Annotated in this window: 54 protein-coding genes (2 of these 54 only partly in view); 30 read left to right on the top strand and 24 right to left on the bottom strand. The window is 72.9% G+C overall.

The window, feature by feature from the left end; all coding sequences use genetic code 11:
* Positions 1–598, bottom strand: partial view of a 30S ribosomal protein S4 gene (gene rpsD / locus GQ466_RS18715; protein ID WP_161104248.1) — the 5' portion only. It extends 8 nt beyond the left edge of the window; 598 of the gene's 606 nt are visible here — the first part of the coding sequence; the start codon lies at positions 596–598; the stop codon falls past the left edge of the window.
* A gap of 62 nt (positions 599–660) precedes the next feature.
* Here rpsD and GQ466_RS32865 point away from each other — a divergent pair, with 62 nt between their 5' ends.
* A complete protein-coding gene (locus tag GQ466_RS32865; protein WP_161104247.1) occupies positions 661–1,422 on the top strand; it encodes a DUF2470 domain-containing protein in 762 nt (253 codons plus the stop codon).
* Between the two features lie 21 nt (positions 1,423–1,443).
* On the opposite strand, the gene GQ466_RS18705 is transcribed toward GQ466_RS32865, so the two are convergent.
* A complete protein-coding gene (locus GQ466_RS18705) occupies positions 1,444–2,595 on the bottom strand; it encodes a DUF5925 domain-containing protein (RefSeq protein ID WP_202420725.1) in 1,152 nt (383 codons plus the stop codon).
* Positions 2,596–2,656: 61 nt separating this feature from the next.
* Entirely contained in the window at positions 2,657–3,445 is a 789-nt protein-coding gene (locus GQ466_RS18700) for a lysophospholipid acyltransferase family protein (protein ID WP_161104246.1), read from the bottom strand.
* Between the two features lie 162 nt (positions 3,446–3,607).
* On the opposite strand from GQ466_RS18700, the gene GQ466_RS18695 reads away from it, so the two are divergent.
* Positions 3,608–4,474: a hypothetical protein gene (locus tag GQ466_RS18695; RefSeq protein ID WP_161104245.1), complete on the top strand. Its 867-nt coding sequence runs from the start codon at positions 3,608–3,610 to the stop codon at positions 4,472–4,474.
* Positions 4,475–4,482: 8 nt separating this feature from the next.
* Here GQ466_RS18695 and GQ466_RS18690 read toward each other — a convergent pair whose 3' ends face one another.
* Entirely contained in the window at positions 4,483–5,157 is a 675-nt protein-coding gene (locus tag GQ466_RS18690; protein ID WP_161104244.1) for a uracil-DNA glycosylase, read from the bottom strand.
* A 235-nt stretch (positions 5,158–5,392) separates the two neighbouring features.
* Here GQ466_RS18690 and GQ466_RS18685 point away from each other — a divergent pair, with 235 nt between their 5' ends.
* The gene (locus GQ466_RS18685) at positions 5,393–6,844 is read left to right on the top strand and encodes a WS/DGAT/MGAT family O-acyltransferase (protein WP_161104243.1); all 1,452 of its coding nucleotides are present in this window, start codon (positions 5,393–5,395) and stop codon (positions 6,842–6,844) included.
* Between the two features lie 75 nt (positions 6,845–6,919).
* Here GQ466_RS18685 and GQ466_RS18680 read toward each other — a convergent pair whose 3' ends face one another.
* Together GQ466_RS18680 and lpdA are read right to left on the bottom strand one after the other, a co-directional pair.
* Complete coding sequence (locus GQ466_RS18680; protein WP_161104242.1) at positions 6,920–7,714, bottom strand: tyrosine-protein phosphatase; 795 nt, start codon at positions 7,712–7,714, stop codon at positions 6,920–6,922.
* Positions 7,715–7,884: 170 nt separating this feature from the next.
* Positions 7,885–9,288, bottom strand: coding sequence for a dihydrolipoyl dehydrogenase (gene lpdA, locus GQ466_RS18675; RefSeq protein ID WP_161104241.1), 1,404 nt, complete (start codon positions 9,286–9,288; stop codon positions 7,885–7,887).
* A 324-nt stretch (positions 9,289–9,612) separates the two neighbouring features.
* Here lpdA and GQ466_RS18670 point away from each other — a divergent pair, with 324 nt between their 5' ends.
* The 5 genes from GQ466_RS18670 to GQ466_RS18650 all read left to right on the top strand — a co-directional run bounded on the left by GQ466_RS18670 (position 9,613) and on the right by GQ466_RS18650 (position 15,527).
* The gene (locus GQ466_RS18670; RefSeq protein ID WP_161104240.1) at positions 9,613–10,056 is read left to right on the top strand and encodes a hypothetical protein; all 444 of its coding nucleotides are present in this window, start codon (positions 9,613–9,615) and stop codon (positions 10,054–10,056) included.
* Between the two features lie 86 nt (positions 10,057–10,142).
* Positions 10,143–11,474 carry an MFS transporter gene (locus GQ466_RS18665; RefSeq protein ID WP_161104239.1) on the top strand — a complete coding sequence of 444 codons (1,332 nt, stop codon included), beginning with the start codon at positions 10,143–10,145 and terminating at the stop codon, positions 11,472–11,474.
* Positions 11,475–11,724: 250 nt separating this feature from the next.
* Positions 11,725–13,113, top strand: a complete 1,389-nt coding sequence (locus GQ466_RS18660) for a family 2B encapsulin nanocompartment shell protein (protein ID WP_337193536.1) — start codon at positions 11,725–11,727, stop codon at positions 13,111–13,113.
* Positions 13,106–14,482 (top strand): family 2B encapsulin nanocompartment shell protein, encoded by a 1,377-nt coding sequence (locus GQ466_RS18655; RefSeq protein ID WP_161104238.1) that lies wholly within the window; start codon positions 13,106–13,108, stop codon positions 14,480–14,482. Before GQ466_RS18660 ends, GQ466_RS18655 begins: the two co-directional genes overlap by 8 nt.
* Before the next feature lie 10 nt (positions 14,483–14,492).
* On the top strand, positions 14,493–15,527 hold the full coding sequence (locus GQ466_RS18650; protein ID WP_161104237.1) for a family 2 encapsulin nanocompartment cargo protein polyprenyl transferase: 1,035 nt from the start codon (positions 14,493–14,495) through the stop codon (positions 15,525–15,527).
* Positions 15,528–15,589: 62 nt separating this feature from the next.
* Here the strand turns inward: GQ466_RS18650 and GQ466_RS18645 are convergent, their stop codons facing one another.
* The 4 genes from GQ466_RS18645 to GQ466_RS18635 all read right to left on the bottom strand — a co-directional run bounded on the left by GQ466_RS18645 (position 15,590) and on the right by GQ466_RS18635 (position 17,915).
* Positions 15,590–15,751, bottom strand: coding sequence for a hypothetical protein (locus tag GQ466_RS18645; protein ID WP_161104236.1), 162 nt, complete (start codon positions 15,749–15,751; stop codon positions 15,590–15,592).
* 125 nt (positions 15,752–15,876) lie between these two features.
* A complete protein-coding gene (locus tag GQ466_RS18640; protein ID WP_161104235.1) occupies positions 15,877–16,254 on the bottom strand; it encodes a hypothetical protein in 378 nt (125 codons plus the stop codon).
* Positions 16,255–16,698: 444 nt separating this feature from the next.
* Complete coding sequence (locus GQ466_RS30890; protein ID WP_168212069.1) at positions 16,699–16,842, bottom strand: hypothetical protein; 144 nt, start codon at positions 16,840–16,842, stop codon at positions 16,699–16,701.
* A 578-nt stretch (positions 16,843–17,420) separates the two neighbouring features.
* Positions 17,421–17,915, bottom strand: coding sequence for a GNAT family N-acetyltransferase (locus GQ466_RS18635; protein ID WP_161104234.1), 495 nt, complete (start codon positions 17,913–17,915; stop codon positions 17,421–17,423).
* 94 nt (positions 17,916–18,009) lie between these two features.
* Here GQ466_RS18635 and GQ466_RS18630 point away from each other — a divergent pair, with 94 nt between their 5' ends.
* On the top strand, positions 18,010–18,552 hold the full coding sequence (locus tag GQ466_RS18630) for an NADAR family protein (RefSeq protein ID WP_161104233.1): 543 nt from the start codon (positions 18,010–18,012) through the stop codon (positions 18,550–18,552).
* Here the strand turns inward: GQ466_RS18630 and GQ466_RS18625 are convergent.
* A complete protein-coding gene (locus GQ466_RS18625; RefSeq protein ID WP_161104232.1) occupies positions 18,524–20,719 on the bottom strand; it encodes a terpene synthase family protein in 2,196 nt (731 codons plus the stop codon). The two genes, GQ466_RS18630 and GQ466_RS18625, sit on opposite strands and share 29 nt — an antisense overlap.
* Positions 20,720–20,897: 178 nt before the next feature.
* On the opposite strand from GQ466_RS18625, the gene GQ466_RS18620 reads away from it, so the two are divergent.
* From GQ466_RS18620 to GQ466_RS18610, 3 genes are read left to right on the top strand one after another with little or no spacing between them, the layout of a single operon-like run.
* The gene (locus GQ466_RS18620; RefSeq protein WP_202420724.1) at positions 20,898–21,425 is read left to right on the top strand and encodes a 2Fe-2S iron-sulfur cluster-binding protein; all 528 of its coding nucleotides are present in this window, start codon (positions 20,898–20,900) and stop codon (positions 21,423–21,425) included.
* Positions 21,422–22,399, top strand: a complete 978-nt coding sequence (locus GQ466_RS18615) for an FAD binding domain-containing protein (protein ID WP_161104231.1) — start codon at positions 21,422–21,424, stop codon at positions 22,397–22,399. Before GQ466_RS18620 ends, GQ466_RS18615 begins: the two co-directional genes overlap by 4 nt.
* Positions 22,396–24,450, top strand: coding sequence for a xanthine dehydrogenase family protein molybdopterin-binding subunit (locus GQ466_RS18610; RefSeq protein ID WP_161104230.1), 2,055 nt, complete (start codon positions 22,396–22,398; stop codon positions 24,448–24,450). Before GQ466_RS18615 ends, GQ466_RS18610 begins: the two co-directional genes overlap by 4 nt.
* Here GQ466_RS18610 and GQ466_RS18605 read toward each other — a convergent pair.
* Both GQ466_RS18605 and GQ466_RS18600 read right to left on the bottom strand, forming a co-directional pair.
* Complete coding sequence (locus GQ466_RS18605; RefSeq protein ID WP_161104229.1) at positions 24,440–25,456, bottom strand: hypothetical protein; 1,017 nt, start codon at positions 25,454–25,456, stop codon at positions 24,440–24,442. The genes GQ466_RS18610 and GQ466_RS18605 overlap by 11 nt on opposite strands.
* Before the next feature lie 75 nt (positions 25,457–25,531).
* The gene (locus GQ466_RS18600) at positions 25,532–26,299 is read right to left on the bottom strand and encodes a crotonase/enoyl-CoA hydratase family protein (protein ID WP_161104228.1); all 768 of its coding nucleotides are present in this window, start codon (positions 26,297–26,299) and stop codon (positions 25,532–25,534) included.
* 143 nt (positions 26,300–26,442) lie between these two features.
* On the opposite strand from GQ466_RS18600, the gene GQ466_RS18595 reads away from it, so the two are divergent.
* Entirely contained in the window at positions 26,443–27,732 is a 1,290-nt protein-coding gene (locus tag GQ466_RS18595) for an alkaline phosphatase family protein (protein ID WP_161104227.1), read from the top strand.
* Positions 27,733–27,766: 34 nt separating this feature from the next.
* On the opposite strand, the gene GQ466_RS18590 is transcribed toward GQ466_RS18595, so the two are convergent.
* The 9 genes from GQ466_RS18590 to GQ466_RS18550 form a co-directional block, all read right to left on the bottom strand.
* The gene (locus GQ466_RS18590; RefSeq protein ID WP_161104226.1) at positions 27,767–28,531 is read right to left on the bottom strand and encodes a methyltransferase domain-containing protein; all 765 of its coding nucleotides are present in this window, start codon (positions 28,529–28,531) and stop codon (positions 27,767–27,769) included.
* Positions 28,532–28,554: 23 nt separating this feature from the next.
* Positions 28,555–29,595, bottom strand: coding sequence for a hypothetical protein (locus GQ466_RS18585; protein WP_161104225.1), 1,041 nt, complete (start codon positions 29,593–29,595; stop codon positions 28,555–28,557).
* A gap of 83 nt (positions 29,596–29,678) precedes the next feature.
* Positions 29,679–30,464 (bottom strand): SAM-dependent methyltransferase, encoded by a 786-nt coding sequence (locus tag GQ466_RS18580; RefSeq protein ID WP_161104224.1) that lies wholly within the window; start codon positions 30,462–30,464, stop codon positions 29,679–29,681.
* A gap of 220 nt (positions 30,465–30,684) precedes the next feature.
* Positions 30,685–31,461 (bottom strand): enoyl-CoA hydratase, encoded by a 777-nt coding sequence (locus GQ466_RS18575; protein ID WP_161104223.1) that lies wholly within the window; start codon positions 31,459–31,461, stop codon positions 30,685–30,687.
* Between the two features lie 85 nt (positions 31,462–31,546).
* The gene (locus GQ466_RS18570; protein WP_161104222.1) at positions 31,547–31,738 is read right to left on the bottom strand and encodes a hypothetical protein; all 192 of its coding nucleotides are present in this window, start codon (positions 31,736–31,738) and stop codon (positions 31,547–31,549) included.
* A gap of 58 nt (positions 31,739–31,796) precedes the next feature.
* A complete protein-coding gene (locus tag GQ466_RS18565) occupies positions 31,797–32,435 on the bottom strand; it encodes a UdgX family uracil-DNA binding protein (protein ID WP_161104221.1) in 639 nt (212 codons plus the stop codon).
* Positions 32,436–32,454: 19 nt separating this feature from the next.
* The gene (locus tag GQ466_RS18560) at positions 32,455–33,048 is read right to left on the bottom strand and encodes a hypothetical protein (RefSeq protein ID WP_161104220.1); all 594 of its coding nucleotides are present in this window, start codon (positions 33,046–33,048) and stop codon (positions 32,455–32,457) included.
* Positions 33,045–33,365, bottom strand: a complete 321-nt coding sequence (locus GQ466_RS18555) for a hypothetical protein (protein ID WP_161104219.1) — start codon at positions 33,363–33,365, stop codon at positions 33,045–33,047. Before GQ466_RS18555 ends, GQ466_RS18560 begins: the two co-directional genes overlap by 4 nt.
* Complete coding sequence (locus GQ466_RS18550) at positions 33,358–38,088, bottom strand: wHTH domain-containing protein (protein ID WP_161104218.1); 4,731 nt, start codon at positions 38,086–38,088, stop codon at positions 33,358–33,360. The genes GQ466_RS18555 and GQ466_RS18550 overlap by 8 nt, the downstream gene beginning before the upstream one ends.
* Positions 38,089–38,248: 160 nt before the next feature.
* On the opposite strand from GQ466_RS18550, the gene GQ466_RS18545 reads away from it, so the two are divergent.
* Complete coding sequence (locus tag GQ466_RS18545) at positions 38,249–39,088, top strand: SDR family oxidoreductase (RefSeq protein ID WP_161104217.1); 840 nt, start codon at positions 38,249–38,251, stop codon at positions 39,086–39,088.
* A gap of 45 nt (positions 39,089–39,133) precedes the next feature.
* Here the strand turns inward: GQ466_RS18545 and GQ466_RS18540 are convergent, their stop codons facing one another.
* The gene (locus tag GQ466_RS18540; RefSeq protein ID WP_161104216.1) at positions 39,134–40,102 is read right to left on the bottom strand and encodes a TIGR03557 family F420-dependent LLM class oxidoreductase; all 969 of its coding nucleotides are present in this window, start codon (positions 40,100–40,102) and stop codon (positions 39,134–39,136) included.
* A gap of 93 nt (positions 40,103–40,195) precedes the next feature.
* Here GQ466_RS18540 and GQ466_RS18535 point away from each other — a divergent pair, with 93 nt between their 5' ends.
* From GQ466_RS18535 to GQ466_RS18460, 16 genes are all read left to right on the top strand, one after another.
* Positions 40,196–41,254, top strand: coding sequence for a type I phosphomannose isomerase catalytic subunit (locus GQ466_RS18535; protein WP_161104215.1), 1,059 nt, complete (start codon positions 40,196–40,198; stop codon positions 41,252–41,254).
* Positions 41,255–41,320: 66 nt separating this feature from the next.
* Entirely contained in the window at positions 41,321–41,647 is a 327-nt protein-coding gene (locus GQ466_RS18530) for a hypothetical protein (protein WP_161104214.1), read from the top strand.
* A 564-nt stretch (positions 41,648–42,211) separates the two neighbouring features.
* Complete coding sequence (locus GQ466_RS18525) at positions 42,212–42,967, top strand: GntR family transcriptional regulator (protein ID WP_337193535.1); 756 nt, start codon at positions 42,212–42,214, stop codon at positions 42,965–42,967.
* Between the two features lie 72 nt (positions 42,968–43,039).
* Positions 43,040–43,267 carry a 4Fe-4S dicluster domain-containing protein gene (locus tag GQ466_RS18520; RefSeq protein WP_161104213.1) on the top strand — a complete coding sequence of 76 codons (228 nt, stop codon included), beginning with the start codon at positions 43,040–43,042 and terminating at the stop codon, positions 43,265–43,267.
* A gap of 11 nt (positions 43,268–43,278) precedes the next feature.
* On the top strand, positions 43,279–44,661 hold the full coding sequence (locus GQ466_RS18515) for an ABC transporter substrate-binding protein (protein ID WP_161104212.1): 1,383 nt from the start codon (positions 43,279–43,281) through the stop codon (positions 44,659–44,661).
* A complete protein-coding gene (locus GQ466_RS18510) occupies positions 44,658–45,494 on the top strand; it encodes an ABC transporter permease (protein WP_161104211.1) in 837 nt (278 codons plus the stop codon). Before GQ466_RS18515 ends, GQ466_RS18510 begins: the two co-directional genes overlap by 4 nt.
* On the top strand, positions 45,491–46,219 hold the full coding sequence (locus tag GQ466_RS18505) for an ATP-binding cassette domain-containing protein (RefSeq protein ID WP_161104210.1): 729 nt from the start codon (positions 45,491–45,493) through the stop codon (positions 46,217–46,219). Before GQ466_RS18510 ends, GQ466_RS18505 begins: the two co-directional genes overlap by 4 nt.
* Positions 46,219–48,888: a fumarate reductase/succinate dehydrogenase flavoprotein subunit gene (locus GQ466_RS18500; protein ID WP_161104209.1), complete on the top strand. Its 2,670-nt coding sequence runs from the start codon at positions 46,219–46,221 to the stop codon at positions 48,886–48,888. Before GQ466_RS18505 ends, GQ466_RS18500 begins: the two co-directional genes overlap by 1 nt.
* A 362-nt stretch (positions 48,889–49,250) precedes the next feature.
* Positions 49,251–50,096, top strand: a complete 846-nt coding sequence (locus GQ466_RS18495) for an ABC transporter permease (protein WP_337193534.1) — start codon at positions 49,251–49,253, stop codon at positions 50,094–50,096.
* Entirely contained in the window at positions 50,093–50,833 is a 741-nt protein-coding gene (locus GQ466_RS18490; protein WP_161104208.1) for an ABC transporter ATP-binding protein, read from the top strand. Before GQ466_RS18495 ends, GQ466_RS18490 begins: the two co-directional genes overlap by 4 nt.
* Positions 50,830–52,410: an FAD-dependent oxidoreductase gene (locus tag GQ466_RS18485; RefSeq protein WP_161104207.1), complete on the top strand. Its 1,581-nt coding sequence runs from the start codon at positions 50,830–50,832 to the stop codon at positions 52,408–52,410. Before GQ466_RS18490 ends, GQ466_RS18485 begins: the two co-directional genes overlap by 4 nt.
* The gene (locus GQ466_RS18480) at positions 52,407–52,751 is read left to right on the top strand and encodes a 4Fe-4S binding protein (protein ID WP_161104206.1); all 345 of its coding nucleotides are present in this window, start codon (positions 52,407–52,409) and stop codon (positions 52,749–52,751) included. Before GQ466_RS18485 ends, GQ466_RS18480 begins: the two co-directional genes overlap by 4 nt.
* A 20-nt stretch (positions 52,752–52,771) precedes the next feature.
* Entirely contained in the window at positions 52,772–53,746 is a 975-nt protein-coding gene (locus GQ466_RS18475; protein WP_161104205.1) for an ABC transporter substrate-binding protein, read from the top strand.
* Positions 53,743–55,338 (top strand): FAD-binding protein, encoded by a 1,596-nt coding sequence (locus tag GQ466_RS18470; protein WP_161104204.1) that lies wholly within the window; start codon positions 53,743–53,745, stop codon positions 55,336–55,338. The genes GQ466_RS18475 and GQ466_RS18470 overlap by 4 nt, the downstream gene beginning before the upstream one ends.
* Entirely contained in the window at positions 55,335–55,673 is a 339-nt protein-coding gene (locus GQ466_RS18465) for a 4Fe-4S dicluster domain-containing protein (RefSeq protein WP_161104203.1), read from the top strand. Before GQ466_RS18470 ends, GQ466_RS18465 begins: the two co-directional genes overlap by 4 nt.
* 67 nt (positions 55,674–55,740) lie before the next feature.
* Positions 55,741–56,235 carry a beta-class carbonic anhydrase gene (locus GQ466_RS18460; RefSeq protein WP_161104202.1) on the top strand — a complete coding sequence of 165 codons (495 nt, stop codon included), beginning with the start codon at positions 55,741–55,743 and terminating at the stop codon, positions 56,233–56,235.
* On the opposite strand, the gene GQ466_RS18455 is transcribed toward GQ466_RS18460, so the two are convergent.
* Positions 56,193–56,399 carry the end of a DUF1275 family protein gene (locus GQ466_RS18455; RefSeq protein WP_202420723.1) on the bottom strand. It continues 468 nt past the right edge of the window, so only the last 207 of its 675 coding nucleotides appear in the window; the start codon falls outside the window, past its right edge; its stop codon occupies positions 56,193–56,195. The two genes, GQ466_RS18460 and GQ466_RS18455, sit on opposite strands and share 43 nt — an antisense overlap.

Raw genomic sequence — 56,399 nt, 5'->3', positions numbered from 1 at the left:
AGTAGTGCTCCACCACGAGCTGCTCGTCGCAGATGACCGGGATCTCGGTGCGTTCGGGGAGCCGGGTGAAGCGGGCCGTCAGCGCGTCGATGCGGACGTCCAGGTAGGGCGGGACGTTCTCGGCGTGCGCCCCGGCGGCGGCGATCTGGAACGGATCCATGTTCCGGCTGCGTTCGGCGATCGTGATGACGTCGCCGGGGGCGAGCCGGAAGGACGGACGGTCCACGCGCCGCCCGTTCACCAGCACGTGCCGGTGGACGACGAACTGCCGCGCCTGGTAGATCGTCCGGGCGAACCCGGAGCGCAGGACCAGCGCGTCCAGGCGCCGTTCCAGATCCACGAGCAGCGCCTCGCCCGTCTTGCCCCCGGACCGGGCCGCCTTGTCGAAGGCGTTGCGGAGCTGCGTCTCGCGGATGTTGTACTGCGCCCGCAGCCGCTGCTTCTCGCGCAGCCGCACCTTGTAGTCCGTCTCCTGCTTGCGCGCGCGGCCGTGGACGCCGGGCGGGTACGGCCGCGCCTCGAAGTACTTCACGCTCTTGGGCGTCAGCGGGATCCCGAGCGCGCGCGACAGCCGGACCTTCGGCCGGGGGTTGTTCATGGTCCTCCTTCGGTGGTTAGGTAAGCCTAACTTAGGTCACCCTAACTCAATGGGAGGATTCCGTGGACCAGCAGCGGACCGTGAGCGGGCCGTCCCCCGCCGAACGCGCGCGCACCCTCGCCTACGGGGTGGCGGGCGGCGTCCTCGTCACGCCCGGTGTCCCCTACGCGCCGATCCCCGCGCACGTCACCGGCAGGGACGGCGCCCCGCTGCTGCTCCTGCCCGCCGCGTCGCCCGTCGCGACCGCGCTCGTCGGCAACGAGGACCTGCCCGCCACGCTGCGGATCTCCGACGTCGCGCCGGTGCCGTTCCCCGACCGGGTGCGCGGACGGGCCTGGCTGCACGGCTGGATCAGCGAGGTCCCGCCCGCCGGACGCAAGGACGCCGCCCGACGCCTCGCCCGCCTCCACCCGCGTCCCGAACTGCTCGACCTCGCGCGGACGGACGGCGGCGACCACGTCCTGCTCACCCTGGACGTCGCCCAGATCGAGGTCGACGACCCCTGGGGCAGCGCAACGGTCGAACCCGAAGAGTTCGCCCAGGCCAGCCCCGACCCGTTCGCGGCCATCGAGGCGGGCGTCCTCACCCACCTGGACGGCTGCCACCGCGCCGAACTGCGCCGCCTGCTGCCCGACCTCGGCGCGCCCGCGCCCGACGTCCGCCCGCTCGGCCTGGACCGGCTCGGCCTCTGGCTGCGCTGCGCGATCCCGGACAAGGACGCGCCCGAGCCGTTCGACCTGCGCGTCCCGTTCCCGCACCCCGCGCACGACCTGCCGAGCCTCCGGCACGCCTACGCGCGCCTCTGGCAGGCCGCCGCGAAGTGACTATTGAGGGAAGCCCGGTGACTACAGGTAGAAGCCCGTCGCCGACCCCGCCGGCGTCTCGGGCTTCGGCCGGCGCTCGCCCTTGCGCAGCGCCGCCAGCTCGGCCAGCGTCGCGCCGTCCGCCGCGATGTCCGGATCGGGGACGGCCCCGTCCAGCCAGTCCAGCGACTCGGCCCGGGTGAGCGGCCCCACCTCGATCTGCGCCAGGCACCGGCCCGGACGGACGACCGCCGGATGCAGCCGCGCCAGGTCCTCGTTGGTGGTGATGGCCACCAGGACGTCCCGGCCCTGCCCGAGCATCCCGTCGGTGAGGTTCAGCAGCCGCGACAGGCCCTGCCCGGTCGACTGCTTGGCCTCGCCGCGGATCAGCTCGTCGCAGTCCTCCAGGATGAGCAGCCGCCAGCGGCGCTCCTCGTCGTCGTCCTCGCCGACCGCGACCTCCATGAGGTAGCTCGGCGTGCCGAACAGCGACTCGGGGTCCAGGACGCAGTCGGCCTGGCACCAGTCGCCCCACGCCCGCGCGAGCGCCCGCAGCGCCGTCGTCTTGCCGGTGCCGGGCGGGCCGTGCAGGAGCAGCAGCCGGCCCGCGACGTCCTCGCGGCGCAGCGCCATGACGTCGTCCAGCGCCGCCGCGACGGGCGCGGTGTAGTTGCGGCGGATCTCCGTCCACGAGTCGGCGCTGATGGCCCGCTCGGTGCGCACCGGCCCGTGCGCGCCCATGTGCCAGAAGCCCATCTCGACGTTCTGCTCGTCGGTGCGCGGCGGGTCGCTGGCGTCCCGGACGGACTCGGCCAGGATCGCCTCGGCCAGCTCCTCGCTCTCCGCCGACACCGCGACGTGCGCGTTGCCGTGCTTCCAGCGGCTCGCCAGCAGCGTCCAGCCCTCGCCCTCGGCGAGGACGGTGTCACGGTCGCGGTCGCGCGCCGAGCGCAGCACCCGCGCCGACTCCGGACGCAGCGGCGCGTCGGCCCGGACGTGCTCGATCCGCGCCGACCGCGACCACGGCTGGTCGCCGGACGCGAACGGCCGCATCGACAGCATCCCCATCACGTCGGCGGGCGAGCAGGTGTCGTCCACGCTGAGGATCACGGGAAGCGTCAGGTCGGCGCCGGAGGCCGTCGCGACCTCGGGCGCCTCCACCAGGTGCAGGAACTCCCGCGGGCGTTCGGTCATGGGTTCGATGATCGAGTCGGGGCGGCCGGGGCGTCCACCGATTTAGCCGTGCCCGTGCCGCTCAGGCGGCATCACCCTCGCGGCGCTCGGCGCGCTCGGCCCGGCGGGCGGCCCGCGCGTCGGCCTCGGCGCGGTCCAGCTCGGCGGCCTCCTCGGGCGTCGGGGCGGTGCCGCCGAGGTAGGCGGGCTGCCACCAGCGGTCGTCGCCGGCCGGCTCCTCGGGGTACTCGCGCTGCGCCTTCTCCAGCAGCTCGCTCATCCGGGCCTGGAGGTCGGCGGTGACCTGCGCGTAGTCGTCGCCGCGCTTGGGGTACATCGGCTCGCCGATGAGGATGGTGACGGGGATGTTCCGCTGGAACAGCCGCCGCTTGCGCCCCTTCGTCCACATGCGCTGCGGCCCCCAGATCGCGATGGGCAGCAGCGGGACGTCCGCGGCGACGGCCATCCGCACCGCGCCGCTCTTGATCTCCTTGACCGTGAACGACCGGCTGATCGTCGCCTCGGCGAACACGCCGACGATCTCGCCGCCCTTCAGCGCGGTGAGCGCCGCCTTGTACGACGCGGCGCCCGCGTCCCGGTCGACCGGAATGTGATGCATGCCCCGCATGAGCGGTCCGGAGATCCGGTTGTCGAAGACCTCCTTCTTCGCCATGAACCGGGTGAGGCGCCCGGCGGGGTGGACCGCGAGGCCCGCGAAGATGAAGTCCAGGTAGCTGACGTGGTTGCTCACCAGCACCGCGCCGCCGGTCGCCGGGACGTGCTCGGTGCCCTCCAGGCGGAACTTGATGTTCAGCGCCTTGAACAGGGCGAGCGCGGTCTTGATCACCGGCGGGTACACGATTTCGGACATGGAAGCACCGTACTTGAGCGGCGGCCCGTCGGCGACAGGGTGGGCGGGATCCGCGCCCCGCCGGGGCCGTCGGCGATACGGTCACTCCGAGGGGTCCCGCGCGGCCCCCGAACTTTGAGAAGGTTGACCCGTGGCCCGGCACGGACGAGAAGGGAGGCGGCGATGAGCGTGGAACCGCTGGACGTGGCTGCGGACGTGCATGCGCTCATCCGCGACCTGCTGCCGGTGGTGGCCCCGTCGGGGTGGCTGGACGGCGGCACCTCCGAGGTCGTGCTGCCCGTCGGCCGGTCCGAGGCGCGCGCCACCACCTGGACGCTGCTGGAGCGCTGCGCCCGCGCCGAGCCCGCGCGCTGGCCCCGGCTGACGGACGCGTGGATCCGCGAGATCGCCGACCGGGCGTTCCTCGCGGTGGGGGAGATGGAGCTGTTCGGGGACGTCCGGGAGCTGCTGCGGCTGCGGATCGTCCCGAAGCTCGCCCCGCGCGACCGCGAGGGCCTGGTCGTCGTCCCGGCGGGCGACCACTTCGACGCGATGGTGATGATCGAGCACCCGCGCTACGGCGGGCCGCTGACGCGGGCGCGCGCGGGGCTGCTCGGGCTGCGGCGGCTCGGGTACGTCATGACGAACACGCATGACCGCGAGCTGGCCGACGTCGAGGTCCGCGACCAGCCGCTCCTGCCGGGACGCAACGTGCGGGTCGTCACCAAGCCCGGCAACCGGTACGTGTCCGCGCTGCTCAGCGAGGTGGACCAGTTCCTCCCGCCGCCGAACGAGCACGGCGCGCTGGTCGGCGTCCCGTGCCACAGCACGCTGCTGCTCTACCCGATCACCTCGACGGCCGTCCGGAGGGTCCTGCCGGTGTTCGCCGAGGTCGTCGCGGAGATGCACGCCGCCGCCGACGACCCGTGCGCGCCCGGCGTCTACTGGAGCCACGGCGAGCGCCGGCTGACGCCGCTCGGCCAGAACCCCGAACGGCCCCGCGACGGCGAGTTCGCGGCGATGCTGCGCCGCGTCCCGGACGAGGGCTAGGACGAGGGCTAGGGCAGCTTCCAGTCGACCGGAGCCGCGCCCTGCCGCTCCAGCAGCGCGTTGGCGCGGCTGAACGGACGGGAGCCGAAGAAGCCCCGGTCGGCCGACATCGGGCTCGGGTGCGCGGACTCGATCGCCGGGACGTTCCCGAGCAGCGGCTTGGCGTCCCGCGCGTCCCGGCCCCACAGGATCGCGACCAGCGGCCGGTTCCGCGCGGCGAGCGCCCGGATGGCCTGCTCGGTGACGGCCTCCCAGCCCTTGCCGCGGTGCGACGCGGGCTTGCGCGGCAGGACGGTCAGCGCGCGGTTGAGCAGCAGGACGCCCTGGTGCGTCCACGGCGTCAGGTCCCCGGTGGACGGCGCGGGCAGCCCGAGGTCGTTCCCGTACTCCCGGAAGATGTTGACGAGGCTGCCCGGCAGCGGCCGGACCTCGGGGGCGACAGAGAAGCTGAGCCCGACGGCGTGTCCCGGCGTCGGATACGGGTCCTGCCCGACGATCAGCACGCGGACCTCGTTGAACGGCTGCTGGAACGCCCGCAGGATGTTCGCTCCCGCCGGGAGGTAGCGGCGTCCGGCGGCGACCTCGGCGCGCAGGAAGTCGCCCATCGCCGCGATCCGGTCCGCCACCGGCGCCAGGGCCTCCGCCCAGCCCGCCTCCATGATGTCCGCGAGGGGTCGTGTCATGGGACTCCACTGTAATGGCGCACGCCACACCGCGGCCGGGAATGCCCGGACGTTCCCGATCGTTATTGATCTTGTGGGCGGCAGCGCCGAAACGGTCGCGCGGGCCGGGCTCCGGTGAACCTTGTGATTCGTCCAGTTAAGTCCCGGTTACGTCCTACCTGCCGCCATTGACCTACCGCCGGGTACGCCGTACCTCCTAAAGAGGTGGCCCACAGCCGATGAGACGGGACAGCTCATGAGCCAGCTCACCTCCGTGGACGCCGTCTTCCTCAACGCCGAGACGGACACCACCCGCGCGCACATCGCCGGGCTCGGGGTCGTCGATCCGGCGACCTGCCCCGGCGGGCGGCTGACCGCCGACGCGCTCGCCGACCTGATCTCCCGCCGCGCCCACCTCGCTCCCCGGCCGCTGCGCCGCCGGCTCGTCCAGGTCCCGCTCGGGCTGGACCGGCCGTACTGGGAGGACGATCCCGAGTTCGACCCCGCCCGGCACATCTCCGAGGTCACCCTGCCCAGGCCCGGCGACGACGACCAGCTCTCCCGGCTCGTCGCGGCGCTGCACGAGCGTCCGCTCGACCGCTCCCGGCCACTGTGGGAGCTGGTGCTGATCCACGGGCTCGCGGGCGGGCGCGCCGCCGTCTACATGAAGGTCCACCACGCCGCGATCGACGGCGTCATGGCCGCCGAGGCGCTCGCCGCGCTGCTCGACCTGTCGCCGGACGAGCGCGACGTCCCCGCCGACGACGTCGCGCCGCAGCGCGCCCCCGGCACCGCCGAGATGATGCGGGACGGGCTGCTGCGGATGGCCGGGCACCCGCTGGCGTCGGCGCTGTCGGTCGTCCGGTCCGTCCCGCACCTGGACGACGTGCCGGGCGTCGGGTCGCTGCCGGGCGTCGGCCGCGTCGCGCGGCTGGCCCGGGGCGTCCTCGGCCGGACCGAGCACCCGGCGGCCGACACGACCGCCGCGCCGCCGACGCCGTTCAACCGTCCCATCGGCGCCCGCCGCGCCGTCGCGTTCGGCGAACTGCCGCTGGACGACGTCAAGCGCGTCGGCCGCGCGCTCGGCGGGAGCGTCAACGACGTCGTCATGGCCCTGTGCGCGACCGCGCTGCGCACCTGGCTGGACAAGCGCGGCGAACTGCCCGCCGGGCCGCTGGTCGCGGGCGTGCCGATCTCGCTGCGCCGTCCCGGCCGGGGCGCGGAGGACGCCGCCGAGGGCAACATGACGTCGATCCTCGCCGCGCCGCTCGCCACCCACGTCGCGGACCCCGCCGATCGGTTCACGGCCGTCCGCGCCGACATGGACCGGATGAAGCGGCGGTTCACCGCGTCCGGCGGCTGGGTCCGGGACCTGTCGGCGCTCGTCCCCGCGCCGTTCGCCGGGGCCGCGACCAAGCTCGCCCTGCTCGCCGCGCCGATGACGGGGATGCGCCCGCTGAACCTCATCGTGTCCAACGTGCCGGGCCCGCAGTTCCCGCTGTTCCTCGGCGGCGCGCGGGTGCTGGCCTACTACCCGATCTCGCTGGTCACCGACCTGAGCGGCGGCCTCAACATCACGGTGTTCTCCTACGACGGGACGATCGACGTCGGCATCATCACCTGCCGCGACCTCGTGCCCGACCCGTCGGAGCTGGTCGACCACCTGCACGACGCGCTCGGCGAACTGACCGAGCTGCTGCGCGACTGAGCCCGCCCCCGTCAGCCCCGTCCGGACGGCGGCCCGACAGCCCGTCAGGCCGTCCGGACGGCGGCCGGGCAGCCGTCAGGCGGTCAGGCCGTCCCGGACGGCGGCGAGCAGTTCCTCGTCCGCGCCGAGCCCGTCGGCGAGGAACCCGGCGAACGACCCGTACCGGGCGGTGGCCTCGGAGAACGCCGCCTCCAGGTACTCGGGACGCTGCTCCAGCAGCGGCAGCAGCAGCTCGGGCTCCTCCATCTGCCCGGTCCGGCCGAGGTGGTCCAGCAGCTTCTTCCACCGCTCCCGGTGGTACTCGTTGGACCGCAGGTAGTCGGCCATGATGTCGGCGCGCGGGACGCCGAGGATCGTCAGGACGATCGCCGCCATCCACCCCGTCCGGTCCTTCCCGGCCGTGCAGTGGAAGATGAGCGGCAGCCGCCCCGCGTCGGCGACCAGCCGCAACGCGGTGGCGAACGCGGCGCGCTGCTCGTCGTCGGCGACGAAGTTCCGGTTCACCCCGACGAGCACCCGCTCGGTGCGCCCCCCGCCGAACACCTCCCGCTGCCGGAGCGGATCGCCGGCCGTGACGGCCTTGTAGAAGTCCTCCAGGTCGCCACCGTCAATGGGCAGATGGACGAGGTCCGCACCGTCCGGCAACCGGTCTGCCCCGTTCGTGCCGACCTCGTGGTCACTACGGAAGTCGATCACGGTACGAACCCCGGCAAGCCGCTCCAGATCGGACTCGCTGAGGGCGTTCAACGCGTCGGCACGCAGCAACCGCCCACGCGCCACCGCCCCACCGGGCACGGGCCGCCCACCGAGATCACGGACGTTGGCGGCGCCATCAAGGCGAAGGAAGCCGAACTCGTCGTCGGAGCGCATGCGCATATGCTCCCCGACGCACCTAAACGCCCAGCCCCCGGGTCCGCCCCCGGACGCCGACGTGCGCCGGGAAGCGGCCAGACCGGGCGCGGAGGGCCGGGCCCGGGCCGCAGTGCGGGCCGGTGGGCGGGCACTGCGGGCCGGGATGCGGCCTTGCGAAGTGGTGCGGGTCAGAGGTTGATCATGTGACCGGCGAGGCCGTGGACGGCCTCCTTGATCGCCTCGCCCAGCGTCGGGTGCGCGTGGACGTTGCGGGCGACCTCGTGGACGGTCAGGTCCCACTGCTGCGCGAGCGTCAGCTCGGGCAGCAGTTCGGTGACCTCCGGGCCGATCAGGTGGGCGCCGAGGATCTCCCCGTACTTCTTGTCGGAGATGATCTTCGCGAAGCCCTCGCCCTCGCCGAGCCCGAGCGCCTTGCCGTTCGCCGAGTAGGGGAACTTGGCGACGTTGACGTCGTAGCCCTGCTCCTTGGCCTGCGCCTCCGTCCACCCGAAGCTCGCGACCTGCGGCTGGCAGTAGGTCGCGCGGGGGATCATCACGTAGTCGAGCGCCATCGTCTCGGCGCCCGCGATCGTCTCGGCGGCCACGATGCCCATCGACTCGGCGGCGTGCGCGAGCATGAGCTTGGCGGTGACGTCGCCGATCGCGTAGATGTGCGGGACGGACGTGCGGCAGTACGCGTCCACGTCGATCGCGCCGCGCTCGGTGAGCCGGACGCCGGTCTTGTCGAGGCCGTAGCCGTCCACGTTCGGCGCGAACCCGATGGCCTGGAGGACCTTGTCGGTCTCCAGGACCTGCTGGGCGCCGTCCTTGCCGGTGACGGTGACCTTGACCTTCTCGCCCGAGTCGTCGATCTGGTCGACGCGGGTGGACGTCAGCACCTCGATGCCGAGCTTGCGGTACCGGCGCGACAGCTCCTTGGAGATGTCGGCGTCCTCGTTCGGGACCATCCGGTCGAGGAACTCGACGATGGTGACCTTCACGCCGTAGTTGTGCAGGACGTAGGCGAACTCGACGCCGATCGCCCCGGCGCCCGCGATGACGATGCTCCCGGGCAGTTCGGAGGAGAGGATCTGCTCCTCGTAGGTGACCACGCGGTCCGACAGCGACGTGCCGGGCAGCAGCCGCGTGTGCGCGCCCGCCGCGATGATGCAGTGGTCGAAGGTGACGGTGTCGGACGCTCCGTCGGCCAGGTCCACCTGGAGGGTGGTGGCGTCGGTGAACGTTCCACGCCCGTCGAAGGTCGTGATCTTGTTCTTCTTCATCAGGAACTGGACGCCCTTGACGAGCTTCTCCGACACCTGGCGGCTGCGCTGGTAGGCGACGCCGTAGTCGAAGGAGACCTGTCCGTCGACCGAGATCCCGTACTTCTCCGTCTCGGTGGTGAAGATGTGGGCCAGCTCCGCGTTGCGGAGCAGGGCCTTCGAGGGGATGCAGCCGACGTTGAGACAGACGCCGCCCCAGTACTTCTCCTCGATGATGGCCGTTTTGAGACCGAGCTGTGCCGACCGGATCGCGGCGACATACCCGCCCGGTCCCGCGCCGAGGACCACGACGTCAAAGTGATTGCTCATATCCGTCAACGATATTCGGCCCGGACCTCCGTCGCATCCCGACCTCGGCATCCGGCGGCGCCGCCGGACGGGACCCGCGCGGCTGTTAGGGTTCTCGGCGTCCCCTCCCGCGGTGCGCGCGACGGCCCGTGCGACGGCTCGTCGGCGACGCGGAGCGGCCGGACGGGCCGACCCGCGACGGCGCGGGCGACGGCCGTGGGCGAGCTGAGGGTGACGCGCGCCTCCGTCCCGGCCGGAACACCTCCCCGGGTCCGCGTCGTTCATGATCCGTCGGCCTTTCGGCCGCCCGGGGGTCGAGCACGATGACGTGGAGGAGAACGAGGCGTGAGGATTCCGAAGCCCGTCAACGCCGCCCTGGACTGGGTGGAAGCGCACCGGCCGCCGCTCGGGGTGGCCCTCGCGCTGGTGCTGGCGGCGTGCGCGCTGCTGGCGGCGCCGCACGCGGTCGGGATCCCCCTCGCCACCTTCCTCGTCGGCCTGGCGGGCGGCGGGCTGCTGGTCCACGTCCGGCTGACGCGCCGGATCCGGCGGGCGCGCGCCGAGATCGACGAGCTGCTGCGCCAGAACGGCCGCCTGCGGCACCGCAACACCGTCCTGACCAGCGGTGTGATCACCCGCGAGTCGCAGGTCACCCAGGCGCTGCTGTCGATCCCCGAGGACGAGGAGCCGCTGCGCGTCGAACCGGGCCCGCAGAGCACGATGCGGCTGCCCGAGCTGCCCGAGGGCGTCGAACCGGACGCCGACGAGCCCGAGCCGCCGCGCGACTGACACACCGGCGTTCCCCCTCCGCGCCTTTCCCCTCACCGAGCGTTACGGCGCCCGGCGGCGGGGGAGATAGTCGGCCTGGAGGTCGGATGGACGAGCAGGGAACCGGGACGGTCCGCAAGGCGGTGCTGGCGTCGGCGCTGGGCAACGCGGTCGAGTGGTTCGACTTCGGCGTGTTCAGCGCGGGCGTGATCACCCCGATCGTCGGGACGGTCTTCTTCCCCGGCGGGAGCGAGAACGCGACGCTGCGGTCGTTCGCGCTGATCGCGGCGGCGTTCCTGGCCCGTCCGTTCGGCGGGCTGGTGTTCGGTCCGCTCGGGGACCGGCTCGGCCGGCGGCGGGTGCTGGCCCTGACGATCATCCTGATGTCCGGTTCGACGTTCGTCATCGGCGTCCTGCCCGGCTACGCGACGATCGGGTTCGCGGCGCCGCTGCTGCTGCTCGTCGTCCGGCTCGTCCAGGGCTTCTCGACCGGCGGCGAGTACGGCGGAGCCGCCACGATGATCGCCGAGTACGCGCCGACCGACCGGCGCGGGTTCTACGGCAGCTTCCTCGAACTCGGCACGCTGGCCGGGTACGTGGGCGGCGCGGGGCTGGTGCTGCTCGTGAACCTGATCGCCGGGGACGAGACGATGCACGCCTGGGCGTGGCGCATTCCGTTCTTCGCCGCGCTGCCGCTCGGGCTCGTCGGCCTGTACGTCCGGACGCAGATCGAGGACACGCCCGCGTTCCGGCGGATGGAGCGCAGCGGGGAGCGGCTGAAGTCGCCGCTGCGCGAGACGCTGGCCCGGTACTGGCCGACGATCCTGATGCTCATCGGGATCGTGTTCCTGCTCAACGTCGCGGACTACACGCTGCTGACGTTCATGCCGTCCTACCTCACCGACTTTTTGGACGTCGGGCCGGTGACGTCCCAGCTCGTCACGATCGGCGTCGAACTGTGCATGATCGCGGTGATCACGCCGCTCGGCGCGCTGTCGGACCGGATCGGCCGACGCCCGCTGCTGCGTACGGCCGCGGTGGGGTTCGTCGTGCTCTCCTGGCCCGCGTTCGCGCTGATGCAGACGCGGTCGGCGGCCGGCGTCGCGCTCGGCTACGCGGTCATCGGCGGGCTGCTGGTGCTGATGCTCGCGGTGATCGGCGCGACGTTCCCGGCCATGTTTCCGACGAAAGTCCGTTATGGCGCTTTCGCCATCGGTTACAACATCTCGACATCGCTGTTCGGCGGGACGGCGGCGGTGCTCGTCGGCTCGCTCATCGACGCGACGGGTTCGAACTACGTCCCGGCGTACTACCTGATGCTGGCGGGGCTCGTCGCGCTGGTGCCGCTGGCCCGGATTCCCGAGACGGCGGGGGTTCCGATCGAGAAGGCGGGCCGTCCGGACGCGCCCCGTCCGACGGGTCTCTCGCTCTCCCGCTAGCCTTTTTGGCCGGTAATTCGTCACCGAATAGGACGACATTTCCCTTTTTGCAGGCGACGGCTGAGTCGAGTGGTGCTGGCGAGGTGACAGAAAAGCTATAGAAGGTAAGAAAATACTGTCGTTGTGATGGTGTCACCACTCTGGGTAGTGTGCCGGATGGCGCCGCGTTCGCGATCAACGCCCGGGGCGTCCGACGTACCACTGAGCATGACCCCCCTGTCAGCACGACCACGAATCGGTGGTGTGGAACGTGACCGACCAGCAGCTCAGCCTCAGCACTTCGGCCGCCCGCAAACTCGCGACGACCACCAAGACCGTCCCGCAGATGCAGGGCATCTCGTCCCGCTGGCTGATCAAGCTCCTGCCGTGGGTGCGCGCGGCGGGCGGCGCCTACCGCGTCAACCGGCGCCTCACCTACACCGTGGGCGACGGACGGATCACGTTCGTCTCGACCGGCGCCGACGTCCGCGTGATCCCGGCCGAACTCGGCGAGCTGCCCCCGCTGCGCGGCTTCGACGACGAGGAGGTCCTCACCGAGCTCGCGGGCCGCTTCACCCAGCACGAGTACGGGCCCGGCCAGGTCATCGTCGAGCGCGGCCGGCCCGCCGACCAGGTCGTCCTCATCGCGCACGGCAAGGTGGCCCGCGTCGGCGACGGCGCGTACGGCGACGAGGTCGACCTCGGCGTCCTCGCCGACGGCGAGTACTTCGGCGACGGCGCGCTGCTCACCGACGACGGCACCTGGGACCAGACGCTCCGCGCGCTCACCGCCGTCACCGTCCTGACCCTCGACCGGGACGGCTTCCGCCAGGCCGTCGACCGCTCGGAGGACCTGGCCGCCCACATCGACGCCTACACCGCGGCGCCCGACCGGCCCGCCGACGACAACGGCGAGGCCGAGATCGCGCTCGCGTCCGGGCACGCGGGCGAGGTCAGCCTGCCCGGCACGTTCGTGGACTACGAGCCCGAGCCGCGCGAGTACGAGCTGAGCGTCGCGCAGACCGTCCTGCGCGTCCACAGCCGCGTCGCCGACCTCTACAACGAGCCGATGAACCAGACCGAGCAGCAGCTCAGGCTCACCGTGGAGGCGCTGCGCGAGCGGCAGGAGGCCGAGCTGGTCAACAACCGCGACTTCGGGCTCCTGCACAACGCCGACTTCTCCCAGCGCGTCCACACCCGCACCGGCCCGCCCACCCCCGACGACATGGACGAGCTGCTCACCCTCGTCTGGAAGGACCCCGCGTTCTTCCTCGCCCACCCGAAGGCCATCGCCGCGTTCGGCCGCGAGTGCAGCGCGCGCGGCGTCTACCCCGACGCGGTGGACGTCGGCGGGAACAAGGTCCCCGGCTGGCGCGGCATCCCGATCTTCCCGTGCAACAAGATCCCGATCAGCGAGACCAAGACCAGCTCGATCCTGCTCATGCGGACGGGCGAGGAGGCGCAGGGCGTCGTCGGCCTCCACCAGACCGGGATCCCCGACGAGCACGAGCCCGGGCTGTCGGTCCGGTTCATGAACATCGACGACAAGGCCATCCTGTCCTACCTGGTCAGCGTGTACTACTCGGCGGCGGTCCTCGTCCCGGACGCGCTGGGCGTCCTGGAGAGCGTCGAGGTCGCCCGGGGCGGCGCCGGTGCCTGAGACCGCAGAGCGGCTGTCGCTCTCGACGTCGGCCGCGCGCAAACTCGCGACGACGACCAAGACCGTCCCGCAGTCGCAGAACATCACGCCGCGCTGGCTGCTGCGGCTCCTGCCGTGGATCGAGGCGCGCGGCGGCAGCTACCGGGTCAACCGGCGGCTCGCCTACCAGCTCGGCGACGGGCTGGTCACGTTCGTCGCCACCGGCGCCGCGATCCGCGTCATCCCCGCCGAGCTGACCGAACTGCCCGCGCTGCGCGACCTGGACGACCCGGAGATCCTGAGCGCGCTCGCCGACCGGTTCGTCCAGCGCGAGCTGGCGCCCGGCGAGGTGATCGCCCGGCGCGGCGATCCGGTGGAGGAGATCGTCCTCGTCGCGCACGGCAAGGTCGGCCGGATCGGCACCGGCCCGTACGGCGCCGAGACCGACCTCGGCGTCCTCGCCGACGGCCGGTTCGCCGGGGACGAGCTGCTGCTCGGCACGGAGACGGCGTGGGCGAGCACGGTCACCGCGCTGACGCCGACGACCGTCCTGACGCTGTCGCGGTCGGCGCTGGCGGAGCTGACCGGACGGCACGACGGGCTGCGCGCCCATCTGGAGGCCGTCCGGGACCGTCCGCTCCCGCCCAGCAACTGGCAGGGCGAGGCGGAGATCGACCTGGCGTCCGGGCACACCGGCGAGGTCGAGCTGCCCGGCACGTTCGTCGACTACGACGCCGGGCCGCGCGAGTACGAGCTGGGCGTCGCGCAGACGCGGCTGCGCATCCACACCCGCGTCGCCGACCTGTACAACGGGCCGATGGACCAGACGCAGCAGCAGGTCAGGCTGACGATCGAGGCCCTGCGCGAACGGCAGGAGCACGACCTGATCAACAACCGGGACTTCGGGCTCCTGCACAACGCCGACCTGCGGCAGCGGATCTCCACCCGGACTGGCCCGCCCACCCCCGACGACCTGGACGAACTCCTGGCGCGGCGGCGCAAGTCCCGGTTCTTCCTCGCCCACCCGAAGACCATCGCCGCGTTCGGCCGCGAGTGCACCCGGCGCGGCGTCTACCCCGAGCCGGTCGTCCACGAGGGACGGGCCGTGCAGGCGTGGCGCGGCGTCCCGATCTTCCCCAGCGACAAGATCCCGATCAGCCCGGGCGGGACCAGCTCGATCCTCGTCCTGCGCACCGGCGAGGAGGACCAGGGCGTCGTCGGCCTGCACCGCACCGGGATCGCCGACGAGGTGGAGCCCGGCCTGTCGGTGCGGTTCATGGGCGTGGACGACCGGGCGATCCTGTCCTACCTGGTCAGCGCCTACTACTCGGCCGCCGTCCTCGTGCCCGACGCGCTGGGCGTCCTGGAGAACGTCGAGATCGCCCGCTAGGGAGGAAGCCATGTCCGCTGCCCGGGAGGCGACGATGGGACGGTCGGCGCCGGAGATCCTCCGGTGGAGCCGCGATCTCGTGGACCCCGCCCTGCGCGTCGCCGTCGGCGAGCTGTCGGGGGAGATGCGCGCCATCGCCGAGTACCACTTCGGCTGGCGCGACGCGGCCGGCCGTCCGGCGGAGGCGCCCGCGGGCAAGGCCGTCCGGCCCGCGCTCGCGCTGCTGGCGGCGGAGGCGGTCGGGGGCGGCGCGGCCGACGCGCTGCCCGCGGCCGTCGCGGTCGAACTCGCGCACAACTTCTCGTTGCTGCACGACGACGTGATGGACGGGGACCTGGAGCGCCGGCACCGTCCCACCGCCTGGGCGGTGTTCGGCGCGAACCCGGCCGTCCTCGCCGGGGACGCGCTGCTGGCCTGCGCGGTCGAGGGCCTGGCCGCCGCGACGGTCGGCGCGACGGCCGTCGCCGCGTTCGGCCGCGCGGTCCGCGAGCTGGTCGAGGGCCAGAGCGCGGACGTCTCGTTCGAGGAGCGCACGGACGTGACGCTCGCCGAGTGCGAGGCGATGGCCGCCAAGAAGACCGGCGCGCTGATCGGCGGGGCGTGCGCGCTCGGCGCGATCTTCGGCGGCGGCGACGCCGAGCGGACGGCGCGGCTGCGGCGGTACGGCGAACTGGTCGGGCTGGCGTTCCAGATCATGGACGACCTGCTCGGCATCTGGGGCGACCCGGCCGTCACCGGCAAGCCCGTCCACTCCGACCTCGTCAACCGCAAGAAGTCGCTGCCGGTCGTCGCGGCCCTGACGTCCGGCACGTCCGCGGGGGCGGCGCTCGCCGACCTCTACCACCGCGCCGAACCCCTGGCGGGCGCCGACCCCGCGCGCGCCGCCGACCTGGTCGAACGCGCGGGCGGCCGGACCTGGGCGGCCGTCCGCACGGCCGAACTGCTGGCGGCGGCGCACGCGGAACTGGCCGCCGTCGGCCCGAGCGGCGGAACGGAGGCGGAACTGGCGGCGATGGCCCGCCTCCTCACCGACCGCGACCACTGACCGTCCCGGAGCACGGGACGGGTCCTCCGCACCCCCCCCGCGGAAGACCCGTCCCGCCCCCGTCAGAACCCGGGAACGTGGGCGGGCAGGTAGCACAGGGTGGTCCTGCGCTCGTCCTTGCACGCCAGGCACAGATAGGTGCGGTGACCCTGACGTCCCTCACCGAGCCCGACGCTGGGCCCGCAGACGCACGGCGACCAGCTGACGATCATCTCGCCGGGCACGATCCGATGCCCACGCGGACAGACGAACGGAACATGATCATGCGGACAGGCGGCTGACACACCCCCACCCTAGCCCCCATTCGAACAAACGTTCCCATCCCGGGTGCGGCAGTCGCGCGGGACCGTCAGAGGTGGAGATCGCCGTGGTGGTCGCGGAGCTGGACGACCTTCTGCGCGTTCCCGTTGAAGATGTTGACGACGGCGTCGTCCTGCGCGGTGGCGTTGGTCTGCGTCTGGCTCCACAGCGTCTCGACCCGCTCGCGGAACGAGGGATCCTCGTCCATGACGCGCCGCAGGGCCGCCTCCAGCGCCTCCAGCCGGGACGGAGAGTCATGCGCGTCCGCGGCGCGCTCCAGGGCCTGCTCGTCCTCCGGCCGCCCCCGGAACCGGTCGCGGACGAGCCGCGCGAGCGCGACGGCCGCGTTGCGCAGCGGCTCACCGGTCAGTTCGACCGCTTTGCCCGCCGCGGCGGTGGCGATGGCGATGGTCATCGGGTCGGTCATCGGCGGTCTCCCTCGCACGGCATTCCCACCCGAGTCCACCATGCGCCCGTCCCCGCGACCAGCCGTTCACTCGAAATCGTCCGGATCGCGCCAAGCTCCCGTGCGCTCGCCGGACCGGAGAAAGCGCCCGCCGAACAGGCTGAGCCAGGCTTTTGGATTTGTCGCCGATAGTGGCGAGTGATGGGTTCGCCGAGGTGCGTTCGGTCCACAGGAAAAGGCGCGCGCGATACGCGAAAAAGCCTTAAAAAAGGGAGGCGGCGCGCAGTTCGAGAATCGCGGCCCCGCCGCCGGAGGGCAATCCCGTTCGCGTCGGGTCCGGCGCCTCGCGCGGCGACCGGCTTCTCGTCAGTGCGACGTAAATCACACTCGTCGGGGCGGCGCGAGGGGCGCGCCCCGGAGGGCCGGCCCCGGCGGGCCGCGCGGGGCCGGCCGGGGCGCGGACGGTCAGGAGGCGGGCCGGTCGTCCTCGGCGGGGACCGACGGGGCCTCGGCCGGACGGGTCGCCTGCTCGGTGTCCTGGTCGCGCCTGTCCTGCGTCGGCCAGGAGACGAGCCGGGTGCGCCGAGGGTTGGCCAGAGGGGTGCTCATCGTTGTCGCTGTCCTCCTATCGGGCCGTCGTCAGCGGTCTCCCGCGCCGGGCGGGCCACCTGACGGAGTGGTAGGGAAAGATCTTCGCCGACACCCCACCCGGTTCGGCAAAATGGTCTAGACCGCACTGCCGTCGGGACGGGACGCGCCGGAAAGGGCAAAGGTGAGACGTCCCCCGGGACGATCCGCGCCGATCACCGGACGTGCCGCGCGGAAACACCCCGAGGAGAGAAGGATACGCCCGGCCGCCGACCCGAATGACCACGGGATCCGAGCGCCCGGAAACTACCGGCCGGTCAGCAGGCCGCGAACGCGCGGCAAGAAAAACCCAGAAAACCGGCGTGCAGAAGCCGCGCGGAAAACGCCGACCGGGGACGAGAGCGCCAAGCGCAAGACCCACTGCGCGGACCGAAAGAACATTCCATGCGCCGCCCTCCCCGAGCTCGATCGCGGCAATCCGCCGTTCCGTGACCCGAGGGGTTCACGCGACACGGACCGGGGATCCCGACGCACACTCCAACGCTTTCCGGCCACGCCCTATTCCGCCGGCCGAAGACCTCCGCCCGCCCCGCGCCGTGTCAGGGGGTCAGGCGTTGTTCTAAGAGCATTCCGGGCCAGTCGCCGACCTGGAAGCGGCGGACGGGCGTGAAGCCGTTCCGCACGTAGTAGTCGACCAGCGCTCCGTCGCCGCCGGCGTAGCAGTCCACCCGCACGAGGGCGATTCCGGCGCGGCGGGCCTCGGCGCGGGCGTGGTCGAGGAGGGCGGCGCCGGTGCCGGGGACGGAGTGGTCGGTGACGAGGAGGGCGACGAAGACTTCCGGCTCCGGGGCGGGGGTCAGGGGCGGACGCGGGCCTGATGTCAGGAGCAGGGCGCCTATCGGGTGTTCGTCGTGTTCGGCGATCCATACGGACGCTTCCTGGATGAGGCGGCCTATGCCCTCGCCGGGGTCGCGGGCGAACGGTTCGGTGCCCCATTGGTCCGTTCGGCCGCGTGCTGCGAGCCAGGTCACCGCGCTGTCCAGGAGGTCGAAGATCGCGTCGCCGTCCGGCGGGCCGCCTGCGCGTATCCGCATGGTCCGTCATTTTGCTCCCGGTCCGGCGCGTCCGCCGGGGATCCGGCGGTAAAAGGCGTTGATCGGGGTGCGGGCGGCTGGCAGGGTCGGGCGCATGATGGACGTCCCGGAGTTGCTGCGGGCCGAGGAGCGCGGCGAGCGGCTCGAGTTCCTGTTCTTCTGGGGGCACCGGCCGCCGCGTGACGGCGGGGTCGGCGCGGGGTGTCTCAGTCAGTGGTGGCCCGCCGCGTTCACGGTCGACGGGACCGTCTATCCGACCGCCGAGCACTACATGATGGCCGAGAAGGCGCGGCTGTTCGGCGACGAGGAGACGCGCGGGCGCGTCCTCGCCGCCGGGCATCCGAAGGAGGCCAAGGACCTCGGGCGGGCCGTGCGAGGGTTCGACCGGCGGACGTGGGACGACCACAGCGTGCCGATCGTCGTCCGGGGCAACCGGGCGAAGTTCGGGCAGCACCGCGACCTGCGCGACTACCTCACCGGGACCGGCGGCCGGATCCTCGTGGAGGCGAGCCCGCTGGACCGCGTCTGGGGCATCGGCCTCGCCGCCGACGACGACCGCGCCGCTCGCGTGGCGGAGTGGCGCGGTCGCAATCTGCTGGGGTTCGCGCTCATGGAGGTCCGGGCGTCCCTGCGCTGACGGCGAGCGCCCGGGTGTGCCGCATGATCGCGGCCAGCCGCGCCGCCGAGGTGCCGAGGCCGGTCGGCGCGTTCAGCGGGGAGATGCCGAGCAGTTCCTCCTCGCCGTAGCGCCGGGTCTTGCGGTGCCAGTTCAGGACGGCGGCCATCCAGTCGCGGAGCCCGTCGATGTAGGCCTCCAGCGCGGCGCGGCCCGCGTCGTCCAGCTCGAACTTCGGGACGTCGGTCGCCGCGATGTGCTCGAACTGCCGCAGCCGCCCGGTCATGAGGTCGTTGACGATCGCGACGGCCGTGTCCCGCTCGCAGTTGAGGAAGTTCTGCACGGCCAGCACGCCGTTGTTGTACTCGCCCTCGAACTCGATCTCCTTCTGGTAGGAGAAGACGTCGTTGGTCAGGCAGCCGTAGTCCATCGCGGCGGCCTCCAGCTCCCGGATGGGACGGGAGTCGAACACCTCGTCCGGCACCGCGTTCTCGTGCTCGATGCGGCCGAGCGCGATCGTGAGGTCCGAGCCGAACGTCCGGCGCCGCATTTCGAGGTAGTCGATCGGGTCGGGGACGCGGCCCTGGATCTGGTTGGCCAGCTCCCACGGCCACGCGTCGACCATCGAGATCACCGCGGCCCGGAACCGCGCCCGCGCCCGCGGCGACATCGGCTCGGCCGTGCGCGGCCACAGGTCGGCGAGGCCGGCCTCGAAGGGGTTCTCCGGGACGGGCACCGGGCCGAGGTCCAGCGGGACGAACTCGGGGATCCGCGCGGCGAACGCCTTGGCCCCGATCATGTCCCGGTCGCGGAAGAAGACCGCCGGGAAGTAGTCGTCGCCGTAGGTGCCCCAGGCGAGCCACTGGGCGGCGAGGTCCAGCGTCTCCGGCCCGGCCTCGGGGTCGATGGACGCGGCGCAGAGCGCGAAGTCGAACCCGGCGACCTGCTCGGCCGTCCACACCGGCTTCGGCGTCCGTGACGTCGGTTCGTACATGCCGACCGCGCCGCACCAGTCGACGCAGGCGGCGCGGGCGCGTTCGAGGTTGGCGTTGGGACGCGCCGGATACGGCATCGTGAAGTCCGGCAGCGGCGTCGGCCCGACGCGCTGGCGCGGGACGTGCCCGTACCCGGTCCCCGCGGCCTTCACCGCGGCGGGCAGCCGCGCCGCGTGCAGCGCGAGGCCGGTCGGTTCGGCGCGGTTCATGTAGCGGCTGGACCGCATGTGCCAGTCGTGGCCGCCGACCTGCCAGTCCTCCAGGCCCTTGACGTACGCCGCCACCCGCGCCTGCTCGGCCGGGTCGAGCCCGTACTCGGCGTACAGCAGCGGCAGCTCGGTCAGCGCGGTGTTCTCGAACTGCTTGAGCCGGGACGTCAGCAGGTCGTTGACGGTGTCGGCGGCGCGCTGCGGATCCACCCCGAGGAAGTGCTGGAAGACGAGCACGCAGTTGTTGATCTCGCCCTCCTCCTCGGTCTCGCGCTGGTAGGAGAAGATGTCGTTGCGCAGGTGGACGCCGTCGGCGAAGGTGTCCTTCAGCACGCGCAGCGGACGCGTCCCGACCACCCGCTCGGGGATCTCGGCGCCGACCGCGTGCTCGACCAGGTCGGCCGACCAGGGCGCCCCGCCGACCTTGCGGCGCATGTGGACGTACTCGATGGGGTTCGGGATGCGGCCCTCGTCGATGTTGGCGAGTTCCCACAGGCAGTCGAGCAGGAGCGCGTCGGTGCTGGCGGTGAACCGCTCGCGCCAGGCGTCCGACATGGACGGGACGGTCCGCGCCCACAGATCGGCGAGCCCGCGTTCGCACGCGTTCTCCGGCTCCAGCGTGCAGCCCGGCCGCATGAACGCGGCCAGCCGTTCCAGGTAGACGCGCGCGCCGGGCAGGTCGCGGGGCTTCTTGAACACTTCCAGGAAGTGGTCGTCGAAGTAGAACACCCAGACGTACCAGTCGGTGATGAGGTTCAGTTCCGTGGCGTCGCAGTCGGGATGGGTGTACGCGCAGAGCAGGGGGTAGTCCATCGCGTCGAGCGCGGCTTCGTCCCAGATCTCGGGGGTGCCGGGGTCGCGCGTGTCGTCCAGCATCCCCATCTGCCGCGCCCAGGGGGTGCTGTGCGCCCGCGTCTCCTCCAGGTTGGGGTTGATGCGGGACGGATACGGGACGTAGAAGTCCGGCAGCTCGTACGGTTGCATGGACCGCCTTCCTGCGGTTGGAAGCGGATCTTCCCGGCGCGGCCCAACGTACTGTCCGCAACCCGCTACTGAAAGTCATAATCCCCTAACCCTCTCGTCAGTCAGGTATCCCGGAACACAGCCGTCACGTGGGGTTTCCGCGGGTGAGACGGGACGGGACGCGGGTAGGGGACAGATCATGGTGAGCGGGAGCGCGCCGCCGGTGCGCGCGAACATCGTCCTGACCGTGAACGGGAGCCTGCGCAGGCTGACCGTCGATACGCGCGCGTCGCTGCTGGACGCGCTGCGCGAGACCCTGGGCCTGACCGGCGCCAAGAAGGGCTGCGACCACGGCCAGTGCGGCGCGTGCACGGTGCTGCTCGACGGCCGCCGCGCCAACGCGTGCCTCGCGCTCGCGGTCGCGCAGGACGGGTCGGACGTCGTCACCGTCGAGGGCCTGGCGGACGGGGAGCGGCTCAGCCCCGTCCAGGAGGCCTTCCTTGCGCACGACGGCTACCAGTGCGGCTACTGCACGCCGGGCCAGCTCTGCTCGGCGACGGGCGTGCTGCGCGAGGCGGCGCGGGGCTGGCCGAGCGCCGTCACCGCCGACGTCGCGTCCGAACCCCCGCTGGACGACGCCGAGATCCGCGAGCGGATGAGCGGCAACCTCTGCCGATGCGGCGCCTACCAGGGCATCGTCGCGGCGGTCCGGGAGGCGGCGCGATGAGGCCCTTCGCCTACGAACGCGCGGTGTCCGCCGAGGACGCGCTGAACCGGCACACCGACGACGCCCAGTATCTCGGCGGCGGCACCAACCTCGTGGACCTGATGCGGCTCGGCGTCGCGACCCCGGCCCGGCTGGTGGACGTCGCGCGCCTGCCCTACGACCGCATCGAGCACCGCGCGGACGGCGGGCTGGTGATCGGCGCGGCCGTCCGCAACAGCGACCTCGCCGCCGACCTCGGCGTCCGCGACGACCACCCGCTGCTGGCGCAGGCGGTGCTGGCGGGGGCGTCCGGGCAGATCCGCAACCAGGCCACGGTGGGCGGCAACCTGCTCCAGCGGACGCGCTGTCCCTACTTCCAGGACGTCACCAAGCCGTGCAACAAGCGCGAACCGGGCACGGGCTGCCCGGCCGTCCACGGCGACAACGAGAACATGGCGATCCTGGACCCTTCGCCGCACTGCGTGGCGACCCATCCGTCCGACATGGCGGTCGCGCTGACCGCGCTGGACGCCCGGGTCCGCGTCCGGCACTCCGGCGGCGAGGACGTGGTCCCGCTGGCGCGGCTGTACCGATCGCCGGGCGACGATCCGTCCCGCGACACGACGCTGCGGCCGGGCGACCTCATCACCGCCGTGGAGGTGCCCGGACGGCTGGACATGCCCGCGCGGTACCGCAAGGTCCGCGAGCGGGCGTCGTTCGCGTTCGCGCTGGTCTCGGCGGCCGTCGCGCTGGACGTCGCCGACGGGACCGTCCGCGACTGCCGGATCGCGCTCGGCGGCGTCGCGCACCGGCCGTGGCGGGCGCACCGCGCCGAGGACGCGCTGCGCGGCCGGCCCGCGACCGAGGCGAGCTACCGCGCGGCGGCCGAGGCGGAGCTGGCGGCGGCCGAGCCGCTGAGCGGGAACGCCTACAAGGTGACGCTGGCGGTCAACGTGATCACGGCGGCGCTGGCCGGCCTCGGGGAGGACGCATGAGGATCGAGGGCCGCGCGAAGGTCACCGGCGAGGCGAAGTACGCCTACGAGTACCCCGCCGAGGACGTCGCGTACGCGTTCGCGGTGACGTCCGACGTGGCGCGCGGCGAGGTGCTGTCGGTGCGGGCGCCGGAACTGCCGGGGCTGATCACCGTCCTGTCCTGCATGGACCCGCCGGACATCGCGCCCGTGTCGGACGCCGAGCTGCACCTGTTCCAGTCCCGGACGGTCTCCTACCGCGGCCAGATCATCGCGGCCGTCGTCGCCGAGACGCTGGAGACCGCGCGCGAGGCCGGACGGCTGCTGGAGATCGAGTACGCCCCGCACGAGATGGACGTCGAACTGGACGCCGACCACCCCGGGCTGTACCGGCCGGAGAAGGTGAACGGCGGGTTCGCCACCGAGTTGGGCAGCGGCGAGCCGGCGGACGCGTTCGCGGGGTCGCCGGTCCGCGTGGACGTCACCTACGCGACCCCGGCCGAGTACAACAACCCGATGGAACCGCACGCCACGCTCGCCGAGTGGACGGCGCCCGACCGGCTCGTCGTCCACGACTCCAACCAGGGGTCGGTGGTCGTCCGGGACACGCTCGCCCAGATCTTCGGCCTGGACCCCGAGCACGTGACGGTGGTGTCGCCGCACGTCGGCGGCGGGTTCGGGTCCAAGGGCACGCCGCGTCCGGTGCCGGTGCTGGCCGCGCTCGCCGCCCGCGCGGCCGGGCGCCCGGTGAAGCTGGCCGTGACGCGGCAGCAGATGTTCGCGACCGTCGGGTACCGGACGCCGACCGTCCAGCGGGTCCGGCTCGGCGCCGACCCCGACGGACGGCTGCGCGCGGTGCTGCACGAGGCCGTCGCGCAGACGTCCCGGATCCGGGAGTTCGCCGAGCAGGCGGCCGTCGCCACACGGCACATGTACCGAACGCCGAACCTGTACACCGGGCACCAGGTGGTGCGGCTGGACGTCCCGTCGCCGTCCTGGATGCGCGCGCCCGGCGAGACGCCCGGAATGTACGTGCTGGAGTCGGCGATGGACGAGCTGGCGTACGCCGCCGGCCTCGACCCGATCGAGCTGCGCGTCCGCAACGAGCCCGAGACCGACCCCGACACCGGCCTGCCGTTCAGCTCCCGCAACCTCGTCGCGTGCCTGAACGAGGGCGCGGACCGGTTCGGCTGGGCCCACCGCGACCCGCGTCCGGGCGTCCGCCGCGAAGGCCGGACGCTGGTCGGCACCGGCGTCGCCGCCGCGACCTACCCGGCGATGACGATGCCCGCCAAGGCCCGCGTGCGCGCCAACGAGGACGGGACGTTCACCGTCTCGATCGCCGCCGCCGACATCGGGACCGGCGCGCGGACCGTCCTGACCGTCGTCGCCGCCGAGACGCTGAAGGCCGAGCCGGACGCCGTCACCGTGCGGATCGGTTCCAGCGACCTGCCGCGCGCGCCGCTCGCGGGCGGCTCGATGGGCACCGCGAGCTGGGGGCACGCCGTCGCCCGCGCGTGCGAGGCGCTGCTCGCCAAGCTCGGCGACGGGCTGCCGCAGGAGGCCGAGGCCGACACCGCCGACGAGCTGAAGAACCGTCCGCAGTACGCGCGGCACGCGTTCGGCGCGCACTTCGCCGAGACCGCCGTGGACCTGGACACCGGCGAGATCCGCGTCCGCCGGCTGCTCGGCGTGTACGCGGCGGGCCGCATCCTGAACCCGCAGACGGCCCGGTCCCAGTTCCTCGGCGGGATGACGATGGGCGCCGGGATGGCGCTGATGGAACGCGGCGTCCTGGACCTGGAGTTCGGCGACTACCTCAACCACGACCTCGCGCAGTACCACGTCCCGGTCTGCGCGGACATTCCCGACATCGACGCCGCGTGGATCGAGGAGGCCGACCCGCACCTGAACGCGATGGGCGCCAAGGGCATCGGCGAGATCGGGATCGTCGGGGTCGCGGCGGCGATCGGGAACGCCGTCCACCACGCGACGGGCGTCCGGTTCCGCGAGCTGCCGCTGACGCCGCCCGCCGTCCTGCCCGCGCTCGCCGCGCACGGCCTCACGGCCTGACCCGCACCCACGCCCAGACCCGGCGGCGGTGCAGCAGCGCGCCCGCGACCACGAGCAGCGGCGCGCCCGCCCACAGCAGCAGGTCCCCGGCGGACGGCTCCGGGCTCGGCGTCCCCGCGAGCGCCGCGACCCCGCGCGTCACGAGGTAGATGAGCAGCAGCGCGGCCGTGAGCAGGCCGCCGACGTTGCGGCCGTAGACGGCGAGCGCCCACAGCGCGGTCGGCGCGCCCGCCCACACCCGCCGTAGCAGCGCCGCGAGCAGCAGCGGGCCGAGCCCGACGAGCAGGAGCCGTCCGACGTCGACGGCCCCGCTCGCGTGCGCGGCGTGGATGGCGCGCTCGGCCTGGTGCCCCGACAGCACCGCGCCCCACCCGGCGAGCCCCGCGACCGCCGCGACCACCTCGGCCGGACGCCGCCCGGGGCTCGCGACCGGCTCGGCGCGCAGCAGCAGCCGGGACACGCCGTAGCGGCCCGCGCCGAGGGCGCCCGCGGGCGTCGCGGGGCCGTCGGGTCCCCGGCGCAGGTGCGGCGCGAACGCGTCGACGGCCGCGCGCAGCTCCCGCCAGGAGCGCAGCCGGTGCGAGAACAGGACGCGGTAGGCGCCGTCGCCCGCCCACATCCCGGCCATCTCGGGGTGACGCGCGGCGAATCCCTCGAACGGGAACAGGGACAGGACGCCGGGGCCGACGACGACGTCCGCCAGCTCGGTCCAGGCGACCGTCCAGCACGTGTCCCCTTCAGCCGTCACCGAGCGCAGGCCGCGCGCGTCCAGGACGAGCCGCGCCAGGCCGCTGCGGCGCAGCGTCCGGCCCGCCGCGACGGCCGCGGCGGGCAGCACGGTCCCGGCGGCGCCGCAGCCGAACGCGGCGTAGGGGCGTCCGGCGAGCGCGAGGACGGCCGACGCGAACAGGCACGCCACGCTCAGCCACGCGAGGACGGTGACCGTGGGGAACAGCGCGGCGCGTCCGGCGGAGGGCAGCTCGAAGGCGGCGGGAACGTCGGGCACGGGCCGTCATCGTACGGAGCGGCGGAGGCCCGATCCAGGCTGGCGCGGCGGACGAACCGGACGCGTTCTCCCAGCTCAGCCCGCGTCGAACGCGCCGTGCCGCCCGGCGCCCGCCGCGAACCTGGCCGCGCCGTCGACCGCGTCGGCGGCCAGGGACGTCATGCCGTGGCGCCATTCGACGGCGAGGGCGTCCGGTTCGTCCAGGCCCCACTGGTCGAGGACGGACGCGCGGTCCTCGCGCAGGCAGGTCTGCGGGAAGCGCGCGAGCGACGCGGCCAGCTCGACCGCCGCGTCCACGGCCGTCCCGGCGGGGACGACGCGGTTGGCCAGGCCCATCGCCAGCGCCTCGGCGGCGTCCACCGGACGGCCGGTGAGGATCATGTCCAGCGCGCGGCTCTGCCCGATGAGGCGGGGGAGCCGGACCGTCCCGCCGTCGATGAGCGGGACGCCCCAGCGGCGGCAGAACACCCCGAACACGGCGGTCTCGTCGGCGACCCGCAGGTCCGCCCAGAGCGCCAGCTCCAGCCCGCCCGCGACGGCGTGCCCGCTCACCGCCGCGATGACGGGCTTGGACAGCCGCATCCGGGTCGGCCCCATCGGCCCGTCGCCGTCGGGCTCGGCGCGGTTGCCGTCCGGGGTGCCGACGGCGCGCAGGTCGGCGCCCGCGCAGAACGTGCCGCCGGTGCCGTACAGGACGGCGGCGGTCACCGCGTCGTCGTTCTCGACGTCGTGGAACGCGGCGACCAGCGCGTCCGCCGTCGGCCGGTCGACGGCGTTGCGGCGATCGGGCCGGTCGATGCCGACCAGCGCGACGGAGTCCCGTCGTTCGACGCGGACGGTCATGAGCGCCTCCTCGGGTTCTAGAACCCCATTCTGCCGTCTTTTGGGGATGAATTTCCTTCATCTTCCACTCGCCTCCCGTTCTTCCCCGGAGCCGCACGAGTCGTGATACTTCGGCTCGGCGGCGCAGCGACGGGAGGCCGAACATGAACATCGACGAACTCACCCGGCGGGGATTCCTCGCCGGGACGGCGGGAGCCGCGGTCGTCGCCGCGGGCGGCGGCGCGGCGGCCACGGCGGCGACCGCGCCGGTCGGGACGCTCCCGGACCCGGGCGACTCCGGCATCGACCACGTGGTCGTCGTGATGATGGAGAACCGGTCGTTCGACCACTACCTCGGGTGGCTGCCCGGCGCGGACGGACGCCAGGCGGGCCTGACGTTCACCGACGCGTCCGGCGCGTCCCACGCCACCCACCACCTGACCGTCCCGCACGGCTGCGGCTTCCAGGACCCCGACCACACCTACGCCGGCGGACGCACCGAGTACAACGACGGCGCCTGCGACGGCTGGCTGCGCGCCGGGAACAACGACGTCTTCTGCATCGGCTACTACGAGGGCGCCGACCTCGGCTTCCACGGCCACGCCGCCCGCGACTGGACGGTCTGCGACCGCTATTTCCCGGCCGTCATGTCGTCCACGTTCCCGAATCGCATCTTCCAGCACGCGGCGCAGACCGACCGGATCTCCAACACGTTCGCGCTCTCCGAACTGACGACGATCTGGGACCGCCTGGCCGCCAAGAAGATCCCGGCGCGCTACTACTTCAGCGACGTCCCGTTCACGGCCCTGTGGGGCCTGAAACACCTCGACATCAGCAAGAACATCTGGGAGTTCTACAACGACGCCAAGAACGGCAACCTGCCCGCACTGAGCTTCGTGGAACCGGGCTTCCTAGGCGAACTGCTCCCCGGCCTCTCGGAGGACGAGCACCCGCTAGCCGACATCCGCTTCGGCCAGGCGTTCCTCAACAAGGTCTACACGGCCGTGGTGAACTCGCCGAACTGGGAACGCACCCTGCTCATCATCAACTACGACGAATGGGGCGGCTTCTTCGATCACGTCCCGCCGCCCACGGGCCCCGACCCGCGCCCCGACCTCGGCACGGGCCTGCGCGGCTTCCGCGTCCCGTGCCTGCTGATCTCCCCCCGCGCCCGCCGCGGCGCCGTCGCCCACGAGACCTACGACCACACGTCCGTCCTGAAGCTCGTCGAATGGCGCTGGGGCCTGGACCCCCTCTCCGTCCGCGACGCGGCGGCCCGCAACCTCGCCGAGGTCCTCGACTTCGACAACCCCCCGAACCTGAAGGCCCCCCGCTACACCGTCCCCCAGCCCGCGACCCTCGGCTGCCTCGACCCGAACCACGCCCACACCGGCGACGACTGGGCCGCCCTGAACGCCTACGCCCGCCGCAACGCCTTCCCCCGCCCCCGCTGACCTGACGCGCCCGGCCCCGGCGGAGACGCCGGGGTCAGCGGCGTTCGGCGATCAGGAGGAGGAAGAGGGCGGCGGGGAAGCTTTCCTTCCACCACGGGTCGTCGCGGAGTTGTTCGGGGGACGGGTGGGGTTCGCGCAGGTCGGCGAGCACGAAACCGGCGTCTCGGAGCGTTCCAGCGTAGTGTTCCAGCGGACGCAGCCAGGACGTGATCATGGAGGGGGATTCCAGGCCGTCCACGAGGAAGCGCTGGTCGATGCCGCGCGTGCCGAAGTACTCCGACGCCGGGACGCTGTTGGACGCTCCCCGCTCGGAATCGAAGACGTAGAAACACGGGTGCAGCGTCAGGATGATCAGCCGGCCGCCGGGGCGCAGGACGCGGCCGAACTCGTTGATCGCGTGCGACGGCTCGGGCAGGTGGCTGAACAGGTGGTTGCAGACCACCAGGTCGAAGGCGGCGTCGGGGAGCGGTAGGTCGTCCACGCTCGCGCGCAGGAAGCGGGCGGCGCCGGGGCCGTCGACGGGGACGGCGGACGCGGCGTCCACGAGGTTCTGTGCCGCGTCCACGCCGACGACGTCCGCGCCGAGCGTCGCCAGCCGCCGCGACAGGTAGCCCTCGCCGCAGCCCGCGTCCAGGACGCGGCATCCGTCGGCCGGGCCGATCGCGTCCATGACGGCCCGGTCGGTGAGGTCCGTCCGGTACCGATCGCGGTTCTCCCGGATCACCTTGACCCAGTACGCCGCGTTGGCCTCCCACCGCTCGCGCGTCACTTTCGCGAACGTCTCGCTCGTCTCGTCCACCGGCCCCCCACTCTCCTCGTGCGTCAGGTCAGCGCCGCCAGCCGCCGCAGCAGGCGGTCGCAGGTCTCGCGGATCTTCCGGTCCGTCACCGTCTCCCGCCGCCGCCGGACCGCCGCGGCCAGTTCGGCGACGCGTCCGCCGAACTTCGGGTCCCTGCGCAGCGCCAGCGGAAGATAGGTGGAGACCAGGTAATAGAAATACGCGTCGTTGTACGCGTCGATCTCGCGCAGCACTTCGACCGCCGTGTGGCGCAGCGACAGATCGCTCGGCAGCGTGAAATCGGACGTGACGCGCCCGTCGCGCGCGTAGGTGGGGAGCGACCATTCCTCCAGGCCCGCGTACATCGGCGTCGCCTCCAGAATGCGGCGGTACCGCTCGGCGAGGTCGATGTCGTCGGTGGCGATCAGCGTGCCCATCACGACGCCGCGCAGCATGAACGCCGACTGCCGTCCGGGGACCTCGAACGCGAGGTCCTCCGAGAGCTCCCGCGTCACCTTGCTGACCTGGTGCGTGAGGATGTTGAGGGCCAGGATGGAATGGAACGAGTACGCGCGCTGGTTCAGGCGGGGGGCGATCTCGATGGCGGCGTCGAACAACGGCCTGGGGTCGGTGATCAGGCCGTTCTCTGTGGCGAACAGCGATTCCAGCGCCCGGTCCTGCTCGCGGCCCCAGAACCGCGCCAGGTAGGACGCCACGCGCGGCGGCTTTTCGCCCCGCATGATCTGCAGGCCCGCCTCCAGGGCGTTCAGCAGGTGCTGCTGGGCCACGGTGGACGAGCGCAGCACCGTCAGATCGACCGTGAGCCCCGCCGCGTCCAGATCGGCCACCAGCGATTCCCGCCGTTTCACCACCGAATGCGTCGTGACGTATTCGGCGATGCCGGGAACGGACGAGATGAGATTCTGCAGCGACCGGCCGCTCGCCCGTTCCAGCCAGTGCCGGTTCTCCCACAGCCGGAAGACGGTGCTCTCGTCCAGTCCGGAGAACGCCGCGACGTCGGAGATGTTCAGCCCGACCTCGGCCGCGATCTCCGAGAGGGGTTTCGGCTCGCTGTCGGTTGCCATCCAAAGCCCTGGAATAGACCTGCGCCGGACGCCTGATTCTAACGGGGCGCGCCCCGGCCGGGCCACCATGCCGGTTAACGCGGTCACGCCGCCTTTCTTCCGACGCGGCGCAGCAGGGGGAGCGCCGATTCGTCGTCGTCGGACGGTTGCGCGGGAAGCGTCTCCCAGCCGCGCAGGAGCCCGGCGATCCGCTCCTCGTCGCGCGGGACGAACGCGACGTCCGCCTCCCGGCACAATGCGGCGGCGGCGTCGAGCGCGGGCGTCCGGACCGGGTGGCACAGGACCACATGGCTGCCCGGCGGCAGCGCCTCCAGCAGCTCCCGCATGATCGTGCACGGCTCGTCGGCGTCGGTCACGAAGGGCAGGACGTTGACGAGGAACACGGCCGTCGGGGCGTCCGGGTCGATGACGCGACGCACCTCGGGGTGGTGCAGGAGGCGCACCGGCTCGCGCAGGTCGGCCTGCGCGGCGGACGTCCCCGCCTCCACCGCGAGCAGCGCCCGCGCGTGGCACACGACCATCGGGTCGCGGTCGGTGTAGGCGACGCGGCTGCGCGGGTCCACCCGCCGGACGATCTCGTCCAGCCGCTCGCCGGGCAGCGGCAGCCCGCACCCGACGTCGAGGAACTGCCGCAGCCCCGCGCCCGCCAGCCGCCGCGCGCTCGCGCGCAGGAACGCGCGCCCGGCGCGGGCCAGCGACGGGACGACCGGCGCCAGCTCCACCACGCGGTCGGCGAGGGCGCGGTCGGCGGCGTAGGTGTCCTTGCCGCCCAGATAGTGGTTGTCCATCCGCGCCGCGTTCGGCGCCGGGACGGGCCGGCGCGGTGGGCACTCCGCCGGGATCGGCCCCAGGCTCAGCACGGTTCCCACAGCGGGCCACCTTCCGTCCTGGCCGGCCGCGCCGCCCCTGGACGGGACGGGCTGGCCGGACCTCCGCCCCGGGGAGAGGGCGGAGGATCACGGGCGCGGACCGGCGGGCCTGTCGGCGAGACCCGCACGACAGCCATCTTGACGCCTCGGCGAGCGCGCGGTCACGGAGGCTTGCGCGCGCGCAACGCCCCCGTGGCACGCTGCGCCGACATGCTGTTGATCAAGCATTGCGCGGTTGTGCGCGGGCGCGGAACTCGGCGACATAGCGGGCGAAGGCGGGCCGTCCGACGGACGCGGCCTGCGCCCAGGCCTCGAACTCGACCACCGCGTCCGGCGTGCCCGTCTCGGCGAGCCGCACCGCGCGCTTCATGTCCCGGACGAGCGCGGGGTCCCTCTCCGCGCAGCGTTTCGCCAGTTCAGTGGCGGCGTGGACGGGGTCGTCGGCGCGGCGGGTGGCGAGGCCGAGGTCCATCGCGCGGTCGGCGTCGATGGTGTCGGCGTCCAGGACGGTCGCGAGCGCCCGGTGCCCGCCGAGCCGGGACGTCAGGAACCACGTCGCGCCGCCGCCCGGATGCAGGCCGATGTCGGCGAAGCTGAACGCGAACGCGGCGCGCGGCCCGACGATCACCATGTCGCAGGCCAGCGCGATGTTCGCGCCCGCGCCGACCGCTATGCCGTCCACCGCCGCGATCGTCGGAATGCTCAGGTCGGCGAGGCCGAGGAACGCCGCGTAGACGCCCTTGAGGTCGTCGCGGATCGCGCCGGTCGGACGGTCCAGGTCGCCGAACAGCGTCGTCACGTCGGCGCCCGCGCAGAACGCCCGGCCCTCGGCGCGGACGACGAGCGCCCGCACGTCCGGGTCGTCGCCCACGGCCGTGACGGCGTCCGCCAGCTCGCGCAGCATCGCGGCGGTGAGCGCGTTGCGGCGGGCGGGCGCGGCGAGCACCAGATGCCGGACGGGGCCGTCGGCCTCCAGCCGCACGGACGTTTCGGTCATGCCGGGGTCTCCCGTCCTCGGGGGAACAGTGTCCCCGGCACCGTCCCACAGCCCGCCCCCGTTTCGTGGGGGCGGGCCGGGCGGGTCAGTCCGGGTGGTCGGGGCGCTGGGCGGGCGGGGTGCCGCCGCCCTGGCCGCCGCCCTTCGCGCCCTTGTCCGTCCCGTGCGGGTGGACGCGGCGGCGCGAGCCCTTCGGCTGGGTCGCCTCGGGCGGGGGCTGCGCGGTGGTCGGGGTGTGGCCCGAACGGCGCATGGACGGTTGCTGGATGTTGGTCATCGTGCCGCTCCTTTCGTCGTCCGTCCGCGTACCCGGGGCGTGCTCGGCCATGCGCTGGTCAGGCGAGCAGGGCCGCCGCCACGCGGAGGTCGGCGAGGAGGCCGTCGTAGGCGGCGTCGCGGTCCTCGGCGCGCAGCACGGCGGACGGGTGGATCGTCGCGACGATGCGTCCTTCGCCCTGCTCCTCGCGGGTGCCGAGGCGGTCCAGGGGCGGGCAGGGGAGAGGGACGCCGCGTTGCTTCGTCACGCGGAACTCCGGGCCGAGCAGGGCTTGGCCGGCCGTGGCGCCGAGCGCGACGATCACCTCGGGGTTGAGCGTGGTCAGTTCGGCTCTCAGCCAGGGGAGGCAGGCGCGCAGCTCGGTGATACCCGGTTTCTGGTGGATTCTTCGTTTGCCCTGGCGGGAGAACTTGAAGTGCTTCACGGCGTTCGTGACGTAGGCGTCGTCGCGTTCGATGCCCGCTTCGTCCAGTGCGCGGTCCAGGACGCGTCCGGCGGGGCCGACGAACGGGTGGCCCTGCTTGTCCTCCTGGTCGCCGGGCTGCTCGCCGACGAGGACGACCCGCGCGTCCGCGCCGCCCTCGCCGAACACGGTCTGCGTGGCGTCCTCGTAGAGGTGGCAGCCTTCGCATCCGGCCGCCGCTTTCTGGAGTTCGCCGAGGTCGGCGTGCTCGGGGACGTAAGGCTCTGCGCTCATGACGGGGCCGTACCCGTCCTCAGCCGCACGACGCGACGGCCCGCATCCGCTGGACGGTCGCGAGCGGCACCACCACCGGGCGCCGCGCCTCCCGGACGATCAGCTGGCCCTTGTCCGCGCCGCCGATCTCGCCGCAGGCCCGTCCGCCCGCGTAAAGGACTTCCATCAGGGCTTTCTCGGGCTTCTCCGCCGGACCGAGCCAGGTCGCGCCGATGCCGAGGGCCAGGCAGGCGACGGCGGTGGTGGTGAGCCATGCGGCGCGGCGGATCGCTTTGGAGACGCGTTTGACTTCGTCGGCCGTCCACGCCTCCAGGGACTCGCCGCTGAGCAGGATGTCCGCTCCCGGATCGCCGGCCGCCGCCCGCACCGCATTCAGCGTCGCGGCGACGAGCAGGCCGAGCGCCACCCCGATGAGGACCACCACGAACCACCGGAAGCCGGGCGTCAGGGCGGTGACGTTGTCGCGGCCCTTGACGATGAGGACGGCGCCGAGCAGTGCCGTCAGCCCGCCGAGGCCCGTCCGCCAGGCCTCCGCCTGCTTGCGGGCGCCGTCGAGCTGGGTGAACTTGAGCGCCTGCGCTCGTTGTGCCCAGCGCTTCTTGTCGAGGCTCACGGCAGCTCGACGTCCCAGAACGCGCCGCAGCCCGCGTCGATCGCGTCCGCCGGACGGTCCGCGTGGACGTGCCCGCACTCGCAGTACACGGTCACCGTGCGCGGCGCCGCATTCGTCCGCACCGCACCGCGCCGAAAGAACCCCTTGGTCCCCTCCGGACTGCCCCGGCCGAGCGTCGTCACCGTCCGTCCGCCGCACGCCGGGCACGTCCCGCTGATCGTCAGGCCGCGCTCGGACTCGGCGACGCTGAACTGCTGCGGCGGGAACTCGGTCTCGGTGTACCCGAGGTCCCGGTGATGGTCGGGCTCGTCAGACACGCAGATGCTCCAATTCCAGACCGAACAACGCTGCGTACACCCCGAGCCTCCCCACGATCCACTCTTCCGACTCCTCGGTCTCAGTGGCCGCCCACGCCACATGCTCCGCACTGACCTGCCCCGATACGGCCGGCTCCTGCCCGTCCAGGTACTCGGTGAGCAGCAGAACGTCCTGCCACCGCACGATCTCGTCCGGCACCGCGTCCTGCGGATAGACCAACTCCAGACCGATCGGCGCCATCCGGGACAGCCGCCGGTGGACTTCGGTGGGCGGCATCCCGAGCCGTCCGGCGATCCGGACGAGCCGCAGCGCGTCGAAACGAGACACGGGCGCCTCGCGGCCGTGCTCGTCGAAGTCTTGGACGATGTCGGCGTCGTATACGTCCGGATAGAACCGGTTGAATTCGTTTTTAGTCTTGGGCCAGACGTCCGGAAGTATCGCGCCGAGCTCACCGTAGGGGGCGAGGATCGTCAGGAAATGCCCGAGCGAATAACCAAACTGCTCCGCCCCCCGAATGATGGTCGCCGGTTCGATACGCCATTCTCGCGGCCCGCTCTCGTCCATCCAGCGACCGAGGACGATCTGGTCCAGATCGAACGTCGGGTACAGGGTCTCAGCCGTCCGGTGCGCCGGAGGCACGTCGGCGTCCGGATAGGTCTCCAGAAGCTGCGCGCGGGCCTCGGCCACGGAACAGCGGAGCTCTCCGGCGGCCTCTACCAGTTCGGGGTAGCTCACCGGTCCATCGGGCCGTGCGAGGGGGGCCAGCCGCTGGGTCAAAGCGATGTTGCGCTGCGACGTCTCACGCGGGCCCATGTGCTTCAAGATGACCATGCACGGTTTCTTCGACCTGAAGACCCGCAGAACGGAGTAGTCCGCGAACTCGGTCGTCGGGTTGTAGAGAAAGTCGAACTCCTCGGGTTCCGCACGGCGATCGGGCAGACCGGCGATGTCGGGACGCCGGATCAACCCCTGTTCCTCCAGACGGGCGAGACCATCGTGGAGCCCGAACAGGGTGTCTCCGATCTTCGCGGCGACCATGACGAGATTCAACGGGGTCAGAGGCCGGCCGACCGTGCGCACATAGCGCAGTGTCTCGATCTCCATGATCGTGAGATCGTCCGGATACCGGTCGCGTCCGGCCACCGTCATCCCCAGCGGTGCGAACATGTCGCAGAGCGCGAGGACCTCGTTGACCTCGCGCCCGAGCGCGCCGGACGCCGCGACGAGCTGGAACGGTTCCAGCGGTCCGTCGAACCAGGGGCGAACCCCGTCCATGTCGGCGGAGACGAGCTTGACGTCGGCGTTTGTGCACGTGTAGTCGGCCAGTCCAGCGGAACCGAGATCGGGCGACGTCCAACCGTCCGGCATGAGGTCGCCTACGCGGGCGACGACCTGGCCCAGCGGCAGGCCTAGTTCAGCCGACGCATAAATGATGCAGCGGGCGTTCCCTACGGCGGGTGGCGAACCGGGCGGGGCCCAGGCGGCGAAAGCGCGCGCCAGCGGCCGTTCCTCTTCCTTTTCGATGGTCAGATCCAGGGGCGGGCAGTGCCGCAGCGCCGAGACGTCGAGTCCGGTGATCGCGTATCGCCGCAGTCGGCGCAGGCCTGTCGCGAGCGGCCGGTCGGCGTGGATCGTCGCCGCGAGGAACTCGTCGGCGGTGAGCCGCCGGTCGCCACTGTGCTCGAGTTTTGCGATGATCTCCGCGTCGCCGGGTTCGATGACCGGGAAGCCTTCCGTGGCGACCGTGCTCGGTCTGTCCCGTGTTCGCAACCGGAAGCTGACCAGCCTGGACCAGATCCCTGTTCGCCAGGTCGTGAACCAGTGGCCGTAGCCGAGGTAGCGATCCTGCTCGAACAGTTTGCGGTCGTCGGGAAGACAGCCGATCTCGTTCAGAAGCGCTTCGGCGTCCTGGGCCCAGGAGCTTCCGATCGGCAGCGCGTGTCGGCGTTCGACCAGATGGTCGAAGACCTGCTGGGCGATCTCCGGCGCGGACTCGGTGACCTGCCAGAGCCAGTTGAGCGTCAGCCCGGACCAGGCCATCAGATCCGGCAAGGAAGCCGCGATCTGCTCGTTGACCCATTTTTTGTCCCACATGCGGAGCGTCTTGCGGTCCACCGTGAATTGCGGGCGACGCGCGTCGCGGAGGTTCACGATCAGACCGAAGAACTTTTTCTCGGTGCGGATGCCGTCGGCGGCGAACCCGCCCTCGCCCGACACCCACCAGAGGTCGTCGCCGAACCGTACCGGCTCGGTGCTGTCGTCGGGATAGCGCAGCTCGCACGGCTTCCAGATCTCCGGCGTCGGCCGTTCGCCGTGGACTTCCACGCGGTAGTCGGAGATCCACAGGAGCTTGCGCAGCGTCGCAGCCGCCGAGACGCGTTCGTCACCGGTCAGGTAGAGGCGGACGCGGGTTCCTCCGCCGTGCATTTCGTCGGACGCGGTGATCTGGAAGAGGGAGCCGCTGCTCGCGATGTCGACGCGGTAGGCGCGGTCGGAGACGATGCCGTTCGTATTGACGGGACGAGTTTCCACCGTGATCTCGTCCGCCAGCATGAAGTAGCTGAACACGCCCACGCCGAACTGGCTGTTGGAGACCAGCCGCAGGGGCGGGGTGAGGTCGGCCCACGCGGCCTGTTCGGCGCGGAACGACTCGCGGTAGACGAAGCGTTCGCCGGCGTTGGCGAAGACGTGTTTCAGCGTGTCGGTGTCCATGCCGACGCCGTTGTCTTCGCACTCGATGTATTCGCGGCCGTCGGTGTCCGTGCCCTGGCGGAAGATGATTCGGCCCGTCCACGCGGCGGGGTTGCGGCCGGACGAGCGGAGGCCCTTGAGGCGCGTGTCGCGGTAGCGGCAGGCGTCCAGAGCGTTCTGGTACAGCTCGCGGATCGAGAGCGCCGGGTCGTCGTAGAGCTGGCGGCCCATTAGCAGTTCGCGGACCTTGTCTTCTGACAGGCGGAACCTTGAGAGCGGCACGTCGAACGCGTCGGTGTCGTCGGGGCGCCGTTCGGCGCGCAGGCCGTCCGCCGTGAATCGGGACGGCAAGGACACGAGGCCGGTGTCCAGCGGAAGTTCCGCGATCGACGCGCGGGCGCGGTCGGCGCGCAGGACGAGGTCCTCGAACGCCGCGTACTGCGCCGGGTGGTCGCATGGCATGCGCAGCTCGCAGGCGTCGCCGCGGCCCTCCCACGCGAGCCGGTCCGCCGCGTTCCGCACCGTTGGGAGAGCGAGTTCCATGCGGGTGCCGATGTGGTCGGCGATGACCGGCGGCATCCGGCGCAGGTCGGCGGCCAGGATGCCGCCGAGCCACAGGACGGCCGCCAGCGAGCGGCGTCGGTCGTCCAGGTACGCCGCGTTGAGCCGATCCAGGACCAGCCGGTCCGCCGGACGCGCCCCGACCGCCCGCACCAGGGCTTCGACCAACTTGGGCACCTCGGCGGCCGAGAGGCCTCGCGCGTCCCCGTCGAGTAGAAGCGCGCCGCGTCGGTAGCACTCGGCTGCGGCCGGGCTCTGCCAGACCGACAGCCGCGTGGACAGCCACTCGTGGACGAGCCACATCGCGAGCGCGTCCCGCTTGGCCGTCTCTCCGCGCCGCCCGAGACCCTCGGCACGGCGCACCATCTGCTGGTACATCTCGTGCGTGATCTCCAGGTCGGTGCGCGGCCCCTCCCGGTAGGTGCGGGTGAAGTCGGCCGGTTTGATGCCCGCCGCGAGCCGAATTCCTTCGGCGAGCACCACTTCCCGCAGGAACGGGACGGCGACCAGCAGCGCCGCCTCGGCGGACGTCAGATCGTCCGGACGGGCGAGCAGTTCGGCGGTCCGCGCGAGGACGCGGCTCGGGTAGTTCTGGTCGAACCACGGGTCCTCGATGCCGATACGCGCGCGCAAAGCCTTGTACGCGGCGCCGCACCGGCGTGCGCAGTCCGCGACCAGGTCGAGGACGGCCGTGCGGAGGGGCGCGGCGCAGCTTCCCCACAACGCGGTCTCCTCGGCGGCGCGCTGCCAGGCGCCGGTCAGCTCGTCCCCGTCACAGATCGGGACGTCCCGGGCGTCGGCCAGCATTGCCGGATGTGGCACGCCCGGCTCCTGCCGCAGGTCGGTGTGCCGGGTGCGCCGCCGCATCTCCTGGGTGACCTCGTCCACGACGCCGCCGAGCGTCCGCGCCGGGTGCCGCCGGTCCAACACCTGCGCGAGGACCTGGGTGAACACGCTGCCGCTCTCGGTGTAATGGCAGCGCTGACCCGGCCCGCACCCGTTGACCAGGACGAACGAGCCCCCGGCCCGGAACGTCACCACGGCGCCCGGCTCGGGAACGTCGCCCCGCGCGGGGTCGTCGCGGCACGCGTCCACGAAGAAGACCACGAGCCGCGCCGGGCACGCGCCGAGGTCCGGCGGGATCACCGGGACGAGGTCGTCGGCGTCCGTGCCGTCCGCATCGCTCGGGACGAGGAAGTCGGAGCCGTCCATACTTACGCCGTGCCCGGAGAAATAGAGCAGCAGCACACTGTCGGGCGGCGCGTCGGCCAACGCTTGCTGGATCGCGCGGGCGATCCGGTTGCGCGTCGGTTCCGGGCCGTCGACGCCGAAAGTGGTGACCGTGTAGCCGGACTGGTCGAGGGCGTGGTGCATGGCCGAGATGTCGCGGCGGACCACGTCGCCGATGGGGCTGAACCGGCCGTCGTCGCACTCGGGGACTCCGAGGAGGAGCGCGTGACGTCCGGCCATCGAAACCCCCGGTGTTCTCGACGTTGTCGGCACCATAGCGGGGAAGTCCGGCCCATCGGACGGCATGGCAAAAGGCCGGTCAAATCCGCACCGCGCACGATGGGACGCAGGGGCAGCGGGTAGCTGCGGGGCTCAGTGGAAGCGACTCGGAGGTGACGTCATGAGCCCGACCGTCCAGCAGCAGCGTCCGCCCGGCCGTGAGGGGATCATGGACCCCCGGCCCGACAGCGGCGCGGACGACTACCGCGGCTCGGGACGGCTGACCGGCAAGGCCGCCGTGATCACCGGCGGGGACAGCGGCATCGGACGCGCCGTCGCCATCGCCTACGCCCGCGAGGGCGCCGACGTCCTCATCTCCTACCTGGAGGAGGACGACGACGCGGCGGACACGGCAAGGCTGGTGGAGGAGGCCGGGCGCAAGGCGGTGCTCGTCCCGGGCGACCTGCGCGACCCCGGGCAGTGCCGGACGGTGATCCGTCGCGCTGTGGACGCTTTCGGCCGCATCGACGTCCTCGTCAGCAACGCCGGCTACCAGATGACAAGAGAGCGCATCGAGGACATCCCGGACGAGGAGTGGAACCGCACCATCGAGACCAACCTCAACGCGCTGTTCCACCTGTGCAAGGCGGCGCTGCCGCACATGGGCCCGGGGTCGTCCATCATCGCGTCCACGTCGATCAACTCGGACATGCCGCCGCCGTTCCTGCTCGCCTACGACGCCACCAAGGCCGCCATCGCGAACTTCGCCGGCGGGCTGGCGCAGCAGCTAGGCCCGCGCGGGATCCGCGTCAACAGCGTCGCCCCCGGCCCGATCTGGACGCCGCTGATCCCCGCCACGATGCCCCCGGACATGGTTGCCTCGTTCGGGGAGGACGCGCCGCTCGGCCGTCCGGGGCAGCCCGCCGAGCTGGCCCCGGTCTACGTGATGCTGGCGAGCGACGAGGCGAGCTACGTGTCCGGCGCACGCGTGGCCGTCACCGGCGGGACGCCGATCCTGTGACGGCCCCGGCGGACCCGGGCCGGGCGCCCGGGTCCGCCGCCGGGGTCATCCGTAGCGCTCGCGCAGCGCGGGCAGCAGCTCGGCCGAGGCGAACCGGCGGAAGTCGTCCTGCCGGTCCGCGCCGACCTGGCAGAACGACAGGTGCGTGAACCCCGCGTCCGCCCAGGTCTTCACGGCGTTGAGGTAGGTCTCGACGTCCGGCCCGTGCGGGACGGCGGACGCCACGTCGTCGGCCCGGACGTTCGCCGAGTTCGCCTCGAAGTTCTTCGGCCCGGGCAGCTCGGCCATCACCTTCCAGCCCGGCACGGCCCACCGCCACAGCTTGTGCGCGCGGTGCAGGGCCTCGTCGGCGTCGGCCCCGTAGGAGACGGGGAGCTGCCCGTAGACGGGCTTGCCGCGTCCGGCGCCGGACGAGAAGTCCGCCACGACGTCCGCGACGGGCTGGTCGGAGACGAGCGCGTCGCCGAACTCGGCGGCGATGCGTCCGGCGCGCTCACCGAACGCCGCCACACCGATCGGGACGCGCTCGGCCGGCAGGTCGTAGATCTTCGCGGAGTCGACGCGGTAGTGGTCGCCCCGGTAGTTGACGAACCCGCCGTCGAACAGCCGCCGGATGATCTCCAGGGACTCGCGGAACATCTCGTGCCGGACGTCCGCCGACGGCCAGCCGCGCCCGACGACGTGCTCGTTCAGGTTCTCGCCCGCGCCGACGCCGAGCGTGAACCGTCCGTCGGACAGGACGCCCATCGTCGCGGCCTTCTGCGCCACCACCGCCGGGTGGTACCGCATGGTCGGGCAGGTCACGAACGTCATGAGCCGCAGGCGCTCGGTGGCGTGGGCGAGGGCGCCGAGCACCGACCAGGCGTAGGCGGAGTGGCCGAGGTCCTCGATCCACGGGAAGTAGTGGTCGGAGATGCAGGAGTAGGCGAAGCCCGCCTCCTCCGCCCCGACCGCGTCGGAGACGAGCTGTTTCGGCGGTGTCTGCTCGCAGAGGAGCGTGTATCCGAATTCCATGCCGTCCGACTACCCGGCTGATCTGGCCTTTCACGTGCGGCCGGGACGGGTAGCGGCGAAAGGTCGGCAATTTCGCACGAAGGAGGCTCGGTCATGGACTGGTATCCGCTGCGGCTGACCACCCCGGTCATGACGCACGCGTTCGGGGGCACGGCGATCGCCGAGCGGCTCGGCCGTCCGTCCGAGGTGCCCGGCCCGGTCGCCGAGACCTGGGAGGTCAGCGACGTGGACGGCGCGGTCGGCGAGGTCCTGGACGGCCCGCTGGCCGGACGGACGCTGCGCGACCTCGCCGAGGAGTTCCCCGTCGAGCTGATGGGGCCCGGCCGCCAGGGGGCGCGGTTCCCGGTGCTGACCAAGTTCATCGACGCGTCCGAGCCGCTGCCCGTCCATCTGCACGCCGACGACGAGACCGCGCACCGGCTGGAGTCCGAGCCGAACGGCAAGACCGAGGCGTGGCACGTCGTGGACGCGCCGCCCGGCGCCACCGCGCTCGCCGGGACCCTGCCGGGCGTGGACGCCGAGACGCTCCGCGCGGCCCTGCTGGCGGAGGACTTCGACGCGGTGCTGCGGCGGCTGCCGGTGCGTCCGGGGGAGACGCTGTACGTGCCGGGTGGAACGCTCCACTCGTTCGGCCCGGACACGCTCGTCTACGAGATCGAGCAGACGTCGGACGTCCAGCAGAGCGCCGTGTGCTGGCGTCAGGAGGACGGCGCTCTCCTCGACGAGGGCATCTGGCAGGACAACATCGACCTCGTCATCGCCGAGTGGGAGCCGTGGCACCGTCCGGACTTCCAGCCGGGCCTCGCGGTGCGCCCGTCCAGGGACGTCGAGCGGACGTTCTGCGCCGCCGGCCCCCACTTCGCCCTGGAACGCTGGACGGCCGCGACCGGCGCCGTGGCCCGGCACGAGTTCCGCTCCGCCGTCGTGTTCACCAACGTCGGCGGCCCGGTCGAGGTCCGCTCGGGCGGCTGGACGGACGTCCTCGGCCCCGGCCGGACCCTCCTGCTGCCCGCCGCGCTCGGCGCCGTCGAGTTCACCGGCCCGGCCGACGTCCTGCTCGGCTACAAGCCCGATCTGGACGCCGAGGTCCGCGCGCCGCTCGCCGCCGCCGGCCACTCGCCGGACGTCATCGCCACGCTCGGCGACCTGTGAGACGCGAATAGTGCCCATGGTCGGAAACGATGGCCGTGGATCTTGACCGTGGTTAGAGTGGGTGACATGCCAGCCCGTGAGATGTCCCCTGAAATGGCCAAAATTGCCAAATCCCGGTGTAAGGGCAGTCCGACCGGGCGGCACCAGTTGCACAAGGTGCTGGAGGAACTCGGCGTCGTCCACTGTCTGGCCTGCGGCGAGGCCCGCTGGGACCAGGAGGTGCTGAACTTCTGGGAGTACATGGAGCCCGACCCCTGGCGGACGCGGATCCACACCTATGAGAGCGCCAAGCTCCTGCTTGAGGCGAGAAAGCGGAACCGTGGCAAGAAAGAAGATAACGTCGGTCTGCCCGAACTGTACGAAGGGCCAGACAAAGAAGGGGACGACCTGTAAGTTCTGCGACGGCAAGGGCAACATCGAAGCCTGGATCACCGTCCCCGACGAAGACCCCAAGAAGTAACCGGAACACACCGGGCCTCGCCGCCCACCCACGCACCGCACCCCGCTCGCACCCGGCCGCCGCTCCGCGCCCTCCGCCCACCGGACCGCGCAGTCCCAGCCCTGCCGCCGCCGCAAGAGCGAACCCCCGCACTCCGGCCACTCCCTCCGCCACGCGCCGGAAATCCCGCAAGTTCCTCGCGCCTCCACTTCCCGCACTGCCGTGCCCTTGCGTCGCCCGCGCTGTCCGACTTGCCTGCGTCGCCTGACGCTGCCCGCGTCGCCTGCGCTCGCTGCACCACCCGCGCTGCGCGCGCTGCCCGCGCTGCCCGCCGTGCGAGACCTGGCTTCAGCGCGCCGCCGCTGCCGGGGGTTGGTCCGGTACAGCATCTGGCGGGTGGGTGGCGGAACGGGATGCGCGGACGGCGTTCGTGCAGGTGGAGGGCGTTTTTCGGGCGGGACGGGTGGCGTTGTGCGGGTGGTATTCACAATTTCCGACTTGGTAAGTATGTTTGCCGCGTGACCAGCGAGAACTTGGCGGCGATCGAGCTCGGCGACGTCCGCAGACGGCGGGCGGACCGGGCGCGGCAGGTCGCCGACGTCCTGCGGCGGCAGGTCGTGAACGGCGTGTTCGGCGACGGCGTGCTGCCCGCCGAGTCGTGTCTCGTCCGGGAGTTCGCCGCGTCGCGCAACACCGTCCGGGACGCGCTGGACCTGCTGCGCGGCGAAGGCCTCATCGAGCGGTGCCCGGGAGTGGGGAGCGTCGTCGTCGCCGAGAAGTACACGCACGGGTTCGAGCGGCTGCTCGGGCTCGGCGAGACGCTGAAGGGCCACGGCGAGGTGACGAACGAGGTCCGCACGACCGGGTCGTTCACGCCGCCGCAGGAGATCAGCGACCGGCTCGCGCTGCCGCCGGGGGAGCCCGTCGTGTACATCGAGCGGCTGCGCAGGATCGGCGGCGTGCCGTTCTCGCTGGACCTCACCTACATCGTCCGCGACCTCGGCGAACCGCTGCTGGAAGAGGACCTCGTGCACAACGACGTGTTCGTGCTCCTCGAACGGCTCGCCGGGCAGCCGCTCGGCACCGCCGAGATGACGATGGAGGCCGTCAACGCCGACCCGCACTCGGCGGCCGTGCTGGAGACCCCGCGCGGGACGGCGCTGCTCATGGCCGAGCGGCTCACCAGGCTCGCCGACGGACGTCCCGTCGACCTGGAGTACATCCGCTTCCGCGGCGACCGCATCACGATGACCGGCACCCTGCGCCGCACCTAGCCCCGGACGCCCGGAACGCCGTGCGACGCACGGCCCTCGAAGCCTGCCCGAAAACCGACTGGAGCCCGCGTCATGTCCCTGGTGGAGAACCGCGCCGACGTCCCCGTGACGGTGGACGAGTCCCTCTGCATCGACGGCTGCACGCTCTGCATCGACGTGTGCCCGCTCGACTCCCTCGCCCTGAACCCCGAGACCGGCAAGGCCCACATGTTCGTGGACGAGTGCTGGTACTGCGGCCCCTGCGCCGACCGCTGCCCGACGGGCGCGGTGACCGTCAACATCCCCTACCTGCTGCGCTGAGAGACCCCACGGTGAACCGATCCCTCACGATTATCGCCGCCGCGACGCTCGCGGCGGGCGGCTGCTCGGTCGCGGGCAACGCCGGCACCGGCGGCGCGACGACCGTCGTCGTCGGCTACCAGTCCAAGACCATCAACACGGTCACGGCGGGCACGCTGCTGCGCTCGCTCGGCTACTTCGAGAAGGCCCTCGGGACGAAGTACAAGGTCGTCTGGCAGGACTACGACACGGGCGCCCCGATCACCGCGCAGATGCTCGCCGGAAAAATCGACATCGGTTCGATGGGCGACTACCCGCTGCTCATCAACGGGTCCCGCGCGCAGGCGCAGGGCGCGGACGCCCGCACCGAACTCGTCTCCGTGACGGGCTACAACCTGCGCGGCTCGCTGAACGGCGTCGTCGTGGACAAGAACGCGAAATTCCGCACGATCGCCGACCTCAAGGGAAAGACGGTCTCGGCGAGCATCGGATCCGCGGGCCACGGGACGCTCGTCCAGGCGCTCAAGAAATACGCCGTCGGCGACGTGAAGACGGAGAACCAGCAGCCGTCCGTCGGCGCGTCGGCGCTCCAGAGCGGAAAGGCGGCGGCGCTGGCCCAGTTCGTCGCCTGGCCGGGCCTGCTGGTGAACCGGGGGCAGGCGCGGCTGCTCTACGACGGAGGGGACCTGGACGTCCCGACGTTCCACGGCGTCGTCGTCCGGTCGTCCTTCGCCGAGCAGCGCGGCGACGTCCTCCAGGCGTTCCTGAAAGCGCAGATCCAGGCCACCGACTACCTCCACGCGCACCCGGTCGAGGCCGCCGAGAGCGTCGCGAGGAGCACCGGGCTCCCGGCCGAGACGGTCTACCTCTACAACGGCGCGGGCGGCCAGTCGACGTTCGACGTGACCCTCAAGAAGCAGCTCGGCGACGCGCTGCGCCACGATGTCCCGTTCCTCAAACAGATCGGCGTGCTGCAGAACCCGGTGAACCTCGACAAGTTCATCGACGACCAGTACATCCGCCGCGCGTACGGCGCGAAATACGACCAGGACGCCGCCGCCACGCAGAACAAGGCCGCCATCAAGGGCACCGACGAGGCGTGCAAGAAGCCGGTGGACGACCCCGCGAAAGCCGGTGAGATCTGGCTGGACGGCGAACACGCCACTCACCCCGCCGCCGATCCGCAATGCCTGCTGAAGAACGTGAAGACGTTCCGGCAGAACGGCAGGAAGATCCGCGCCGTCTACGCGCAGGACGCCCTCACCGGCACCCGCTGGTTCGCCGACGCGATGGTCTGGCTGCACGACGGCGGCCGTTATCTCCCCTTCGCCACCCGCCAGAACGCCGATCGCTACCGCGCCGCCCACCCGAACGCCACGGACATAACGTACGAAGAGGCGGTGCGGACGGCATGACGCTCGCCCTGGACGAACCCCGCGCCGCCGCCCAAGAACGGCCCGCCCCGAAGCCGAGAAAACGCGGAAGCCGCAGGCTCGTCCGCGCAGCCGCCCTCGTCGCCGCCCTCGCCCTCTGGCACCTGCTGACGGCCGCGAACGCGCGCCTCGGCCTGCGCTTCGACCGCCTCCCCGGCCCGGAGGACGTCGCCCGCGAGTTCGGCCGCCAGCTCCAGACCGGCCAGTACTGGCAGGACGTCGCGCAGAGCCTCGTCCGGATCGTGTCCGGCTTCGCGCTCGCCGCCGCCCTCGGCGTGGCGCTCGGCGTCGCGGTCGCGCGGTCGCGCTGGGCGGACGACCTGCTCAGCCCGCTGCTGGAGGTCGTCCGCCCGATCCCGGCGATCGCGCTCGTGCCCGTCGCGATCCTGCTGTTCCCGAAGAACGAGCAGGGCATCGTGTTCATCACGTTCGTCGCGGCGTTCTTCCCGATCCTCGTCAGCACGCGGCACGCCGTCCGCGCGCTGCCGACGGTCTGGGCGGACGCCGTCCGGACGCTCGGCGGCGGCCGGGCCCGCGTGCTCCTGTCGGTCGTGCTGCCCGGCATCCTGCCCGGCGTGTTCGGCGGCCTGTCGGTCGGGATGGGCGTCGCGTGGATCTGCGTGGTGTCCGCCGAGATGATCTCCGGCGACTTCGGCGTCGGCTACCGGACGTGGCAGGCGTACACGATCGTCGACTACCCGGGCGTCCTCGTCGGGATGATCACGATCGGGGTGCTGGGCCGCGTCACGTCCGGCGCCGTCGAGCTGGCGGGGCGGCGCGTCACGCGCTGGCTTCCGGGCGAGGAGGAGCGGTGAGCCCGCTGTCCCTGCGCGCCGAGCGCGCGACCCTCGGCTACGGCGACCACGCCGTCTGCACCGGGCTGGACCTGGACGTGCGGGCGGGCGAGTTCCTCGTCGTCGCCGGGCCGTCCGGGTGCGGCAAGTCCACGCTGCTGCGCGCGTTCGCGGGCCTGCTGCGGCCGTCCGGCGGCGCGGTGACGGCGGGCGGGGAGACGATCACCGGCCCGTCGCCCGACCGCGCGCTCGTGTTCCAGGACGACGCGCTGCTGCCGTGGCGGTCCGCGCGCCGCAACGTCGAACTGCCGCTGGCCATAAGAGGCGTCCCGCGCAACGCGCGCCGAGCCGAGGCGGCCGAGTGGCTGGCCCGGGTGGGCCTCGCCGACGCCGTCCGCCGCCTGCCGCGCCAGCTCTCGGGCGGGATGCGCCAGCGCGTCCAGCTCGCCCGCGCGCTCGCCGGCCGTCCCCGCGCGCTGCTCATGGACGAGCCGTTCGGCGCGCTCGACGCCCAGACCCGCGCCGCGATGCAGCGGCTGCTGCTGGACGTGCTCGCCGACGCGCCCGCGACGGTCGTGTTCGTCACCCACGACGTCGACGAGGCGCTGCTGCTCGGCGACCGCGTCGTCGTGCTCGGCCGCCGCGGCGTCGCGCTCGACGCCGACGTCCCCGCCGCCCCCGACGACACGCTGCGCGCCCGCGTCCTCGCCGCGCTCGGCGCCCGCACCGGAGAAGAGGTCCGCTGATGGAGATCCCGACCGCGCGGCGCGAGCTGCGCTGCGACGTCCTCGTCGTCGGCGGCGGCACCGCCGGGACGATGGCCGCGATCACCGCCGCCGAGCGGGGCGCGAACGTCCTGCTGCTGGAGAAGGCGCACGTCCGGCACTCGGGCGCGCTGGCGATGGGCATGGACGGCGTCAACAACGCCGTCATCCCCGGCAAGGCCACCCCCGAGGACTACGTCGCCGAGATCACCCGCGCCAACGACGGCATCGTGAACCAGCGCACCGTCCACCAGACCGCCACGCGCGGGTTCGCGATGGTGAAGCGGCTGGAGAAGTACGGCGTCAAGTTCGAGAAGGACGAGCACGGCGAGTACGCGGTGCGGCGCGTCCACCGGTCCGGGAGCTACGTGCTGCCGATGCCGGAGGGCAAGGACGTCAAGAAGGTGCTCTACCGCGTGCTGCGGCAGCGGACGATGCGCGAGCGCGTGACGATCGAGAACCGCGTCATGCCCGTCCGGGTCCTGACGCACGAGGGGCGCGCCGTCGGCGCCGCCGGGTTCGACACCCGCACCGGCGAGTTCGTCACCGTCGCGGCGGGCGCTGTGATCCTCGCGACCGGCCCGTGCGGGCGCCTCGGCCTGCCCGCCAGCGGCTACCTCTACGGGACGTACGAGAACCCCGCCAACGCCGGCGACGGCTACGCGATGGCCTACCACGCGGGCGCCGAGCTGAGCGGCATCGAGTGCTTCCAGATCAACCCGCTGATCAAGGACTACAACGGCCCGGCCTGCGCGTACGTCGCGAACCCGTTCGGCGGCTACCAGGTGAACGCCGACGGCGAGCGGTTCGTGGACTGCGACTACTGGTCCGGGCAGATGATGGCCGAGGTCAAGCGGGAGATCGACTCGGCGCGCGGCCCGATCTACCTCAAGCTCAGCCACCTGCCCGACGAGACGCTGACCGCCCTCGAAGGCATCCTGCACACCACCGAGCGGCCCACGCGCGGCACCTTCCACGCCGGACGCGGCCACGACTACCGGACGCACGACGTCGAGATGCACATCTCCGAGATCGGCCTGTGCGGCGGGCACTCGTCCTCGGGGGTGTGGGTGGACGAGAACGCGCGCACGACCGTCCCCGGCCTGTACGCGGCGGGCGACCTGGCCTGCGTCCCGCACAACTACATGATCGGCGCGTTCGTGTTCGGCGACCTCGCGGGCGCGCACGCCGCCGCGCACCACGCGCCGGGACCGCTGGACGAGGACCAGATCGCCGCCGCGCACGAGCTGGTCTACCGGCCGCTGCGCAACCCGGACGGCCCGCCGCAGCAGCAGGTCGAGTACAAGCTGCGCCGGTTCGTCAACGACTATGTCGCGCCCGCCAAGACCGCCCGGCGGCTGGAGCTGGCGATCGAGACGTTCGACCGGATGCGCGGCGAGATCGCGGCGATGGGCGCGCGGACCCCGCACGAGCTGATGCGCTGCGCGGAGGTCACGTTCATCCGCGACTGCGCGGAGATGGCCGCGCGGGCGTCGCTGACCCGGACCGAGAGCCGGTGGGGCCTCTACCACGACCGCGCCGACCTGCCCGAACGCGACGACGCGGCCTGGTTCTACCACCTCAACCTGCGGCGGCGCGGCGACGGGGCGATGGAGTTCCTGAAGCGGCCCGTCGCGCCCTACCTGGTGGACGTGGACGGCATCGACGTCCCCGCGAACGGCACCGAGCCGATCGTGCTGGGGGCCGCCGCGCCGGTGGCCGCGTCCGCGCCCGTCCGGCAATCGGACCGGCCCGCGTCCGGCGTGACGCGCTCGCCCCGGATGCTGGAGCTGCTGCGGCTCGCCGAGTCCGGCCCGTCGGCCGCCGACCTCGCGCCCTACCTCGCCGACGCGGACCCGAAGGTGCGGCGCGCGGCCGTCGCGACGGTCACCGAGGTAGTCCCGGACGGCACCGCCGCCGTGCTGGCCGGGGCGCTCGGCGACGCGCACGGCGCGGTGCGGCACGCCGCCGCGACGGCGCTGCGCGAGCTGGTGGAGGTGCTGCCCGCGTCCCCCGACGTCCGTGCCGCCCTGACCCCGCCGCTGGCCTCGCCGGACGCCGTGGTGCGCGCGGCGGTGCTGGACGTGCTGCGCGCCCTCGGCCTCGGCGACCGCGCCGTGTTCCGCGCCGCCCGCGCCGACGCCGACCACCGCGTCCGGCTCCAGGCGGTGCGCGGCCTCGTCGCCCTGGACGACGCGGACGGCGTCGCCGGGGCCGCCGCCGACGCCAACCGCGAGGTCCGGATCCAGGTCGCGCACGGCATCGGCGCGATCGGCGACCCGTCCGCCGCCGCAACGGCCGGGACGCTGGCCGCCGACCCCGACCCGCTCGTCCGCGCCGCCGCGCTGGAGGGGCTGGCGGGGATCGGGTGCCCGCCGCCCCTGGACGCGGTGGCCGTCGCGGCGCTGCACGACCCGTCCTGGGAGGTCCGGGTGGGGGCGGCGCGGGGACTGGCCGCCGCGTCGCCGGACGCGGCGGTCGCGCCGCTGGCGAAGGCGCTGGAGGATCCGCACGCCGACGTCCGCAAGGCCGCCGTGCTCGCGCTGACCGCGTGGCCGGAGCGTCCGGACGTCGTCGCGGCGCTGCGCGCGGCGCACGAGGACGCCGACGCCGACGTCCGCGCCTACTCCCGGCACGCCCTCGCCCGCTGAGCCGCCGTGACCGCCCGCCGTCCCCGGACGGCGGGCGGTGTGATTTACGCAACTCCGCCGTCCAGGGCCGTCGATCATCGTCAAGGGTCGAAACCGGCATAATCCCTGGTAAATCGGTAGGTTTTACAGGAAATGCCTCCCCGGGTCACGTCCGTGCAGGTGGGAGCCGAAATTCCGGGGCCTTCCCAGCGGCCATCGCCGTGTGCATCCTGTGGGCATGAACGCGACGGCGATTCTGGTGGCGAGGCGCCACATCGACCTCCTCCGCGTGTGCAGCGCGGGCTGTTGACTCGCCGAATCCGCACCCGGAGCCCCCGGCTCCCCCTCTTTTCGGCCGACGACCCCGTACCCGGAGGTTCCGCGTGTCCACCGATGTCCTCGATCCGCCCCGGCCCGTGCCCAGGCCCGCGCGGACCGCCGCCCCGGCCCGCTCCGCCGCCGCCGCGCGGACCGCGCTGCGGCGGGCGCGCAAGGTCAGCGGGCTCGTCGTCGTCCTCGTGCTCTGGGAGGCCGGCGCACGCGCGGGCTGGCTCGGCAGCACCACGCCCGCGCTCAGCCAGGTCCTCGACCGGGGCGCGGAGATGATCGGCTCGGGCGAGCTGGCGTCCAACCTCGGCGTCTCGCTGCTCCGGGTGCTGAAGGGGCTCGCGATCGGGCTGCCGCTCGGCCTCGGGCTCGGCCTCCTCGCCGGGCTGCTGCGCGTCGGGGAGGACATCGTCGACGCGCCCGTCCAGGCGCTGCGGATGCTGCCGCACCTCGCGCTCGTCCCGCTGTTCATCATCTGGTTCGGCATCGGCGAGACGTCCAAGGTCGGGCTGATCGCGGTCGGCGTCGTGTTCCCCCTCTACATCAACGTGTTCCACGGCATCCGGGGCGTGGACGAACGGCTCGTGGAGTCCGCGCGGTCGTGCGGGCTCGGCCGGCTCGGGCTGATCCGGCGCGTCATCCTGCCGGGCGCGCTGCCGCAGATCCTCGTCGGGCTGCGGCAGTCCCTCGGCCTCGCCTGGCTGACGCTCGTCGTGGTCGAGCAGTCCGCGACCAGCGCCGGCATCGGGTTCGTCATCAACCAGGCCACCCAGTTCCTGCGGATGGACACGGTTTTCGTGGTGCTCGTCGTCTATGCGCTGCTCGGCGTCGGCACCGACCTGCTCGTGCGGGGCATCGAGCGCCGGGCGCTCGCCTGGCGGAGGGGACTGGTGGCCCGATGAGCACCACGACGGCGACCGCGTCCGGGGTGCGGGTGCGCGGCCTCACCCGCGCGTTCGGCGGCCGGACGGTCCTGGCCGGCGTCGACCTCGACATCGCGCCCGGCGAGTTCGTCGCGCTGCTCGGCGCGAGCGGCACCGGCAAGAGCACGCTGCTGCGGGCGCTCGCGGGCCTGGACGGTGACGCCCGCGGCGACGACGTCGACGTCCCGGACCGGCGCGCCGTCGTCTACCAGGAGCACCGGTTGCTGCCGTGGAGCCGGGTGTGGCGCAACGTCGTCCTCGGGCTGGACGGCCGCGACCTGCGGCGGCGCGCGGTGGCCGCGCTCGCCGAGGTCGGCCTGGACACCCACGCCGACGCCTATCCGCTGACGCTGTCGGGCGGTGAGTCGCAGCGCGTCGCGCTGGCCCGCGCGCTCGTCCGGCGGCCCGACCTGCTGCTGCTGGACGAGCCGTTCGGTGCGCTGGACGCCCTCACCCGGCTGAGGGCGCAGGCGCTCGTCGCGGACCTGTGGGCCGAGCACCGGCCCGCCGTCCTGCTCGTCACGCACGACGTCGAGGAGGCGTTGCTGCTCGCCGACCGCGCGCTGCTGCTCGCGGACGGCCGGATCGTGCGCGAGTACGCCGTCGGCCTGCCCCGGCCGCGCTCGCTCGAGGACCCGCGTTTCGTCGCGCTGCGCCGCGACCTGCTCGCCGGGCTCGGCGTCACGCCCGCCCGCACTGCCGAGGAGGCATCATGACCGACCTGACCGCCGACGTGTTCGTGGCGGGCGGCGGCCCCGCCGGGGCCTGGGCCGCGATCAAGGCCGCCGAGGCGGGGGCGAGCGTCGTCCTCGCGGACAAGGGCTACCTCGGGACGAGCGGCGCGACGGCGTCCGGCGGGACGGGCGTCTGGTACGTCGAGCCCGACCCGGCGGCGCGTGAGGCTGCGATGGCGTCCCGTGAGAGCCTCGGCGGTCACCTCGCCGACCGGGACTGGATGGCCCGCGTCCTCGACCAGACCTACGCGAACATGAGGGAGATCGCGGAGATCTCCCGCTACCCGTTCCCCGAGGACGCCGACGGACGCCAGATCCGGCGCGGCCTCCAGGGTCCGGAGTACATGCGGCGGATGCGCGTCCGGGTGCGCCGGTCGGGCGTGCGGATTCTCGACCACAGCCCGGTCACCGAACTGCTCGCGGACGCGTCCGGGGCGGTCGCCGGGGCCGCCGGGCACCGGCTGCGCGCGGACGAGCCGTTCCGCGTCCGGGCGGGCGCGGTCGTGCTCGCGACGGGCGGGTGCGCGTTCCTCAGCAAGGCGCTCGGCTGCGACGTCAACACCGGCGACGGAGCGCTGTTCGCGGCGGAGGCGGGCGCGGAGCTGTCGGGGATGGAGTTCTCCAACGCCTACGCGATCGCGCCCGCGTTCACGTCCGTGACGAAGACGGCGTTCTACTCGTTCGCGACCTTCTACCACCAGGACGGCAGCGTGCTGGAGGGCGCGGGCAGCCGGCGTGGCCGCTCGGTGATCGCGCGGACGCTGCTGCGCGAGCCGGTGCTGTGCCGCATCGACCGCGCGACGGAGGACGAGCGGCGCGCGATGCGGCTCGCCCAGCCCAATTTCTTTCTGCCGTTCGACAGGCAGGGCATCGACCCGTTCCGCGACCTCTTCCCCGTCACGCTGCTGGCCGAAGGGACGGTACGCGGGACGGGCGGCATCCGGATCGCCGGGAACGACTGCTCCACGTCGGTGCCCGGCCTGTTCGCGGCGGGCGACGCGGCGACCCGCGAGCTGATCTGCGGCGGTTTCACCGGCGGCGGCAGCCACAACTCGGCGTGGGCGATGTCATCGGGCACGTGGGCCGGGCAGGGCGCGGCGCGGTACGCGGCCGGGCTCGGCGGACGGGCCGGGACGCGGACCGTCCGGGCGCTCGGCGAGGCCGGGATCCGCCCGTCCCGCGCGGACGGCTCCGGGCCCGGCCACCGTGAGGTCGTCGCCGCCGTGCAGGCGCAGGTGCTGCCCTACGACAAGAACTACCTGCGGCACGGCGACCGGCTCGCGCCCGCACTGGACGTCCTCGACGCCGCCTGGCGCGATCTGCGCGCGACGCTGCGCGCCGACGGCGCGGACGGCGTGCGCGCCCGGTCCGCCGCCGCGATGGCCGCGCACGCCCGCTGGATGTACCGCGCCGCGCTGGCCCGCACCGAGACGCGCGGGATGCACAAGCGCGAGGACCGTCCCGGCCAGGACCCGGCCCAGCACCACCGGCTCGTCACCGGGGGCCTGGACGAGGTCTGGAACCGTCCCGAGACGCCCGTCCCGGCGGTGGCGTCGTGATCGAGATCGTGTCGCGGGAGCGCTGCATCGCGTGCGACAAGTGCATCGAGGTCTGCCCGACCAACGTCTTCGACCGGGGCGCGGACGGCATCCCCGTCCTCACCCGCCGCGACGACTGCCAGACCTGCTTCATGTGCGAGGCGTACTGCCCGGTCGACGCCCTGTTCGTCGACCCGCGCTCGCACCCGCTGCCCGCGCCGCCCGACGAACGGGCCCTCGCCCGTGACGGCAGCCTCGGCGCGTACCGGCGGCAGATCGGGTGGGGCCGGGGCCGGACGCCCGGCGCGAAACTCGCCGTCGGCCCCGCCCTCGACCGCTCCACCGGACCCCTCACCTCCTGATCCGTTCGAAAGGCACCACCGTGAAACTCGCGTTCCCCCGGCTGCTCGCCGCCGGCCTTCTCGTCCTGGCCGCGACGGCGTGCGGCACGTCCGACGCCGACGCCGGGTCCGGGACGCTCCGCATCGGCGTCATCGGCTCCGGCGTCGGCAACAAGCTCAACGGCGCGGTCGGCTTCCTCAGCGAGCGCGGCGGGCTGCTGCCGGAGCTGAAGGCGGCGGGCGTCACGAAGATCCAGGTCGCGACGTTCCCGAACGGCCCCGACCTGAACCAGGCGCTCGCCGGCGGCTCGCTCGACCTCGCGACCTACGGCGACACGCCCGCGCTCGTCGCCCGGGGGAAGGGCCTGCCGACCCGGCTGATCGGGCTGTCGCAGATCAACCTGGACGCCGCCGTCGTCGCGCGCAAGGGCGGGCCGACGTCGCTGAGGGAACTGGCGGGCAAGCGGATCGGCGTCCAGGTCGGGTCGTACATCCACCGCTACCTGCTCGCCGCGCTCCAGCAGGCCGGCGTCAAGCCCGCGCAGATCATCCACATGTACACGCCCGCGATCGTCGCGGCGCTGGACAAGGGCTCGATCGACGCGGGCGCGCTGGTGTCCGCCGACCGGTACGCCGAGGAGCAGAAGGGCTTCAAGGCGATCGACGTGGCGTCGCGGGACCACCCGGACGTCCTCGGCACGTCCGCGACGGTCGTCACGCAGAAGTACCTCGACGCGCACCCGGCCATCGTCAGGGCGTGGCAGGGCGCCCAGGTCAAGGCCGTCCGGACGGCCAAGGCCGACTGGCCCGCCTACACCGCGTTCGCCGCCAGGGTCGGCGGCTACCGGCCGGAGGTGACGCTGAAGACCACGCTGCCCGCGCAGCTTCCCGACGAGCCGTTCCCGGCGCGCGGGCGCACGCTGCTGGAGGGCACGAAGACGTTCCTCGTCCAGCAGAAACTCGTCGCCGAGGACTTCCCGCTGGACTCCTGGATCGCCCCGGGAGCGAAGGCGTGAGCGAACGGGAGGCCGACGTCCTCGTCCTCGGCGGCGGGCCCGCCGGGACGTGGGCGGCGCTCGCGGCGGCGGACGCGGGCGCGCGGGTCGTCCTCGCGGACAAGGGCTACTGCGGCACCAGCGGGCCGACCGCGTCCGGTGGCAACAACCTCTGGTACGTCCCACCGGACCCCGAGGCCCGGGCGACGGCCGTCGCCGCGCGGTTCGAGGCGGGCGGACGGCTCGGCGACCGCGCCTGGATGGCCCGCGTCGTGGACGAGACCTACCGCCGCGTCGGCGACCTCGCCGCGTGGGGCTACCCGTTCCCTTCCGAGGACGGCGCCGAGGTGCGCGGCAGCCTCCAGGGGCCGGAGTACATGCGGCGGATGCGCCGCCGCGTCCACCGGGCCGGCGTGACGATCCTCGACCACCATCCGGCGCTGCGGCTGCTCGTGGACGACCGGGGCGTCGCGGCGGGCGCGTCCGGCCTCGCCCGGCAGCGCGACGCCGAGCCGTGGACCGTCCGCGCCGCCGGCGTCGTGCTCGCCACCGGCGGCTGCGCGTTCCTGTCCGGCGCGTTCGGGACGAACGTGGACACCGGTGACGGGCACCTGATGGCCGCCGAGCTGGGCGCGGAGCTGTCGGGCATGGAGTTCTCCGCCGCGTACGCGCTGTCCCCGGCGCACGGCGCCCACACCAAGGGCCTGATGATGCAGTTCGCGACCTACACCCTCGGGGACGGGACGCTCGTGGACGTCCCCGATCCGCTCGGGGCCCGCGAGCGGATCGCCGAACTCCTCGCGGCGGGCGAGCGGGTGTTCGCGCGGCTGGACCGCGCGCCCGCGGAGCTGCGCGAGGCGATGCGGCAGGCGCAGCCGAACTACTTCCTCCCGCTGGACAAGGCGGGCATCGACCCGTTCCGCGACCGCTACCCGGTGCGGATGGTGCTGGAGGGCACCGTGCGGGGGACCGGCGGGCTGCGGATCGTCGGGGACGACTGCGCGACGACCGTCCCGGGGCTGTTCGCCGCCGGGGACGTCGCGACCCGCGAACTCGTCAGCGGCGCGGTCAGCGGCGGCGGCGCGTACAACGGCGCGTGGGCGATCGCGTCCGGGACGTTCGCCGGACGCGGGGCCGCGCGGTTCGCCGCGGGACGGGGCCGGCCGCACGCCGTCCCGTCCGGCGGCGCCGGGCCGGCGGGCGGGACGCTCGACCCCGCCGCGGTCGTCGCCGCCGTCCAGGCCGAGGTGCTGCCGCTCGACCGCAACTACTTCCGCACCCGCGACGGCCTGCGCCGCTCGCTCGCCCGGCTGGACGCGCTCTGGCGGCGGCTGTCGGCCGAGGGCCTGGCGGGCACGGGCCGGGGCCGGCTGCGCGCCCGGGAGGCCGCCGCGCTGACGGCGCACGCCCGCTGGGCCTACCGGGCGGCGCTGGCCCGCGAGGAGTCGCGCGGCCTGCACCGGCTGGAGGACCTGCCGCTGCGCGCGGACCTCGAACACCGGATACGCGTCGGCGGCCTGGACGAGCCGTGGACCGTCCGCGAGCCGCCCGAGGATCCCCGGCTCGCGCCGCCGCCGGTCTCCCGGGACGACGCCCCCGGAGCGCTCACATGATCGAGGTGGTGAGCGCGGCGCGCTGCGTGACCTGCGACATCTGCATCAGGGTGTGCCCGACGGACGTGTTCGAGCGGGGCGCGGACGGCGTCCCGGTCATCGCGCGGCAGGGCGACTGCCAGACCTGCTTCATGTGCGAGGCCCACTGCCCGGCGGACGCGCTGTACGTCGCGCCGTTCGCCGATCCCGTCCCGCCGGGCTCGCCGCACGCCGACGAGGACGTCCTCGGCGCGGCGCTCGGCGAGTACCGGCGTCTCGTCGGCTGGGGCGGCGGACGCACGCCCGGCAGCCGTCTGGACAAGAACCACCTGTTCACGCGCCGTCTCCGGAGTTAAGTCTATTAATCCGACCTCTTTTGCATGATTATGGGAGCGTCACCGGACGACCACGCGAAGGAGCGTCATGAGCGTCACCGACGAGCTGCTGGCCAACGCCGAGCGGTACGCGGCGGGCTTCGACAAGGGCGACCTGCCCCTGCCGCCCGCCAAGCAGGTGGCCGTCGTCGCCTGCATGGACGCGCGCCTCAACCCCTACGGCGTCCTCGGCCTCGCCGAGGGCGACGCGCACGTCATCCGCAACGCGGGCGGCGTGATCACCGCCGACGAGCGCCGCAGCCTGGCCATCAGCCAGCGCCTGCTCGGCACCCGCGAGATCATCCTCATCCACCACACCGACTGCGGGATGCTCACCTTCACCGACGAGGAGTTCCGGACGGCCGTCCAGCAGGACACCGGCGTCCGCCCCGACTGGTCGGCGGAGGCGTTCACGGACCTGGAGGACGACGTCCGCCAGTCGATCGCCCGCATCGAGGCCGACCCGTCCATCCCCCACAAGGACGCGGTGCGCGGCTTCGTCTACGAGGTGGAGACGGGCCGTCTCCGCGAAGTGAAGCGCTGACCCGCGGCGAACGACGCCAGCAGCAGCGCGACGCACCCGGCGGCGAGTGCGAGGCTCGGCGCGAGCCCGAGGCCCCGCAGGGCCAGGGCGCCGAGCAGCGCGCCCGCCGCCATCAGCGCGACGGCGGCGGTGCGGCGCGCCCAGCGGGCGAAGGTGCGGCCGGA

Source organism: Actinomadura rayongensis (genome assembly GCF_009831215.1).
Classification (GTDB): Bacteria; Actinomycetota; Actinomycetes; order Streptosporangiales; family Streptosporangiaceae; genus Spirillospora; species Spirillospora rayongensis.
This window is presented reverse-complemented; position numbering and strand designations above follow the sequence as displayed.

Bases quoted from the DNA above. Each gene is read 5' to 3' on its own strand.
- lpdA (WP_161104241.1), bottom strand. From the start codon at position 9,288: ATGAGCAATCACTTTGACGTCGTGGTCCTCGGCGCGGGACCGGGCGGG.
- GQ466_RS18620 (WP_202420724.1), top strand. From the start codon at position 20,898: ATGGTGAGCGGGAGCGCGCCGCCGGTGCGCGCGAACATCGTCCTGACC.
- GQ466_RS18465 (WP_161104203.1), top strand. From the start codon at position 55,335: ATGATCGAGGTGGTGAGCGCGGCGCGCTGCGTGACCTGCGACATCTGC.
- GQ466_RS18535 (WP_161104215.1), top strand. From the start codon at position 40,196: ATGGACTGGTATCCGCTGCGGCTGACCACCCCGGTCATGACGCACGCG.
- GQ466_RS18700 (WP_161104246.1), bottom strand. From the start codon at position 3,445: ATGTCCGAAATCGTGTACCCGCCGGTGATCAAGACCGCGCTCGCCCTG.
- GQ466_RS18595 (WP_161104227.1), top strand. From the start codon at position 26,443: ATGAACATCGACGAACTCACCCGGCGGGGATTCCTCGCCGGGACGGCG.
- GQ466_RS30890 (WP_168212069.1), bottom strand. From the start codon at position 16,842: ATGAGCACCCCTCTGGCCAACCCTCGGCGCACCCGGCTCGTCTCCTGG.
- GQ466_RS18630 (WP_161104233.1), top strand. From the start codon at position 18,010: ATGATGGACGTCCCGGAGTTGCTGCGGGCCGAGGAGCGCGGCGAGCGG.
- GQ466_RS18705 (WP_202420725.1), bottom strand. From the start codon at position 2,595: ATGACCGAACGCCCGCGGGAGTTCCTGCACCTGGTGGAGGCGCCCGAG.
- GQ466_RS18510 (WP_161104211.1), top strand. From the start codon at position 44,658: ATGACGCTCGCCCTGGACGAACCCCGCGCCGCCGCCCAAGAACGGCCC.
- GQ466_RS18540 (WP_161104216.1), bottom strand. From the start codon at position 40,102: ATGGAATTCGGATACACGCTCCTCTGCGAGCAGACACCGCCGAAACAG.
- GQ466_RS18460 (WP_161104202.1), top strand. From the start codon at position 55,741: ATGAGCGTCACCGACGAGCTGCTGGCCAACGCCGAGCGGTACGCGGCG.
- GQ466_RS18565 (WP_161104221.1), bottom strand. From the start codon at position 32,435: ATGAGCGCAGAGCCTTACGTCCCCGAGCACGCCGACCTCGGCGAACTC.
- GQ466_RS18665 (WP_161104239.1), top strand. From the start codon at position 10,143: ATGGACGAGCAGGGAACCGGGACGGTCCGCAAGGCGGTGCTGGCGTCG.
- GQ466_RS18625 (WP_161104232.1), bottom strand. From the start codon at position 20,719: ATGCAACCGTACGAGCTGCCGGACTTCTACGTCCCGTATCCGTCCCGC.
- GQ466_RS18490 (WP_161104208.1), top strand. From the start codon at position 50,093: ATGAGCACCACGACGGCGACCGCGTCCGGGGTGCGGGTGCGCGGCCTC.
- GQ466_RS18585 (WP_161104225.1), bottom strand. From the start codon at position 29,595: ATGGCAACCGACAGCGAGCCGAAACCCCTCTCGGAGATCGCGGCCGAG.
- GQ466_RS18485 (WP_161104207.1), top strand. From the start codon at position 50,830: ATGACCGACCTGACCGCCGACGTGTTCGTGGCGGGCGGCGGCCCCGCC.
- GQ466_RS18500 (WP_161104209.1), top strand. From the start codon at position 46,219: ATGGAGATCCCGACCGCGCGGCGCGAGCTGCGCTGCGACGTCCTCGTC.
- GQ466_RS18545 (WP_161104217.1), top strand. From the start codon at position 38,249: ATGAGCCCGACCGTCCAGCAGCAGCGTCCGCCCGGCCGTGAGGGGATC.
- GQ466_RS18685 (WP_161104243.1), top strand. From the start codon at position 5,393: ATGAGCCAGCTCACCTCCGTGGACGCCGTCTTCCTCAACGCCGAGACG.
- GQ466_RS18610 (WP_161104230.1), top strand. From the start codon at position 22,396: ATGAGGATCGAGGGCCGCGCGAAGGTCACCGGCGAGGCGAAGTACGCC.
- GQ466_RS18570 (WP_161104222.1), bottom strand. From the start codon at position 31,738: ATGACCAACATCCAGCAACCGTCCATGCGCCGTTCGGGCCACACCCCG.
- GQ466_RS18695 (WP_161104245.1), top strand. From the start codon at position 3,608: ATGAGCGTGGAACCGCTGGACGTGGCTGCGGACGTGCATGCGCTCATC.
- GQ466_RS18690 (WP_161104244.1), bottom strand. From the start codon at position 5,157: ATGACACGACCCCTCGCGGACATCATGGAGGCGGGCTGGGCGGAGGCC.
- GQ466_RS18615 (WP_161104231.1), top strand. From the start codon at position 21,422: ATGAGGCCCTTCGCCTACGAACGCGCGGTGTCCGCCGAGGACGCGCTG.
- GQ466_RS18600 (WP_161104228.1), bottom strand. From the start codon at position 26,299: ATGACCGTCCGCGTCGAACGACGGGACTCCGTCGCGCTGGTCGGCATC.
- GQ466_RS18575 (WP_161104223.1), bottom strand. From the start codon at position 31,461: ATGACCGAAACGTCCGTGCGGCTGGAGGCCGACGGCCCCGTCCGGCAT.
- GQ466_RS18650 (WP_161104237.1), top strand. From the start codon at position 14,493: ATGTCCGCTGCCCGGGAGGCGACGATGGGACGGTCGGCGCCGGAGATC.
- GQ466_RS18640 (WP_161104235.1), bottom strand. From the start codon at position 16,254: ATGACCGACCCGATGACCATCGCCATCGCCACCGCCGCGGCGGGCAAA.
- GQ466_RS18550 (WP_161104218.1), bottom strand. From the start codon at position 38,088: ATGGCCGGACGTCACGCGCTCCTCCTCGGAGTCCCCGAGTGCGACGAC.
- GQ466_RS18635 (WP_161104234.1), bottom strand. From the start codon at position 17,915: ATGCGGATACGCGCAGGCGGCCCGCCGGACGGCGACGCGATCTTCGAC.
- GQ466_RS18520 (WP_161104213.1), top strand. From the start codon at position 43,040: ATGTCCCTGGTGGAGAACCGCGCCGACGTCCCCGTGACGGTGGACGAG.
- GQ466_RS18680 (WP_161104242.1), bottom strand. From the start codon at position 7,714: ATGCGCTCCGACGACGAGTTCGGCTTCCTTCGCCTTGATGGCGCCGCC.
- GQ466_RS18530 (WP_161104214.1), top strand. From the start codon at position 41,321: ATGCCAGCCCGTGAGATGTCCCCTGAAATGGCCAAAATTGCCAAATCC.